The organism is Nostoc sp., assembly GCF_036918015.1.
In the GTDB taxonomy this organism is placed as follows: Bacteria; Cyanobacteriota; Cyanobacteriia; order Cyanobacteriales; family Nostocaceae; genus Nostoc.
Window position 1 is genome coordinate 1 of the sequence record NZ_JBALEO010000036.1, and the last position, 53,721, is coordinate 53,721.

At 41.8% G+C, this 53,721-nt stretch carries 53 protein-coding genes and 1 tRNA gene; 29 read left to right on the forward strand and 25 right to left on the reverse strand.

Annotated elements, in window-relative coordinates; genetic code table 11:
• Positions 1-475: 475 nt before the first annotated feature.
• Positions 476-2,902, reverse strand: coding sequence for a phosphoketolase family protein (locus V7K61_RS08730; RefSeq protein ID WP_335052775.1), 2,427 nt, complete (start codon positions 2,900-2,902; stop codon positions 476-478).
• A gap of 852 nt (positions 2,903-3,754) precedes the next feature.
• Here V7K61_RS08730 and V7K61_RS08735 point away from each other — a divergent pair.
• On the forward strand, positions 3,755-4,336 hold the full coding sequence (locus V7K61_RS08735) for a DUF4360 domain-containing protein (protein WP_335052777.1): 582 nt from the start codon (positions 3,755-3,757) through the stop codon (positions 4,334-4,336).
• 284 nt (positions 4,337-4,620) lie between these two features.
• Here V7K61_RS08735 and V7K61_RS08740 read toward each other — a convergent pair whose 3' ends face one another.
• Positions 4,621-4,977 (reverse strand): hypothetical protein, encoded by a 357-nt coding sequence (locus V7K61_RS08740; protein WP_335052779.1) that lies wholly within the window; start codon positions 4,975-4,977, stop codon positions 4,621-4,623.
• Between the two features lie 427 nt (positions 4,978-5,404).
• On the opposite strand from V7K61_RS08740, the gene V7K61_RS08745 reads away from it, so the two are divergent.
• Together V7K61_RS08745 and V7K61_RS08750 are read left to right on the forward strand one after the other, a co-directional pair.
• Positions 5,405-6,496, forward strand: coding sequence for a sensor histidine kinase (locus V7K61_RS08745; protein WP_335052781.1), 1,092 nt, complete (start codon positions 5,405-5,407; stop codon positions 6,494-6,496).
• Positions 6,497-6,638: 142 nt separating this feature from the next.
• A complete protein-coding gene (locus V7K61_RS08750) occupies positions 6,639-7,010 on the forward strand; it encodes a four helix bundle protein (protein WP_335052783.1) in 372 nt (123 codons plus the stop codon).
• A 42-nt stretch (positions 7,011-7,052) separates the two neighbouring features.
• Here the strand turns inward: V7K61_RS08750 and V7K61_RS08755 are convergent, their stop codons facing one another.
• Complete coding sequence (locus tag V7K61_RS08755; protein ID WP_335052785.1) at positions 7,053-7,466, reverse strand: DUF3775 domain-containing protein; 414 nt, start codon at positions 7,464-7,466, stop codon at positions 7,053-7,055.
• 305 nt (positions 7,467-7,771) lie between these two features.
• On the opposite strand from V7K61_RS08755, the gene V7K61_RS08760 reads away from it, so the two are divergent.
• The gene (locus V7K61_RS08760) at positions 7,772-10,084 is read left to right on the forward strand and encodes an NACHT domain-containing protein (RefSeq protein WP_335052787.1); all 2,313 of its coding nucleotides are present in this window, start codon (positions 7,772-7,774) and stop codon (positions 10,082-10,084) included.
• A gap of 290 nt (positions 10,085-10,374) precedes the next feature.
• Positions 10,375-10,557, forward strand: a complete 183-nt coding sequence (locus V7K61_RS08765) for a hypothetical protein (RefSeq protein ID WP_335052789.1) — start codon at positions 10,375-10,377, stop codon at positions 10,555-10,557.
• 105 nt (positions 10,558-10,662) lie between these two features.
• Here the strand turns inward: V7K61_RS08765 and mgtA are convergent, their stop codons facing one another.
• The 10 genes from mgtA to V7K61_RS08815 all read right to left on the reverse strand — a co-directional run bounded on the left by mgtA (position 10,663) and on the right by V7K61_RS08815 (position 21,495).
• On the reverse strand, positions 10,663-13,206 hold the full coding sequence (gene mgtA, locus V7K61_RS08770; protein ID WP_335052791.1) for a magnesium-translocating P-type ATPase: 2,544 nt from the start codon (positions 13,204-13,206) through the stop codon (positions 10,663-10,665).
• Positions 13,207-13,237: 31 nt separating this feature from the next.
• On the reverse strand, positions 13,238-13,648 hold the full coding sequence (locus tag V7K61_RS08775) for a hypothetical protein (protein ID WP_335052793.1): 411 nt from the start codon (positions 13,646-13,648) through the stop codon (positions 13,238-13,240).
• 233 nt (positions 13,649-13,881) lie between these two features.
• Complete coding sequence (locus V7K61_RS08780) at positions 13,882-14,697, reverse strand: potassium channel family protein (RefSeq protein WP_335052795.1); 816 nt, start codon at positions 14,695-14,697, stop codon at positions 13,882-13,884.
• A complete protein-coding gene (locus tag V7K61_RS08785) occupies positions 14,694-15,005 on the reverse strand; it encodes a chaperone modulator CbpM (RefSeq protein WP_335052797.1) in 312 nt (103 codons plus the stop codon). Before V7K61_RS08785 ends, V7K61_RS08780 begins: the two co-directional genes overlap by 4 nt.
• On the reverse strand, positions 15,002-15,946 hold the full coding sequence (locus V7K61_RS08790) for a DnaJ C-terminal domain-containing protein (RefSeq protein WP_335052799.1): 945 nt from the start codon (positions 15,944-15,946) through the stop codon (positions 15,002-15,004). Before V7K61_RS08790 ends, V7K61_RS08785 begins: the two co-directional genes overlap by 4 nt.
• Before the next feature lie 63 nt (positions 15,947-16,009).
• Entirely contained in the window at positions 16,010-16,408 is a 399-nt protein-coding gene (locus V7K61_RS08795) for a hypothetical protein (RefSeq protein ID WP_335052801.1), read from the reverse strand.
• A gap of 53 nt (positions 16,409-16,461) precedes the next feature.
• Positions 16,462-17,193, reverse strand: a complete 732-nt coding sequence (locus V7K61_RS08800) for a ZIP family metal transporter (protein ID WP_335052803.1) — start codon at positions 17,191-17,193, stop codon at positions 16,462-16,464.
• Positions 17,194-17,249: 56 nt separating this feature from the next.
• Positions 17,250-18,092, reverse strand: a complete 843-nt coding sequence (locus tag V7K61_RS08805; protein ID WP_335052805.1) for a DUF6920 family protein — start codon at positions 18,090-18,092, stop codon at positions 17,250-17,252.
• Between the two features lie 1,021 nt (positions 18,093-19,113).
• Entirely contained in the window at positions 19,114-19,824 is a 711-nt protein-coding gene (locus V7K61_RS08810; RefSeq protein ID WP_335052807.1) for a GDYXXLXY domain-containing protein, read from the reverse strand.
• A gap of 252 nt (positions 19,825-20,076) precedes the next feature.
• Positions 20,077-21,495 (reverse strand): DUF2157 domain-containing protein, encoded by a 1,419-nt coding sequence (locus V7K61_RS08815; protein WP_335052868.1) that lies wholly within the window; start codon positions 21,493-21,495, stop codon positions 20,077-20,079.
• 170 nt (positions 21,496-21,665) lie between these two features.
• Between V7K61_RS08815 and V7K61_RS08820 the strand changes: the two genes are divergently transcribed.
• The gene (locus V7K61_RS08820) at positions 21,666-22,631 is read left to right on the forward strand and encodes an RsmB/NOP family class I SAM-dependent RNA methyltransferase (RefSeq protein ID WP_335052809.1); all 966 of its coding nucleotides are present in this window, start codon (positions 21,666-21,668) and stop codon (positions 22,629-22,631) included.
• A 454-nt stretch (positions 22,632-23,085) separates the two neighbouring features.
• On the opposite strand, the gene V7K61_RS08825 is transcribed toward V7K61_RS08820, so the two are convergent.
• Positions 23,086-23,331, reverse strand: coding sequence for a hypothetical protein (locus tag V7K61_RS08825; protein ID WP_335052811.1), 246 nt, complete (start codon positions 23,329-23,331; stop codon positions 23,086-23,088).
• 298 nt (positions 23,332-23,629) lie between these two features.
• Between V7K61_RS08825 and V7K61_RS08830 the strand changes: the two genes are divergently transcribed.
• Complete coding sequence (locus V7K61_RS08830) at positions 23,630-25,606, forward strand: AMP-dependent synthetase/ligase (protein ID WP_335052813.1); 1,977 nt, start codon at positions 23,630-23,632, stop codon at positions 25,604-25,606.
• Between the two features lie 42 nt (positions 25,607-25,648).
• Entirely contained in the window at positions 25,649-26,098 is a 450-nt protein-coding gene (locus V7K61_RS08835; protein WP_012412623.1) for a YlqD family protein, read from the forward strand.
• Positions 26,099-26,167: 69 nt separating this feature from the next.
• Here V7K61_RS08835 and V7K61_RS08840 read toward each other — a convergent pair whose 3' ends face one another.
• A complete protein-coding gene (locus V7K61_RS08840; protein WP_335052815.1) occupies positions 26,168-26,689 on the reverse strand; it encodes a hypothetical protein in 522 nt (173 codons plus the stop codon).
• A gap of 519 nt (positions 26,690-27,208) precedes the next feature.
• Here V7K61_RS08840 and V7K61_RS08845 point away from each other — a divergent pair.
• Positions 27,209-28,501: a dihydrolipoamide acetyltransferase family protein gene (locus V7K61_RS08845; protein ID WP_335052817.1), complete on the forward strand. Its 1,293-nt coding sequence runs from the start codon at positions 27,209-27,211 to the stop codon at positions 28,499-28,501.
• 148 nt (positions 28,502-28,649) lie between these two features.
• Here V7K61_RS08845 and V7K61_RS08850 read toward each other — a convergent pair whose 3' ends face one another.
• Complete coding sequence (locus tag V7K61_RS08850) at positions 28,650-29,570, reverse strand: hypothetical protein (RefSeq protein WP_335052819.1); 921 nt, start codon at positions 29,568-29,570, stop codon at positions 28,650-28,652.
• A 213-nt stretch (positions 29,571-29,783) separates the two neighbouring features.
• Between V7K61_RS08850 and V7K61_RS08855 the strand changes: the two genes are divergently transcribed.
• Together V7K61_RS08855 and V7K61_RS08860 are read left to right on the forward strand one after the other, a co-directional pair.
• A complete protein-coding gene (locus V7K61_RS08855) occupies positions 29,784-30,056 on the forward strand; it encodes a CopG family ribbon-helix-helix protein (RefSeq protein ID WP_335052821.1) in 273 nt (90 codons plus the stop codon).
• Positions 30,047-30,364, forward strand: a complete 318-nt coding sequence (locus V7K61_RS08860; protein ID WP_335052823.1) for a type II toxin-antitoxin system RelE/ParE family toxin — start codon at positions 30,047-30,049, stop codon at positions 30,362-30,364. Before V7K61_RS08855 ends, V7K61_RS08860 begins: the two co-directional genes overlap by 10 nt.
• Positions 30,365-30,437: 73 nt before the next feature.
• Here the strand turns inward: V7K61_RS08860 and V7K61_RS08865 are convergent, their stop codons facing one another.
• Together V7K61_RS08865 and V7K61_RS08870 are read right to left on the reverse strand one after the other, a co-directional pair.
• Positions 30,438-30,608: an ATP-grasp domain-containing protein gene (locus tag V7K61_RS08865; RefSeq protein ID WP_335052825.1), complete on the reverse strand. Its 171-nt coding sequence runs from the start codon at positions 30,606-30,608 to the stop codon at positions 30,438-30,440.
• An 87-nt stretch (positions 30,609-30,695) separates the two neighbouring features.
• The gene (locus tag V7K61_RS08870; RefSeq protein ID WP_163929720.1) at positions 30,696-31,877 is read right to left on the reverse strand and encodes an RtcB family protein; all 1,182 of its coding nucleotides are present in this window, start codon (positions 31,875-31,877) and stop codon (positions 30,696-30,698) included.
• 317 nt (positions 31,878-32,194) lie between these two features.
• Between V7K61_RS08870 and V7K61_RS08875 the strand changes: the two genes are divergently transcribed.
• From V7K61_RS08875 to V7K61_RS08895, 5 genes are all read left to right on the forward strand, one after another.
• Positions 32,195-33,082, forward strand: coding sequence for a class I SAM-dependent methyltransferase (locus V7K61_RS08875; protein WP_335052829.1), 888 nt, complete (start codon positions 32,195-32,197; stop codon positions 33,080-33,082).
• Positions 33,079-33,807, forward strand: a complete 729-nt coding sequence (locus V7K61_RS08880; protein WP_335052831.1) for an HAD family hydrolase — start codon at positions 33,079-33,081, stop codon at positions 33,805-33,807. The genes V7K61_RS08875 and V7K61_RS08880 overlap by 4 nt, the downstream gene beginning before the upstream one ends.
• A gap of 65 nt (positions 33,808-33,872) precedes the next feature.
• Positions 33,873-33,945, forward strand: a tRNA-Ala gene (locus V7K61_RS08885).
• A 555-nt stretch (positions 33,946-34,500) separates the two neighbouring features.
• Complete coding sequence (locus V7K61_RS08890; RefSeq protein ID WP_335052833.1) at positions 34,501-34,665, forward strand: hypothetical protein; 165 nt, start codon at positions 34,501-34,503, stop codon at positions 34,663-34,665.
• A gap of 232 nt (positions 34,666-34,897) precedes the next feature.
• Positions 34,898-35,065, forward strand: coding sequence for a hypothetical protein (locus tag V7K61_RS08895; protein WP_190911358.1), 168 nt, complete (start codon positions 34,898-34,900; stop codon positions 35,063-35,065).
• Positions 35,066-35,302: 237 nt separating this feature from the next.
• On the opposite strand, the gene cas12k is transcribed toward V7K61_RS08895, so the two are convergent.
• Positions 35,303-37,336 carry a type V CRISPR-associated protein Cas12k gene (cas12k, locus tag V7K61_RS08900; protein ID WP_335052835.1) on the reverse strand — a complete coding sequence of 678 codons (2,034 nt, stop codon included), beginning with the start codon at positions 37,334-37,336 and terminating at the stop codon, positions 35,303-35,305.
• Here cas12k and V7K61_RS08905 point away from each other — a divergent pair.
• The 3 genes from V7K61_RS08905 to V7K61_RS08915 all read left to right on the forward strand — a co-directional run bounded on the left by V7K61_RS08905 (position 37,295) and on the right by V7K61_RS08915 (position 38,185).
• Positions 37,295-37,477, forward strand: a complete 183-nt coding sequence (locus V7K61_RS08905) for a hypothetical protein (RefSeq protein WP_335052872.1) — start codon at positions 37,295-37,297, stop codon at positions 37,475-37,477. The two genes, cas12k and V7K61_RS08905, sit on opposite strands and share 42 nt — an antisense overlap.
• 75 nt (positions 37,478-37,552) lie before the next feature.
• A complete protein-coding gene (locus tag V7K61_RS08910; RefSeq protein ID WP_334945525.1) occupies positions 37,553-37,753 on the forward strand; it encodes a ribbon-helix-helix domain-containing protein in 201 nt (66 codons plus the stop codon).
• 213 nt (positions 37,754-37,966) lie between these two features.
• Entirely contained in the window at positions 37,967-38,185 is a 219-nt protein-coding gene (locus tag V7K61_RS08915) for a hypothetical protein (RefSeq protein ID WP_335052836.1), read from the forward strand.
• Between the two features lie 90 nt (positions 38,186-38,275).
• Here the strand turns inward: V7K61_RS08915 and V7K61_RS08920 are convergent, their stop codons facing one another.
• Entirely contained in the window at positions 38,276-39,904 is a 1,629-nt protein-coding gene (locus V7K61_RS08920; RefSeq protein WP_335052870.1) for a GmrSD restriction endonuclease domain-containing protein, read from the reverse strand.
• Between the two features lie 153 nt (positions 39,905-40,057).
• Between V7K61_RS08920 and V7K61_RS08925 the strand changes: the two genes are divergently transcribed.
• Positions 40,058-41,164, forward strand: coding sequence for an integrase (locus V7K61_RS08925; RefSeq protein WP_335052838.1), 1,107 nt, complete (start codon positions 40,058-40,060; stop codon positions 41,162-41,164).
• A 1-nt stretch (position 41,165) separates the two neighbouring features.
• Here the strand turns inward: V7K61_RS08925 and V7K61_RS08930 are convergent, their stop codons facing one another.
• On the reverse strand, positions 41,166-41,468 hold the full coding sequence (locus V7K61_RS08930) for a hypothetical protein (RefSeq protein ID WP_335052840.1): 303 nt from the start codon (positions 41,466-41,468) through the stop codon (positions 41,166-41,168).
• 337 nt (positions 41,469-41,805) lie between these two features.
• On the opposite strand from V7K61_RS08930, the gene V7K61_RS08935 reads away from it, so the two are divergent.
• The 8 genes from V7K61_RS08935 (at position 41,806) to V7K61_RS08970 (ending at position 48,505) form a co-directional block, all read left to right on the forward strand.
• Positions 41,806-42,057, forward strand: coding sequence for a hypothetical protein (locus V7K61_RS08935; RefSeq protein WP_322705890.1), 252 nt, complete (start codon positions 41,806-41,808; stop codon positions 42,055-42,057).
• Between the two features lie 769 nt (positions 42,058-42,826).
• A complete protein-coding gene (locus tag V7K61_RS08940) occupies positions 42,827-43,165 on the forward strand; it encodes a hypothetical protein (protein WP_322705891.1) in 339 nt (112 codons plus the stop codon).
• 52 nt (positions 43,166-43,217) lie between these two features.
• Positions 43,218-44,585 (forward strand): hypothetical protein, encoded by a 1,368-nt coding sequence (locus V7K61_RS08945; protein ID WP_335052845.1) that lies wholly within the window; start codon positions 43,218-43,220, stop codon positions 44,583-44,585.
• Positions 44,586-44,772: 187 nt separating this feature from the next.
• Positions 44,773-45,522 carry an alpha-ketoglutarate-dependent dioxygenase AlkB family protein gene (locus tag V7K61_RS08950; RefSeq protein ID WP_335052847.1) on the forward strand — a complete coding sequence of 250 codons (750 nt, stop codon included), beginning with the start codon at positions 44,773-44,775 and terminating at the stop codon, positions 45,520-45,522.
• Positions 45,515-47,002 (forward strand): hypothetical protein, encoded by a 1,488-nt coding sequence (locus V7K61_RS08955; RefSeq protein ID WP_335052850.1) that lies wholly within the window; start codon positions 45,515-45,517, stop codon positions 47,000-47,002. The genes V7K61_RS08950 and V7K61_RS08955 overlap by 8 nt, the downstream gene beginning before the upstream one ends.
• On the forward strand, positions 47,003-47,305 hold the full coding sequence (locus tag V7K61_RS08960) for a hypothetical protein (protein ID WP_335052852.1): 303 nt from the start codon (positions 47,003-47,005) through the stop codon (positions 47,303-47,305). It abuts the gene before it with no gap.
• Positions 47,283-48,014: a hypothetical protein gene (locus tag V7K61_RS08965; protein WP_335052854.1), complete on the forward strand. Its 732-nt coding sequence runs from the start codon at positions 47,283-47,285 to the stop codon at positions 48,012-48,014. The genes V7K61_RS08960 and V7K61_RS08965 overlap by 23 nt, the downstream gene beginning before the upstream one ends.
• A gap of 272 nt (positions 48,015-48,286) precedes the next feature.
• Positions 48,287-48,505 carry a hypothetical protein gene (locus V7K61_RS08970; RefSeq protein ID WP_335052856.1) on the forward strand — a complete coding sequence of 73 codons (219 nt, stop codon included), beginning with the start codon at positions 48,287-48,289 and terminating at the stop codon, positions 48,503-48,505.
• Positions 48,506-48,540: 35 nt separating this feature from the next.
• Here the strand turns inward: V7K61_RS08970 and V7K61_RS08975 are convergent, their stop codons facing one another.
• The 3 genes from V7K61_RS08975 to V7K61_RS08985 form a co-directional block, all read right to left on the reverse strand.
• On the reverse strand, positions 48,541-48,732 hold the full coding sequence (locus tag V7K61_RS08975; protein ID WP_335052858.1) for a hypothetical protein: 192 nt from the start codon (positions 48,730-48,732) through the stop codon (positions 48,541-48,543).
• A gap of 16 nt (positions 48,733-48,748) precedes the next feature.
• Positions 48,749-50,458 carry a site-specific integrase gene (locus V7K61_RS08980; protein WP_335052860.1) on the reverse strand — a complete coding sequence of 570 codons (1,710 nt, stop codon included), beginning with the start codon at positions 50,456-50,458 and terminating at the stop codon, positions 48,749-48,751.
• A 677-nt stretch (positions 50,459-51,135) separates the two neighbouring features.
• Positions 51,136-51,396: a helix-turn-helix domain-containing protein gene (locus V7K61_RS08985; RefSeq protein ID WP_335052862.1), complete on the reverse strand. Its 261-nt coding sequence runs from the start codon at positions 51,394-51,396 to the stop codon at positions 51,136-51,138.
• A 224-nt stretch (positions 51,397-51,620) separates the two neighbouring features.
• Here V7K61_RS08985 and V7K61_RS08990 point away from each other — a divergent pair, with 224 nt between their 5' ends.
• A complete protein-coding gene (locus V7K61_RS08990) occupies positions 51,621-52,688 on the forward strand; it encodes a hypothetical protein (protein WP_335052864.1) in 1,068 nt (355 codons plus the stop codon).
• Between the two features lie 462 nt (positions 52,689-53,150).
• Here V7K61_RS08990 and V7K61_RS08995 read toward each other — a convergent pair whose 3' ends face one another.
• On the reverse strand, positions 53,151-53,297 hold the full coding sequence (locus tag V7K61_RS08995; RefSeq protein ID WP_335052866.1) for a hypothetical protein: 147 nt from the start codon (positions 53,295-53,297) through the stop codon (positions 53,151-53,153).
• Positions 53,298-53,721 lie beyond the last annotated feature (424 nt).

Here is a 53,721-nt window from a genome sequence, read left to right on the forward strand (position 1 = left end):
GCACCATTTTCAAGGGTTTGGTGCGTTAGACTAAAGTCATAACGCACCCTACAAATACTTAATTTTTTTCAGAAATCAAACCGGATTCCTATATAGCCAAGATACCTTTACCAGGAGCAACCATTGCTTTAACAGTGGCGATAAGTTTTGGTGAACTCATTATTTAAAACCTTTTAGCTCTAAAGGGTTGATTTTTTATTTGCAAATGCGATCGACAATAATTCGTAATTCGTAATTCGTAATTACCTTGTTCCTCTCTTTTCGCTTGGGTGCTTAAACCGCACCTTTGTTGCATTGACCTGCACCTTTGTTGCATCGACCTGCACCTTTGTTGCATCGACCTGCACCTTTGTTGCATCGACCTGCACCTTTGTACACGATTGCATAAGTTCGTAACGATATATAAGACCAGTGCGCTAAAGCGCAACTACAAACCTTAGTGCTACGAATTACGAATTACGAATTACGAATTATTTTAGTAAGGCCACTTCCAGTTAACGATTTCCGGCTGATCAATACCGTGCTTGTGAGCATAATTCCGGTTGCTAATAATTTCGTTTTTCATCCGCTCTCTAACATAGACAGCAGCAGAACCCAACTTCGGAACCCGATCGATCGCGTCAATCACCAGATTAAACCGATCAACTTGGTTGTTGATGGCTAACTCAAGTGGTGTGTTAATGCTGCCCTTTTCCTTGTAGCCGCGCACATGAATATTTTCATGATTAGTGCGACGGTAAGCAAGTTTGTGAATCAGCCAAGGATAGCCGTGGAAGTTGAAAATTACAGGCTTATCTGTGGTAAAAAGACTATCAAAATCCCAGTCTGATAATCCATGTGGATGTTCTGTATCTGGTTGCAATTTGTACAAGTCAACAACATTAATAAACCGCACCTTAAGGTCGGGGAACTCATCTCTTAAGATGGCAGTTGCAGCTAAGGCTTCCATAGTCACAACATCTCCGCAAGATGCCATGACGATATCGGGAAGATCGGGTTCTTGCCCATGATGGTCATTGCTTGCCCAGTCCCAGATGCCGATGCCTTTGGTGCAATGCGCGATCGCTTCTTCTATGCTGAGAAACTGGAGGTGTTTTTGCTTGTCTGCAACGATGACGTTGACGTAGTTGGTGCTACGTAGGCAATGATTGGCTACAGAAAGTAGACAGTTAGCATCGGGAGGCAGATAAATCCGGGTAACTTCAGCACTCTTATTAGTAACCAAATCTATGAAGCCTGGATCTTGGTGGCTAAAACCGTTGTTGTCTTGTCGCCAAACAGTAGAAGATAGTAAGATATTCTCAGAAGAAATTGGCGATCGCCAAGCAACTTCATTTTTGCTGATTTCTAGCCATTTGGCGTGCTGGTTAAACATAGAGTCAACAACGTGAGCAAAAGCTTCATAGCTGTGGAAGAAACCATGCCGCCCAGATAAGAGATAACCTTCCAGCCAGCCGAACAGGTTATGTTCACTGAGCATTTCCATCACTCGCCCATCGGTAGATAGCTCACTGCCATCGGCATCTTCAGGGAGGATATCTGCCAACCAGACTTTCTCACTGACTTCGTAAACAGCACTGAGTCGATTGGAGGCGGTTTCATCTGGCCCGAATACGCGGAAATTATTCATGTTATTACGCATGATCTCTCGCAGGAAGTTCCCTAGAGGCTTAGTGTTTTCCACCTCAACAGCACCGGGTTTGACTACCTCAACTGCATTGTTGCGGAAGTCGGGCATACGCAATTCTTTACGTAGAATTCCACCGTTAGCAACGGGATTGGCACTGATGCGGCGATGTCCAATCGGAGCCAGCTTTTTGAGTTCGGCAATTAGACTGCCATGCTCATCAAATAATTCCTCTGGCTTGTAACTTTTCATCCAGTGTTCTAGAATCTTCATGTGTGCAGGATTACTAGTTACATCTGTAATTGGTACTTGGTGCGATCGCCAAAATCCCTCTAATTTATGACCGTCTATTTCTGCCGGCGCAGTCCATCCTTTGGGGGTACGCAGGACAATCATCGGCCAACGAGGACGCTTCGCAACACCCGAAGTCCTGGCTTCGGTTTGAATTTTCTTGATTTCCAAAATAACTGTTTCCAGCGTTGCTGCCATCAGTTGATGCACTTGCGCTGGCTCATGCCCTTCCACAAAGTAGGGTGTGTAGCCGTAGCCCTTGAATAAGTCCTCTAGTTCCTCGTGGCTGATGCGGGCTAGGATGGTGGGATTAGCAATCTTGTAGCCATTCAAATGCAAGATTGGTAAAACTGCACCATCCCGAATGGGGTTGATAAATTTATTGGAATGCCAAGCTGTTGCCAGAGGGCCTGTTTCTGCTTCCCCGTCACCAACAACTGCTGTCACAATCAAATCCGGGTTATCGAAAGCAGCCCCGTAAGCGTGGGAGAGGCTATAGCCTAACTCGCCGCCTTCGTGAATTGAGCCAGGAGTTTCAGGTGTGCAATGGCTACCAATTCCACCAGGAAAGGAGAACTGTTTGAAAAACTTCAGCATACCTTCCTCGTCCTCGCTCTTATCAGGATAAACCTCAGAATAGGTTCCTTCTAAGTATGTAGGGGCAAGGATGCCCGGAGCGCCATGACCGGGGCCTGCGATGTAAATCACGTCCAAATCATATTTTTTGATTAAACGGTTGAGATGGACGTAGATAAAGCTCAAACCGGGACTTGTACCCCAATGCCCTAACAGGCGATTCTTGATGTGTTCGGGCTTGAGTGGTTCTTTTAGCAGTGGATTGTCCTGCAAATATATCATGCCTAGAGCTAAATAGTTGCAGGCACGCCAGTAAGTATTTATCTGACGCAGTTCTTCAGTGTTAAGTGTGACAGATTTACCGTTTTCGATATCTGAAACTTTTGGCTTAGAAGGAGAAATAGTCATAGAGTCTGAATCCTACTAATTTATTTTTAGTTAAAGAATCGCTGAACACACGATGTCTGATGACAAACCGCTCCACGTCTACACAGTTTTCAAACCCGATTTCTTTTCTTGACGAGACGCTGCGCGAACAATTTTGCGTGAGGTCTGATTGCCGTAAACCGACAATCAGACTTTAACAATGGTGCGTTAGCGTACCACCACCGTTTTCTAAATGGGCATTTCTTGATAGCAGTAACTACAGCGCCAGTAAAGTTCTCCCAAACGCACATGACGGAGTAAAATGTCTGAACAGTTAGGGCAAAAATGTTTACTCATCATCGATTGACTAATTGTTGTAGATATACTCAATTTACGAGAATTCATTAATAAAGCTTTATTAAGCATATATTTCACTAAATTTTGTCAATTTGCTGATAAAGGTTAGTATTACACTCTAATATTAGAAATCATGTTTAACCAAGCGTTTGATTGGTGTACAAGTTGTATAAGTTTTAATAAAATATTTAATTTATAACCTTTACTTAATAACTTTTGATCGTTTATATCTCGTATGGTGTAATCCCATTTAAAAAATATTTACAACATATAATATAATAGAGTAGCAAGGATATTGTAGCGATAGAGTGCTTTTAAGCTTTCCATTTTAATTAGTGAATTGGAGAGCATAATAGCTGCCACCTTCAGATATCCATAGTACTCTCTAAATCATATTTGAAGCAACTAAATTTGAGATTTTTGTAACGAGTTGAAGGCTTTCAGTACAACTTATACAACTTAGACGCAATTCAACCTTGATTTCCAACAGCAGAATGTCATAGTAAATCTGGTTAGTAGATTCGCGATCAAAAAATTATGAAATTTGTAAAAGTATTTCTTGCTGCCGCTACATTAATTACTGCTTCAGTTAGCCCCGCCTTTGCTGATGCCAAAGTTGAAATTTTAGGTGCAAGTTATGGTGGTAGCGGTTGTCCCAATGAATCCGCCAGTGTGAGCGTTAGTCCCGATGGTCAAGAGCTAACCATTTTATTTGACAAGTTTGCAGCCATCGGAAATGTCCCCGCAGAAAGGCGAAAAAGCTGTAATTTGAGTATTCCAATCAAATTACCCCAAGGCTTTCAAATTTCCCTTTATGATGCTGATTATCGGGGTTATATTGCTCCCGGAACCACTGGGACACTAAGAGCAGAGTACTTTTTTGCTGGTACCCGCGGCCCAGTTTTTTCTCGGACTTTTGGTGGCGAAACTGACTATAATGTTCGAGATAGCTTGGCGACGGCAGCTGATGTCTGGTCGGGCTGTGGTGACAGTGTAAATATGCGGGTGAATACTGCGATGACTGCCAAAGGTCAAGGGATGGCTACTGTTGACTCCTTCGATCTTGCACACCGAGGTTTGGTTTATCACATCAAATATCGCACCTGTCGTAAAAACTAGTACCGCTGTGCGTAATTCGTAATTCGTAATTCGTAATTCGTAATTACCTGTTAGAAAGGGTTTCAGACATTTAAAATGGGTGGCTTATTTACGCCGTGCTGTACTAGTACACTTCAGGATAATTCAGGCACAGAAAAATTATTCTGAAACCTTTTATCTAGTGGGATTTTTACTCATAGTAAACGGCAGAGTACAGTACATACTTTGCGCTAAGGTAAAAGCAAATATTGACCCTAGCGCAAAATATATTCTCTACTGTATTGTTGCCCAAGAGCATGAAGTTATTAAATCAGACTAGTGAGCAGAACTGACCCAACAATAGACAGAGTTAGGATCTGGCGACTTAGCCAATCAGCGTTTTCGCGCAGGATATGCAGAATACTACCGTGAACCACTGTTTCTATTTGTATCTGCTCTTGTACAGGTAAAGAGTAGCGGCTTTTGGGGGTGCTGGATAATTCCTGTACCCCTTCGACTACATAGCGGTTAGGGACATGACTTAGAATATGGGCAATTAACTTTTGGCGCAATTCATAAATCGAAAAAGCTAATTGATAAGGATGTTCAGGGTACTCATTCAAGACATTTTCAATTTCTTGAATGACTATTGGCAATGTTAAATTAATCAACGTATGCGACATTAGTATTGTTTGATAAGATGTTTACTTTCGAGCCGAGATTCATTTGGTTAACTGTGCAGTCTGTTATTAAAAACATTTCCAAATATTTCTAATTGCTCTTCTTGTGAAGAGTGTAACAATCAGACGTTTGAAATTGAGTACTTACAAGAGTTTGATTGATAGTTGAATTGTATAAGTTGATTAACAATGCAGAAAAAACGTAGCCAGATTAATTTTAATTAACCAACAAAGCGATGCCTAGGTTGGGCTGCGCCTACGCTATTCTCTGTCCTGAAATTCCTTTTGTTGTCCTGACGATTTTTTAGGAGAAAGCAGAAGAGAGCCTGTTTCGCAGATATAACCCAAGTTGCTAGTTACTCTTATGAGCGATCGCTGTTCTAGCGATCTCCTGATGCTAGAATAAAGTCTAAAATTAAGAACATTCATAATGTTACATGAATTTCTCTTAGCAGAACGTGACGAAATTCTCGCCTTGTGTTCAAAAAAGATCACGGGTCTTGGTGATTCCATGAGTTCGAGCGACGAAATGGAAAAAGGATTACCTGTGTTCTACGATGAACTCATTGAGGTATTACGTGCTGATGCTGATATAGATGAATCTAGGGAACCAGATAACAATTCTATAGAAAGTCGTCACAAAGCCTCCGCAGAGCGCCGGGGAAAGGAATCGTTAAAACTTGGCTATAGCATTTCTCAGGTTGTTCATGGCTACGGCGCTCTTTGTCAAGCTATCACTCAGTATGTTGAGGAAAATAGTAGTGAAATAACATCCCCTCGTGAATTCAATCGATTAAATTTCTGCCTCGATATCGCTATCGCTGAAGCGGTTACAGAGTTTAATCGAGGTCAGCGTGAAAATGCAGAGCGGGATGAGGTTCTACGTCTGGGATTTCTAGCACATGAGTTGCGAAATGCGTTGACCTCTGCTAGTTTAGCTTCCCAACTTATAATCACAGGGAAAGTCGGAGCCAATGGAAGTACATCTCGTATTCTTGAAAATGCCCATAAGCGTATGAGAGACATTATTGATCGTTCACTTGTTGAGGTGCGACTGCGGAACGAATCAACCGGACAATATCAGAGATGTCGAGTTATTCACCTAGTCAGTGAAGTTGAGGCTACTGCATGGTTTGAAGCAAGTGGGAAATCAATTGAGGTGCGTATTGAGGTAGCGGCTGAATTGGAGGTTTTAATAGATCGTCACCTAATAATATCTGCCTTATCGAATCTGGTTCAAAATGCCATTAAGTTCACTAAGCAGGGTGGGATTGTATGGATACGCGGTAAGGCTGTAGGTGGACGTGTTTTGCTTGAAATAGAGGATCAATGTGGAGGACTCCCGCCTGGTGAGGCGGAAGAACTTTTTAAGGCTTTTTCTCAGATGGCAACAGATAAATCAGGATTGGGGATTGGGCTGACAATTTCACGACGCGCCGTATCGTTAAACAAAGGTATACTCTCAGTTCGCGATGTCCCCCATCAAGGATGTGTCTTCTCAATTGATTTACCCTTAGCCTAGTGTCTTGAATTTTGGCTGAGTAAACTTTGCAGTGGGAAAAGTTATTTTTGCGTTCTTTAAGTAATGAGTAATGAGTAATGAGTAATGAGTAAATACCCATTACTTATAAAGTAAAATTGAATTACAATATTCTTTTTTACTCATGATTAATTATAACGCAAATATCAGTATTCAAGAAAGAACGGAAGATTTTGCAATAAGAGTTATCAAAGCTTATTGTGAGCTAAATAAAAGACCTTTTGACGACGCTGGTAAAATCTTGTCTAAACAATTTTTAAGAAGTGGGACATCAATAGGTGCAAACTGTTCAGAAGCTAAATATGCACAATCAAATAAAGACTTTATCAATAAGTATTCTATAGCCATAAAGGAAGCCAATGAAACCCTTTATTGGATAAAAATAATGATAAAATCGGAGTTGGTGTCAAAATCAAAATTTCAAAATCTGATAGAAGAGAATGAAAGAATTATTAAGATATTAACAACTTCAATCAACAAATTGAAAGAAAAATAATTTACTCATTACTCATTACTCATTACTCATTACTCATTACTCTTAATTGTTGCAGTGGTTATTATTTATTTTATTTAGCCCGGAGCGAAGATATTTAGCTAGGAAAGCCTTTTCGATAATATAGCTAGTTGTATAGTTTTGAGGGATGAGATGTAGTGCTTGTGCAGTTAAATCATTTAAGTCTGATGGTTGTTCACAGGATACATATTGACCAAGCCATATAAGGGCTATAACTTGTCCTTTTTCTTCTAAAGAAAAATCGTCTACATATTTATGTAGTACTCTGACTGATGTTCTTCCTGTCATTTCAAAATATTCTAAATAATTAGACAATTTGTCTAGAAAAGTTTCTGGTATATTTACTCTCCCAAACAGTATATCTGATGACTTTGGGCAATAGATTAATTCAGCAAGCTCAATGATTTTATATACTTTACTAATTAATAAAAAATTCATATTTGTCTTCCAGCTAAAATTATCGTGAATAAGGACGAATATCGATCAGCCCTTAATCTGTACTTCCTAGAGCATGACAGATGGGTGCTTGAGATTAAGTATTTATTCAAGCTTGATATGTATCAAATAAATTAATAATGTTTGATTTTGTTACAAAAATTCATATCATATCTCACTATAGCTAGAGTATTTTTTCTTAATTGTGTATAACCTTAACCAAAGAGAGATTTATTACCACAAACAAAACTCTATACTGAAATATATTAATAAAAGTTTGAGTTCTTGATTCTATAAGTTTTTGTCCTATGGTCAAGCGATCGCTTGAAGCATCACTCACCGGGATTCAAGAGGCTAAAAGAGCGTTTGCTCGTAAGGGGTGGACACAAGACAATCTAGCAACAGAAGTCAACCTCAAGACTAGACAACCAATTTGGCGGTTTTTCAGTGGTCGTCCAGTTGAGCGTCATACCTTTATTGAAATTTGTTTAGTGTTGTCACTGAATTGGCGGGAGATTGCGACTAATCCCCCGGCAGAATTTTTGGAACGAGAAGAATACGCCCAGCCTCTTGCGTCGGATATTGATAAGTTAGTGGAAAAAGTGCGATCGCAACGCTTCGACAAAATTCAAGACCAGTGTGGTATTTTGCAGTTATTGGATATTAGCCGTCCCGTTGCGATCGATGACATATATATAGATGTGAATATTTTGGAGTCAATTGCCAGCCTTCAGTACTTAGAAATCACTAATCTGCAAAACCTTGACCCCAAAGAATTTGACCGTTTTGGCTTAGGTGAGGCTGACGAGAAACAGATAGCTGGTACACAGGCAGTTGAAACATACTCCAAACTCAGGGTGCTGGGCAAACCAGGAGTAGGTAAAACCACCTTTTTGCAATATCTCGCCATTCAGTGTAACCAAAACGCATTTGCGGCAAATCAGGTACCAATCTTCATCACACTGAGAAACTTTGCCCAAGAGTCTAAGATTACCAACGAGTTCAGCCTATTAAACTACATCCGCCAGGAGTTTATCACATCTGGAATTTCCGATCCCTCAGTCATCGAAACCTTGCTGAATGCAGGTAGAGTATTACTCTTGCTTGATGGCATGGATGAAGTTCTTAACCAACAAAGCAATCCTGTCTTAAACGAAATTCGCAGATTTTCAGAGAAGTATCACAAAAATCGGTTCGTGGCGACTTGTCGAACAGCAGCTCAAAAACTCAGACTCCGAGGCTTTACCGATGTTGAAATTGCCCCATTTACCTTAGAACAAATCCGAGCCTTCGCTCAAAAATGGTTTATGGTTTTTAGCAAGACCAGCCAAAAAGATGGTCAGGCGCAGTCCGTTCAGTTTATTCAAAAGTTGGAATTAGATGAAAATTGGCAATTTCGCCAACTCGTCGTTACACCCCTATTTCTGCATCTTGCCTGCTGGGTGTTTCACGGTAAAGAAAAATTTCCGACTAAGCGGACTGACTTTTATAAAGAAGGTTTAGACCTTCTATTAGGCAAATGGGATGAAGCCAGAGGCGTTGAACGGGATGACATTTACCGAGGGTTTTTATTATCACAAAAACTCAAGTTATTCAGTCAGATTGCCGCCGCGACATTTGAGCAGGGTCAGTACTTTTTTGAGCAACGCATCGTTGAGCAATACATTGGTGACTATATTCAGAATCTCAGCAATGTGCCAATGGATGCAGAGTCACTGCAAATAGAAAGCGAAGCAGCGCTGAAGTCAATGGAGGCTCAACATGGGCTACTGGCAGAACGGGCGCGGGGAATTTTTTCCTTTTCCTATCTAGCATTTCAAGAATACTTCACAGCCAGAAAAATCGTTGCCAGCCATAACCTAGAAGCATTTGGGCAAGCGCTCGGAGGTCTGGTCAGCCACATCACCGACCCTCACTGGCGCGAAATCTTCTTGTTAACCGCTACCATGCTCAGGAGTGCAGACTCTCTAGTACTGTTGATGAAGCAACAGATTGATACACTCGTTGCCCAAGATGCTTATTTACAAGAGTTTTTGACCTGGGCTAGCCAAAAATCTCGCAGTATTCCTACCCAATCAAAAGAAGCGACAGTCCGAGCATTTTACCTGGCCTTGAGTCGGACTCCTCACATAGCTTCGCACTTTGCCCTAGCCAGCAGCCTCGACCAGGGGATGTTTCTGGATGCGGCATTAGATGACCTGCTGATAGAGTGTGCAATTGATGGGAGTCAGGACTTTGCGCACATCCACGCCTGCGGAGATGCTTTGAGCAACATTTTGGGTATTGTTCTGGATGTAGGACTCCATAAATCCTTGCAACAACTCTCTGACCAATTGCCAAATTCTGGTCAAAGTCAACAACGCTTTGAGCTATGGTCGCAAACGAACTATTCAGCTTGGGCTGAACAGGTAAACAAGACGGTCGTTAATTACCGCAATATTAACCACCAGTGGCAGTTTAACCCTGAGCAAGAGCAAGTGTTGCAACGCTACTATGATGCTAATCAATTACTACTCGATTGCCTGCATAGCAATTGTGAAGTGACAGCTGCTATTAGGCAAGAAATTGAAGCCACCTTATTGTTGCCGATAAAGGAACTTGAGGATAGGGAATGGCAATAATTCTTTTGGTTAATTCCTGAAAGAGGTTTGGATTGCAAAAATCATCAAGAATTAAGTTTTGTATCGTAGTTAATCAACTAATTCCCAAAATCAAACAACACCAAATCATAGTATAGGAGCTAGGCTAATACGAAAATTCCGAACATTTATGTCTTCAAGCGAAAAAGAAATTTCAGCGATCGCTTTTACTGACAATACTGAAGGCTCTTGCGTCTGTAGATCCAAAAACCTTTGGTGAAACAGTTAGTAACAGAAACAGCAAAACTGCTTAAATATTCTGGTAAAATATCATGAAAACCGCAAGAAATAACCCACTAGATATACGCCACATTAGTCTAAAAGTAACAGAGTTAATTAAGGAATACGCTGTTGTCAATAACTGTACGCAGGATGAAATGCTAGAGCGTATTGTTTTGGAGTGGAACACCCAACAAAGCGAGAGCGAACGACCATCAGGAGACGAAGATGAATAGTAAGAGTCTAATTTACTACTCACCGGGCGACTAGAAGTCGCGGCTACACAAACAAAACCCACCTCCGTGGGTTAAAACTCTTGATTTTCTCTTAGTCTACGGAGATTAAAATTTTACGTGGCTGTAAAACACTCGTTTTACATTCTCAGCCGCAGTCACGTAGAACAACACGATCGCTCCCAGAACCAGAACAAAACTCAACGGCAACGGTTGAAATCCCAGTAGGGTTGCTAACGGTGTCCAAGGAATGATTATTGTCACTCCAATAGTCGCCAGTGTTGCCGCCAACAAGTACTTTCCCGGCTTACTGTTGAAAATGGATTGGCGGGTACGAACGACCAGCACAACCAGCGATGCAGAGATGACAGATTCCAAAAACCAGCCTGTTCTAAACTGTTGTGGTTGAGCGTGCAGCAGCAATAGTAGCGCTCCAAAGGTGAGATAATCAAATATTGAACTCAACAAACCAAACACAATCATAAAGTTGCGGATAAACTTGATATCCATCCGGCGAGGTTTGTTGACTAACTCCTTGTCTACGCGATCTGTTGCGATCGTCAATTCCGGGAAATCGGTAAGTAGGTTCGTCAGCAAAATCTGACTGGGTAGGAGCGGTAAAAAGGGCAGAAACAGAGAAATTCCCGCCATACTAAACATATTGCCAAAATTGGCGCTAGTTGCCATAAATACATACTTTAAAGTGTTGGCAAATGTCACCCGTCCTTCCTTTACGCCTTCGACAAGGACATTCAAATCCTTTGCCATCAACACAATATCAGCAGCTTCCTTAGCAACATCGACTGCACTTTCAACGGAGATACCGACATCAGCAGCATGAAGTGCAGAGGCATCGTTAATACCATCTCCCAAATATCCAACTACATTCCCCGCTTTTTTGAGGGCGATAATGATCCGCTCTTTTTGGTTTGGCTCTACCTCAGCAAAGACATTTGTATCTTGTACTTGATGCATCAAGGCTTCATCACTGAGCTTTTCTAGTTCCGAGCCTGTCAACGCCTTTGCTTGGGGGAGTCCTACTTGCTGAATGATACTCATTGCAACTGCCTTGCTATCTCCGGTAATCATCTTCGGGGTGATTCCCAGCAGTTGCAATTCTTTGAGGGTATCAGCGATGCCAGCTTTGGGTGGATCGAACAGAGCGAGATAGCCGAGAAATGTCATGTTCGTTTCATCATCTTTGCTGAAAGAATCTTGATTAAAATCACGATAAGCCACACCCAAGGCTCTAAATCCCTTACTGCCCAAGTCTTCAGCCTGTTGGTGGAGTTTTTGTCGCTGATCTGCAATAGCGATCGCTTTTCCCTCACCAATCTCAACGGTTGAGCAAACATCCAAAATATTTTTCAGTGCGCCTTTAGTAATAATCAGATGCGTACTCTCTTTCTTAAACAAGATGCTTAGACGTTTGCGGTTAAAGTCATAAGGCACTTCATCTAGCTTTTGATAGGCAGAAATATCGAATGTTTTGTATTCACGAATCGCTGCATCGATGGGATTGACATAACCCGACTCAGATGCAGCATTTAAATAAGCGTAGAGTAGAACGCGATTGGCCTGCGGGGAGTCTACGCCAACACTTTCTTTCCCTTCCACATCAACCGCAGAGTGAATTTTCACCTCTCCTTCCGTCAGCGTACCCGTTTTATCGGTGCAAAACACGTTCATGCTGCCAAAGTTTTCGATCGCAGGTAAGCGCTTCACGATCACCTGTTTTTTCGCCATTTTCTTGGCACCACGAGCTAGGTTAACGCTAACGATCGCAGGTAGTAGTTGAGGAGTCAAACCCACCGCTAGCGCCAGAGAAAATAGAAATGATTCCAGTACTGGGCGATGGAGATAGACGTTAGCGACAAAAATTAGAACGACCAAAATTAGCGTTACTTCCATCAGAAAGTAGCCAAACTTGCTCAGTCCTCTTTCAAATTCGGTTTCGCTCGGTCTGAGTTTCAGGCGTTCTGATACTTTGCCAAATTCAGTTTCTTTTCCGGTATGAACGACTACTGCTTTTGCCGTTCCACTAATCACATTAGTTCCTAGATATAGGGAATTGGTGCGTTGGCCTAGTCCAGTCTCAGCCGGCAATACGCCACTTAACTTGTCAACTGGATAGGTTTCTCCTGTCAGTGCTGCTTCACTCACCGATAGGTCTTTTGACTCTAAAACTAGACAATCGCCCGGAATATTTTTACCTGCACTCAGCAACACAATGTCACCCCTGACTACTTCCTCATTAGGGATTTCTTGAGATTGACCATCTCTCAAAACAGTTGCTTTAACTTGCACCAATGCCAATAATTTTTCGACGGCGTTTGAGGCTCCTTGCTCTTGCCAAAATCCTAATAGCCCACTGATGAAAACAATCGTCAAAATGATTATGGCATCTGCCACATCTTTCAGAAAAATCGATAACACCGCCGCAAAAATCAGAATCAAGATAATCGGACTCTTGAACTGATTAAGCAACAGCATCCATGCGCTCGATTTGTGTTTTTGTTTGAGGCTATTTGCGCCGAACTCACTCAGGCGTTGTTTGGCATCTTGACGGCTTAACCCTGCGGTTGTAGAGTGCATATGTTGAAGCACCCGATCCGTGGATAAGCTCCAAAACATCGAGAGTTGGGGATTCATTGGTTTGATTTGCGGTAAATCTTTTTGCTGCTTAATGCAACTCGGCAAATTGCTGTCGAATTTTGGCAGCGATTTGATGATCCGTCATCTTGTCAACTGTTTCAATACCTACGACATGGCCACCCAGCTTATTTTCTTCAAGACGTTCTTTCAGTTCATCCTTTGCCTCACCCGGCCCAAATATCAAAATAGACTCGGCATCACGAATATATGCAATGACTGCATCATAGTAAATATTGAGTTCTCCTGTAAAAGTTCTCTGGAGGCTATCATCTGCGGGTACTTGATGTGCTTCGTAAGCACCCTTCAGAGGTGAATCACCAGAACGCCGAGGCTGTTTTTCTACTTCCGATATGATCTCTTTTATATCTTCCCCTTTCTCCGTAACAGTCACGACAATAGCTTTCCTATGGTCAATCCACAGCCCTACTTTTGTTTTCATTGATATCTCCTTTGTTGACTAGTTCCACATTGAATTTTAGAACTGCTTACCAGAGTCAAATTAACAACTTTGGCTTATGATATTACTGTGATAGACGGTTGTTTTATTTCCTGAATGAATTGATTGAATACGATACAAAACTTAATTACGTTAGCGCAGCGTTAGCGAGTCTGCGTTCGCTTTTAGCGTCTCGTAGAGAGCGTCATTACGAATTACGAATTACGAATTACGAATTACGAATTATTTAAATCTCGTCGTGCTAAAGCTTGAATCTCGGTTCGCAGTGCGGTAATTTCTGCTTGCAAGGCTTTAATTGATTTCACACCCGCTAGTTCTGCTTCATTATTCTCAGCATCCTGACCCACAAAGAATGTTGCCAGGGTTGCTGTCACATAACCACTGATCGCAAACGCATACAGTGCCAGGAAAAAACATAGTACCCGCCCTTCTGCCGTTTTCGGAAAGTAATCAGACCCGATCGTAGTCATTACCATTGCCGTCCACCACAGCGCAGTACCATAATCGGTAATAGTACCATCAGGAAGTTCGCGCTCAAACGTATAAATTCCAGCTGCTCCAATTAAAGTGACGATCGCAGTTAATCCCACCACATAGCCAAACCCTCGCCGCCCAATACTGGCTCCCAGGACTCGCATTCCTTTGTTGGTTCGTGTCATCACTCGCAACAACTGTAACCCTCGAACCGCATGAACTGATTGCAAAGACTGCATGACTCGCACAATCCGAAAGATTCGCAGCGCTGGAATAAACAGTGAAAAAGCGGTCAACCAGTTGTGTCGAAGGTAGGAAATTCTGTGAGGAGCGAGGAGAAATTTGATACCAAAATCTACGATAAAGGCGATCCAAATGATAGCAGCGATCGCTTCTAGTAGAGGATTTAGTCCCCAAACTAGCTCAACGATAAAAAGTCCCAACCAAGCAAAGCCCAGCACCAGCATCGGCGTTTCTAGCCAATCTTCCAACTGTTGCAGCACTTCGCTGCGCTCTCGATCTAATGCGGGCTTTGAGCGTTGGTTCAGATAGTTCATAATGAGTTAGAGGGATGAGACTGATAGACCTTTAACTGTGCCCGTAATTGGGCAATTTCAGTTGCCATATCTAGCACCATTGCTGCTCCGACTAAGTTTAGCCTTAAATCTTGACGTAAGCGTTGAATCTGAGCAATTCGCGCAATTTCGCGGGAATGCAGTAAATCACCGATGGGTTCGATTACGCCTAACTCAACGTAAAACTTCACCAGTGTAATCGAAGTCTTAGTGATTAACGCAGCATATTCAAAGCTGTAGAGTTGCTCACCTTCGAGGGAAACCACGGTTTTTGAAAGGCTGAAGGTCATAATTTTATCTCCTCTAATTGGGTACGTGGGTTAAAGCTAGTGTTTGCCTGGATTTTTTCGTAGTATTCTTGCTCGATCGCACTCAGGTTTTGCGGCGTGACAATCTGAAGTTTGGCAAATAAATCACCTCGTCCCCCTTTTGGCAATGTCCAGCCTTTGCCGCGCAGTCTGAGCGATTGCCCCGATCGCACCCCTTTAGGAACTTTCATTGTCACGCTACCATCGGGGGTGGGTACGCTGATTTCTGCCCCTAAAACCGCTTCATCAGGGCGGATTGGAATGTCACAAAGGAGGTTATCGCCCTCAAATCGATAGAAGGGATGAGTTAACACCTCGATAGTTAAATACAAATCACCGCGCTGTTGAGAGAACGGACTAGGACGACCTTTACCCTTGAGCCGAATTCGACTGCCTGGTTTTGCACCTGCGGGAATACGGACGTTGATCGTTTCCTCGTCGAGTTGCAGCCGTTTTTGGACACCGTGAAATGCTTCAGAAAATGTGAGTGCGATCGCAGCTTCAGTATCCGGTGCAGGTGCTTGAGAACGAAATCCCCCATTAAAATCATCAAAGCCACCAGTGGAGGTTTTACGTCTCGATCGACCCAGCAGATCGTTGATAAACGAATCAAAGTCGCCGTACTGATCGAAGTCGCCTGTCGCAACATTAGTTCCGCTAGGTGGCGGCGCTTCAGTGTAACCAGGGTGATTCCAGTGCTGACCAAAGCGATCGTACTTCTGCCGCTTCTCTGGATCGGAAAGTACTTCATTCGCTTCATTCAATTCTTTGAACTTTGTTTCTGCGTCTTTGTCTCCAGGATTGAGGTCAGGATGATATTTGCGGGCAAGCTTGCGGTAAGTCCGTTTGATTTCTTCAGGGGTTGCGGTTTTGCTTACTCCCAAAATGGCATAGTAGTCTTTAAAATCTGTTGTAGTTGGCATCACTGACCTCTCGATTGCGGGTTATTTTGCGGTGGGTAGTAAGCCCGGATTTATCACAATTTTTCATTCTAAATTCTTAGTTAAGGGACAGTAGTCAGAGCAATCAAGTGCTTGTTCTGTGAGGACAATAGAGGGGTGTACTGTGCAGTATAAATAATGGTTGTTTGTAAAGAAGCGACAGTTCCGACAGGGAAGTTGATAGAAGCAGTTGACCGTTGTAATTTTTGCTCCTGCAATCTTCCAAACATCTAGCAATTTAAAAATGAAAATTGCCAAAAATATCATCGAGCATAAGGGAGTGAAAAACAATCCTTCATCATGTGTAATTGCTCCTTCCGGTCTTGTCAAATCTGGTTTTGTCACAGCATGGTTGACAATCATCAACTTGGCGTTAATTGAAGGAAGCAGATTGAAATTATTTTTATCCAAAATATAAAATTTGATAAGTTTATCAGTAGACATATTGTTTACGTTGATAGAAACTAGAGTTTTGTGAACAATACAGATTTGGTGAGTTATTCAAGATAAGATGAGAACAACATTGAAAGTGCAAAACTCCCGATAAACGTCAACGTAGATAAATTTGTATCTTGAGTTTGATGGGCTTCAGGCAGAATTTCTTCAACGATCGCCACCATCAAAGTGCCTGTTGTAAATGCCAGTACAATTAACTTGGGCAGATCAGTTTGTCCGCGCAACCCCCAATAGCCCAGCGTCGCACCCAGCCAAACAGGGATAAGAAACGCCGCAAGTAACCAAAATCGCTGTGTTCGCGGCATATTTTGACTCCTAAACTCTGCGTTGGTGACAAATCCTTCGGGAATGTGAGCCACAACTCTCCCCGATGCCAGAACTACGCCTAGATGAGGTGCGATCGTTAAACTAGTGCCAATCATTAAGCCATCGCCAAATAAGTCGATGGCAATGCTCAGAAAAATCACCCAACTAACGGTATTATGATCGACACCACGCAGTCGATTTTTGCTTAAATTGAGAAGCTGATTAATCCAGACAAAAAAAGCTCCACCCAAAAACAATGCTAGAATTGTTGCCCAAACGGGTTTGGCGATCGCAACTCTCGGTATCAGTTCAGTAGATGCGATCGCCAACAACACGCCAGCAGCAGCGTGCAGTGCAAGCCCTAATGTTTGTTTTGATGATGGTAAGGCTTCAGCAATCATTGCTCCCATGAAGTTACTGGCAACGGGCAAAGCTGATAGTGTTAGAGCAAATAGAAATTCCTGCATGGTCAGGCTCCGCTAGTCGTAACAGACTTTTTGATGTTTGTTTCGATTGCAGTCCATCAAGACGCGAACTCATAGTGAATCTCTGTAGTTCTTCCTTTAAAATAGAGCCGAGTGCCTTCTGGATACTCCCATCCCACCTCGCCTTCTAAGGGAATAAGCATCCCATTACGAACTGAATATTCCCAGAATCGACCGACCCAAGGCATAGCAGTCAGCTTGTCACGATAACGAGCCTCAGCCCGACAAGTAGCGATCGCCCCTTCAGCATTAAATTGAAACACTAGGGAAACAGTGGTTGCACCATCCGTCAAAGTAGCGCGAGCGGAGGTGTCATTAATTGCTTCCCATAGCACTCCCTGACTGGGTAATAGGGCAGTGGGATACCAAGTAGTTTCAGCAAAGAACCGCAATAATTCACCTTGGTTCGCTTCAGGCGTACTGTGTGTTTTTGCAACCCTAAAAAGACCAAGTAATGATGCGTGTAAGTTACCTTCTCCTAACACATAGGTATCATGAACAAAGGCATTAACTCCTGGAGCCATCTGGATGCGTGCATCCCAATCAAAACCGAGGCGTTGAGTCATCACAAGTTGGGTGGCAGTAAACGGATTCCACTTGGCTTTCGTTTCATTCAGATTGAACTGTCCTTGCTGAGAGAGCTTGACCACAGCCACGATCGCTTGTCCATCCTTGAGTACTGTCCGAAAAAATCGCTGTACGGGTTCTGGTAAGCCTTCAATTTCTTTTTGGTCATAGATTTGGGGCTTAATTGTTCGCCGTCCATTTATTAATTTGGCTCGTAAGTTATCAGTATCCAACTGCCAGCGATAGCTACCATAGATCGCAGCAAGTCCGAGGCAGACTATGATTAAAACACCAATCATTGCAATCCATTTCATCCACATGATGCTTACCTATGGTTGTTAATTCAGAATTTGATAGATTGTGATGATAAAAATGATTATGAAAATAGATGTATAGATTGACTTAGTATATTTGGCTAACCAACTTGGAAGATAAATATCAAAATTGTCCTTTGTGGAATTTGAATATTTTCGGGCAAGCAGATTTAATGGGCAGTGTAATTTAAACGTTAGTAGGGTTATACCTTCTATAGATATCAATCCATAACCAATCCAGAGCCAGAAATCGAGTTTATTTGCGATCGCGGCATAAAGCATATAGAAAATCACACAGTTGAAGAATACCCATATCAACGTGTGAATAATTTTAATCACCGTCAATTTGGTTTCACTTTTCATAAAAGCAATGCAAGAGCCAAAATGTCTTTACTTTATTTCAATTACCTAATTGTTGGTATTTTTGACTCCATTAGTATTGTCAGTATTCTTGATCTCATTGATTGAGTCTAATTAACAAATCTTGGCTTTTGCTATCATCGTGACAGGCGATCGTTTGATTTCCTGAATGAATTGATTGAATACGATACAATATGTAACTAAAAATGCACAATTTCATCATTTCCGTAGAAATCAATCAATTGGTCATTTGATCTCTTCATCACCCTTACTTACCGGAATATTGGGTCTAAAGCCCCGTGCTTCACGCAATGCTTTAAAGTAATGAGTAAGGAGTAATGAGTAATGAGTAATGAGTAGATGAAAAATGGGTATTTACTCATTACTTATTACTTATTACTTATTACTTATTACTTATTACTTATTACTTATTACTCCTTCTTCCCCGTGCGTTCACGGCGGTGAGGATGTCAAAATTTTATCCCTAACTATCTTGACAAATCTTGTTTGAAATGGAATGAATTAATGCTACGTCTATATATTCTTTTTCACGAAATGTCTAATGACAAACAGAAAATTCTGAGCGTCGGAAGTCGGCGCTCAGAATTTCAAAGACAAAACTGGCGTGGTGTAAACATGCACTGTTTATTTGCCTAACAGTTTAAAATCGGTAGTTGCGATCACGCACCCACATACTAAGTGGCACTGCTTTACCCTGTGGATCTACTTTCGCCTTGACCACAATGGGTGGTACTTGTCCTCTGCGGGCGCGTTGGGCTTGTAAGTCGTTCCGAATCTGCTGCCGTTGGTTTTCTGGGATGTAATATGTTTCCAAACCGTAGTTAACGGAACCATCCTGATAAACACCTTTTAAGGCTACTTGATTAGCTCTTAGAGTTGTGGGGCGATCGCTACTTACTCGTAACGGTCTCCAAGCTCTCGGAACACCGCGGCCAGTGGATAATTGCTCTTGCAAAGTCACGTAAATATTGGTTCCTTCAGGCAATCTTCTGCCACTTCCACGACCTTTGCTGACTAATGTTTGCCAGCCAGGTAGTCTGCTCAAATTTGAGGTACGGGAGATGTTGTAATCTAACGCTAAGGTGTTACCTTCGATGACATTGTTAGGGTCTACAGGTACGGTTTGCAAAATCACCGTCTTACCTGTCACATCTGTATAAACTGCTTGGGCTGGTACTGCCATAATTAGCCCTGTTTGCAGCGCCAGGGGAGCTAGTAACCGCCAAAAAGGCAAGGGCTTATTCGATTTTTGTTCAGTAGCAATCAAGTAATCCCGAAAAGTCACCTTACTGGAAAATTCGGCTTCAGGAGACAAGGGTTTATTCTTAGATTCAGAAGAAGTATTAGTCATGAGCGTAGTCCTACAAAGCAGAGGTCTTGAGGAGGTTAAAAGTAACGAGATTAGGACTAACGCAGAGAAACTTTAAAAATTTTGACGCACAGAGATTTTTAGTTAGGAGTTAGGAGTTAGGAGTTAGGAGTTAGGAATCATTCAATTTTAGATTAAGTGAACTTTTCCTGAATTCTGACTCCTGTTAGCGTAGCGGGGCGTAGCCCATTCTGACTCCTGAATTCTGACTCCTGAATTCTTCCATCTTTTGCCCTACTTTTTACTTGTAGAGCTACCACCGGGTAGGCGGCGTTCAAACCAGAGTCCAGCGCTAATTAAAGCAGAACCGCACAGGACATAGACTAGCGACTTAAAAAGTAAATCGGTGTCGTACTCCTGGACGCGACTGATAATTTGCAGTGTTACTAACAGCATACCGCCCCAAAAGGAACTTCTGTTGCTTAATTTCAATCCTTCTTGAATTAGTCCCCAGGCTAATGTTGCAAGAAGTACATTGAAAATAAAAATGCCAAGTTCATCAATCCGGCTGATAGTTTGATGCCAAAAAGGTACTATTGCAATAAAGACAAGAAATGTACTAATGACAGCAGTTGTGAAAATCACTTCGCGACGCGGAGGGTTATTTCTTTGGCGCAGTAGAAACAACCATTGTAAAACCGCCAAGCCGCTGAGAATCCCCAAATCGATGATCGGCAGAGACTCGAATAAGTTTGTCAAATTCGTTGGCTGATTAAAACTATAATCAGGAGATTCCCAGACCCAACGAAAAGACAGAACGTAAAAGACGATGCCGAAGCTTACCAACGCTAAATTACGGGCTAGAGATTGAAACAATCTATAATTTATGGTTGGAAACAGTAAATCATCATAACTCCAGAATAATGCAGGTGGGAGTGCAAAAGCAAAAGATGCCACCCAAGGGGCTATATCAGCATAATTTAGCAGTGGCAGAGGATTAAGGTTGGCTTGTAAGGAACTAGCAAAAACAAAGGCTGCTAGACCAAAAATCCAACGCGATCGACAGAAGTAGGCTAAGGGTACAAATACCAGCCATGCCAACAGAGGCAGATGCTGCACTACTAGCCGCGACCAAGTTAACTCACCTGAAGCGTACCATAAGTCTTCTAGTCCAGTCCAGTAGCCGATTTCCACGAGGACAATTGACAGAATTCCTAAAGAATTTAAGGACAAACTGAAGGCCATAACCACAACACCGAATCCCCAAGCGAGAAACAGTTGGGAAGCAGAACCGATGATATTAAACATCTGGGCCATCAGCAGTAAATTTGCACCGAAGATGAAGGCGCTTAAAATTAGCAACCCCTCTCCTAATAGGCGTTTGCTTCGTTCTGGTTTCTTTCCTTCAGGTGGTCTCCAACTGTAAAATCCAGTAATTGCGATCGCAAAAAACAAACTCATCATCAGAATAAATTTGATTTCTCGCGATCCTCCCTGCCAGTTTCCTGATACAAAGGTAATTATGCCTAAGCATAATAGTATGCTGCCTATAGCAATTGCGATCGCTTTATTGCGATCGCGTGCAGCAGCTTCCAGGTTTTTAAATTGATAACGTTCTGCTATCTGCTCATACTGCGAAGAACTAATTAATCCTTCATCCCTCCATAGTTGTGCTTGTTTGCGTAATTTTTCCTGAAAACTATCTAAGAACATGACCTTCTCCGGTGCAGTGGGTAGCTTGGCCATTGCGTTCCCAATGGCGGTCATTATATTTTGAGTATGAAGCCAAAAGCCTTAATTACATTGTTCTTGTGTAACAGTTTTATTTTGATTTAGATACAACTTACTAATTCGTAATTCGTAATTCGTAATTCATAATTTTCATGGAAAAACCTTCTAATTTATTACTTAAAGTCTCGCGGCGTTTGTTCACCAATGTAGACGAGCAAGAAAAATTTATTGAGGCTTTAATGAATCCTCAGCCTTTTTCACCTAGTATTCTTTGGTGTCAAGAAAAGCCAGATATTTCACCTTTGGCAGTAGAAACACCAACCTCTTGGCAACCACAATTTATAGACCGCTTATCTCTGGGAGAAAAACCTGGTAAGCATCCCTTGCATGAAAAAGGATATTTCTATTGTTTAGATTTTTCTTCGGTGTTTGCAGCTACTACTTTGTTAGCTATTCCTGAGTCAGTGCGTTTAGTTTTTGATATGTGTGCCGCACCGGGAGGTAAAAGTATCTTCGCTTGGAGAGCTTTAAAACCTGAATTACTCATCAGTAATGAAGTAATTGGCAAACGTCTGGGAATGCTAATTTCCAATTTGAAGCGTTGCCAGGTTAGCCCTAGCGCAGTGGTTAATCGAGATTCGAGTATATTTGCCGAAATGTTTACCGGCTCTAGCAATCTAGTCGTAGTAGATGCTCCGTGTACTGGACAATCTTTACTTGCCAAAGGTGAAAAAGCACCCGGATGTTTTCACCCAACTGCTATTAATAAGAGTGCAAATCGGCAAAAGCGCATTATAGCTAACTCTGCCAAAATTGTTTCACCACAAGGCTATCTTGCTTATATGACTTGCACATATTCGCCCGAAGAAAATGAGCAAGTTTGTGAATGGTTTTTGGAACGCTTTCCCCAGTTTGAAGCGATAGAAATTAGTAATTTAGCCAAATATCAATCGCATTTGACGACGATGCCTTGTTATCGGATATTTCCTCAAGATAGGTTAGGTGCTGGTGCATTTACAGTCCTGTTTAAAAATACTAATGCGGATGAAGATGAGCCTAAAGAAGTAGATTTAAATACAATATCTTCGCTGTATATATACCAGGATTTAACAAATTAAAATTAGATGAGTGCGTATAATTAGTTATGACTTATACCAATTCTGTATGAAGATGCGCTAAACCATATTAGGAGTGAAGTATAAGAAAAAAAACGAACCGCAAAGGGCGCAAAGTACACAAAGAAAGAGAGAGAGAAAATTTGGCGCAGCCTCACAAAGAAATGGTATTAGTTGGGAAACTATATTTGATTAATCGTAACCCTTCGGCTAGTGTTTGATGCTGAAGCAGATCGTCGCTGCGAGTTTCCTGAAGAGCCTACTATAGAGACAAGTTTAGCAATGAATCTGGACAAAGTTTATGAATTCTTGCAGGAGTTACTAACAAAAAAATCCCCGGCTTATTGAAAAAGTCGGGGATTTAAAGCTGTCGAAATGAGAATGAATATTTGTTGAAGAATTAATTGAATTGCTGGTTTTCGGAAATACCGAGGAATTTTTTCTGACAAACAGTCCATCAATTCGGAGAACAGTTGGCACAAAAATCAGGACTGAATTTACAGTATTGGCTACCTGTCAATTGGTAAGCTGTACAATAAGGAAAACTTGTAAGTTCAATTTTGGCTGCTTGTAATTTGGAACCATTCGCCAATGTTTCAGTAAGTTTGGTTTTCTCAGCCAAAAGGATAGCTAAAATCTTCGGTAACGCTATGCAAGCAGCAATATTGAGCAACGTTAGCATTATGCCGTCGATAAAATTCATAGGTAATCATCTCCTGTGAAACATAGGCGTAGGCGTAGCGCTTCGGCTCCTTTCGACTTCGCTCAAGGCAAGTCGCTCAGGAACCACCCGTCGTAGACATCGCTGTTCTTAGATGCAAACACAATCATTGCTTGCACTCTATGTAAATTAACTTTAACATAAATTTTTGTAAATATAAACGTGGAATTCCTGGAATGATCGTACACAGAAGGGTATGTGGATAATAAGGATGGTTATTGTAGCGGAATAACAAAATAAGCTGGAAAATAATCAGTTTAAAATCTTTAAGTAAGGTGTTATGTCAACAACCCAAACCGCGTCTTCTTTTTTATCTAACATCAACGAGCGAGAACGGCAGGCATTAAAGCGGTTGGTAGATTACACAAATGTGGAATCGCTACCAGAAATTTGGCCTTTGGCAGCTCAACAATTTGGTGATGTTGTCGCCCTCCGTAGCCCTCACAGTAAACCAGAAGTAGTGATTACTTATACCCAGTTGGCAGAGCAAATGCAACTATTTGCTGCTGGGTTACAGGCGTTGGGAGTAAAAGTAGGCGATCGCATTTCCCTAATTGCTGACAATAGTCCTCGCTGGTTTATTGCCGATCAAGGGATAATGACTGCTGGAGGCGTTGACGCGGTGCGTAGTTCCCAAGCCGAAAAAGAAGAATTGCTGTTTATTATCGCGAATAGCGGCAGTACAGCGATCGTCGTTGAAGATTTAAAAACACTTAAAAAACTCCAAGATCGCCTCAAAGATTTACCAATTCAAGTGGTAATCTTACTTTCTGATGAAGCACCACCAACAGACGAAACCCTAAAGGTACTCAACTTTACACAGTTGCTCGAAATTGGGAAAAGTCATAATTTTGTGCCAGCCAAGCAAAATCGTGACGCTCTGGCAACCCTAATTTACACCTCTGGCACCACAGGTAAACCCAAGGGTGTAATGCTGTCTTATAGTAACTTGATGCACCAAGTGATCAGTTTTGGGACAGTATTGCAACCAAACCCCGGCGATATCGTTCTCAGTATCCTACCTTCGTGGCACAGCTACGAACGAACTGTTGAATATTACCTACTATCTCAAGGTTGTACGCAAGTTTATACCAACTTGCGCTCTGTAAAAGGGGATTTGAGACAATTTAAACCCAATTATATGGTCGGTGTACCCCGCCTGTGGGAATCGATTTATGAAGGAGTGCAAAAGCAGTTCCGCGAACAACCAGCCAACAAGCAACGCCTAATTAAATTTTTATTGGGCATTAGCGACAAATATATCAAAGCGCAGCGAACTGCTCAGGGATTGGATTTAAATAATCTTCATGCTTCAGCCGTCGAACGATTAGCAGCTAAGATCCAAGCATCAGCTTTATTACCCCTCCATGCCTTGGGAGAACGACTGGTTTACGCCAAAGTTCGAGAAGCCACAGGGGGACAAGTTAAGCAGATGATTAGCGGCGGCGGTGCGCTTCCCAGACACATAGATAATTTCTTTGAAATTATTGGCGTGCAGATTTTACAAGGCTACGGCTTGACAGAAACTTCTCCTGTCACCCATGTACGGCGTCCTTGGCGGAATTTGATTGGCGCATCAGGGCTACCACTCCCGGCTACAGAAGCTAAAATCGTCGATCCTGAGACAAAAGCGCCTTTACCAATAGAGAAGCGAGGCTTAGTATTGTTGAGGGGCCCGCAGATTATGCAAGGCTATTACCAAAATCCCGAAGCGACAGCGAAAGCAATTGACGCGGAAGGTTGGTTTGATAGCGGCGATTTGGGTTGGCTGACACCACAAGACGACTTAGTGCTGACTGGCAGGGCTAAGGATACGATTGTATTGACTAACGGGGAAAACATCGAGCCACAGCCGATCGAAGATGCCTGTTTGCGATCGCCATACATCGATCAAATTATGCTCATCGGCCAAGATCGGCGCAGCCTGGGAGCCTTAATTGTCCCCAATGTCGAAGCCATAGAAAAATGGGCAGCAAGTCAAAATCTAACGCTGGATACGCTGGGCGATCGAGTGACTTCCTCAGATAGTCAAAAAATTGACTTCGAGAGTAGAATGATCCAGGATTTATTTCGCCAAGAATTGAATCGGGAAGTCCAAAATCGTCCAGGCTATCGACCGGATGACCGCATCGGAACGTTTAAACTCATCCTGGAACCGTTTTCCATCGAAAATGGCTTGATGACACAAACACTAAAAGTTCGCCGACATGTCGTCACGGAACGCTATCGCGATATTATTGACGGCATGTTTGCCTGATCATTCCACCTGCTAACTGTAAAGAGTGAACGTGAAATATTTATGGATGTCTCCAAATCTAATTTGCTCCTGAAACGCGTCGTTAACGTCAAAGTCATTGTGACTCCCCTCTGGAAAGAGGAAGTACAACAGCAGCTGCAAACCCAGATCAATCAACTCGATCAGCAACTGCAACAGCTAGACGTTGAAGGACAAAGAGCGATCGCGGCAATTCAAAAGCAGAGTCTGCAACCACCTGGGCCTCAGACTCTCCAACAAATTGACAATATCCAACTCCAAGTCAATCAAAAGAAAAGTGAATTTTTAGAGCAGAAAAATCAGTTGCTGCAAAACCTCCAGCAAGTGCAGTTTCTCCAGCAAGATCAGGAAGTCAACCAATTCCAAATGGAAGGTTTTTTCCGGGTAGAAATCGGTGATAATCTGATTAGCAAAATGCAAGTCGAAATCGTTCTGCGCGATGGCGTTGTAGAAGAAATTCGCGGCGACATTTAAATTTGTCATTTGTCCTTTGTCCTTTGTCATTTATTTTGTGACCAATGACTAATGACTAGTGACCAATGACTAATGACAGATGTGATTTAACTTAGTGTGGGAGCGGCTCCCAGCCCAACATTCTACCTGGGAGCCAGCCCAAACGATTTGCCACACTGGAGGTGAGCTAATAAAAAGCGATCGCCCAAAGGTTGTCATCTCCGCTCGATATTTAACCGTCCCAACTGAATTATTACCCCGCTTGATTTGCGTAATCGTCACTAACGCCTGATTTGGTTGGGGATAAACTACCTCTATCTTTTGCGATCCTCCCACTGCTATCTCCTCAAAGGCATTCAGGGCAAGGGTAGTAGGATTACTGCCTTGGAGAGATGAGTTAAGTTTTTCTAAAGGTATAGTTTGATAATCGGAACGCTCTGAGAATGCTGCAACTTCCTGAGACTGATGTATTGCTCCCATCTGCTGGGTTTGCTCATCACTAGTCTCAACAATCGGTGCAGATTGCTGGTGCTGGATAATATAAACTCCAGTACCAGCCGTGGCAGAGATACTTAATATCACAATCAAAAAGAATTTCAGCTTTGCCGACATAAAAGTAAACAGGAATTTCAAATAGGTTTTTTACCAATTTTGAATTCTAGATTGAACTACATCCTATATCCTCTATCCGTGAGAAGCTCTTGTATCTTAAAGTAGTGGTTATGAGAAATATTAAATAGCAATCCCATTTAATCTGTGAGAAACTCGTGGTGGTTTTTGCAAGTCAATGACTAAAACGAGATCGAGATTTTGGCTAACCGTAGAGGATAGGTCTGTATTATAGACCTCTAAGCTATATTTAGGTTCCTAGAGTCATTAGTGAATAGCCAATGCCCTTCAGGAGTGCTGTTAGCGATAGCGGGGCGTTTAGCCCGTGCTGAGTAGGGAATCTTACTTCTTTACTCAGGACGGGCTAAACCTTAGCTATCCGCTAATTGAACTCGGAACTTGGAACTACTATGCCCAATGCCCAACCTAAAATATAAACAGTCTAAAACTCTCCCATCAAGATACAATTCGATCTGATAAAAACTGTTAAAGTCCATAAACCATTGATTTCCAAACCACCCTATGAGCATTCACGAAGTATTTATGCCGGCGCTGAGTTCCACCATGACGGAAGGCAAAATCGTCTCCTGGGTGAAATCGCCTGGGGACAAAGTGGAAAAAGGCGAAACAGTGGTGGTTGTAGAGTCAGATAAGGCAGATATGGATGTAGAAACCTTTTATGAGGGATTTCTGGCACATATCATAGTTGAAGCTGGTGAAACTGCCCCGGTAGGATCTGCGATCGCCTTCATCGCTGAAACGGAAGCTGAAATTGAACAGGCGAAATCTCTTGCCAATTCTGGCGGTGCGGCTGCTACTCCTACCTCTTCCCCAGAACCAGTTGCCGCCATAGCCTCAGCCGCAACACCTGCCTTAGCGTCTCAAAACGGGTCTAACCACAAAGAAGGAAGGCTTGTAGCTTCACCCCGTGCCCGCAAGTTAGCCAAAGAACTCAAAGTTGATTTAACTACACTTCAAGGTAGTGGCCCCCACGGACGCATTGTCGCCGAAGATGTAGAAGCATTGTCTAACAAGGGCAAACAACCTGCCCCAGCCCCAGTTGCCCCACCCGCACCAACCAGCGTCCCAGCTGCCCCCCCAGCACCTCGGACACCAGCACCTGCACCCGTGGCGGCTGTTCCTGGTCAAACTGTACCTCTAACTACCTTCCAAAATGCCGTAGTGCGGAACATGGTAGCTACCATATCCGTGCCCGTCTTCCGTGTCGGTTATACAATTACCACTGACGGATTAGACAAACTTTATAAACAAATTAAATCCAAAGGCGTGACAATGACAGCGCTACTGGCGAAAGCTGTAGCAGTGACATTGCAAAAACACCCATTGTTAAATGCTAGCTATTCAGACCAGGGTATTGTTTATCATTCTGATATCAACATTTCCGTAGCAGTAGCAATGGATGATGGCGGATTAATTACACCTGTGCTGCAAAATGCAGACGCAGTGGATATTTATTCTCTGTCGCGTACTTGGAAGTCTTTGGTAGAACGTGCGAGAGCAAAACAATTACAGCCCCAAGAGTACAACAGTGGTACTTTTACGCTGTCTAATTTGGGAATGTTTGGCGTAGACAAATTTGATGCGATTTTGCCGCCTGGACAAGGTTCAATTTTAGCGATCGGGGCATCGCGTCCGCAAGTTGTAGCAACACCCGACGGTTTATTTGGCGTGCGCCAACAAATGCAAGTTAATATTACTTCTGACCATCGGATTATTTACGGCGCCCATGCTGCGGCATTCTTGCAAGATTTAGCGAAATTGATTGAGACAAATCCTCAATCTTTGACAATGTAATTTTGAAAAGACACCAAATTTAAACGTTAGCGCTATCAGCGAACAGCACTTTGTCGTAGAGTAGCGCTAACAATAAATAATACCTACACTTAAATTTTTGATGGACAAACTATAATAATTTTGGACTGCGATATATTCCTTGCTCCCTTTATGGGTTGTACTCACACCAAAACCAATGCTTAAATCCAAGCCAATCACCAGTTTGAGTATAACCGAGATCGTATGCATATCCACTCTCCCAAAAACTGAACATATAACGCCTACAACCTTGAAGTGTCTCTTGCATAAATTGTCTGACTTGCTCACCTTTGGGATAACTAATCATTTCTGAGAGCGACTTATCAACCGCAAACATCCCACTAGCTTTCAATCCTAACTTAATAGCTTTTGTTTTATTGGATGAAATCGTACAAAGGATTTGATGTTTGTAAGTATAATTGTAGCCGCCATAATAGTAGCCATAAATTATGATCGGCTCTAGCCTTGCAAGAATTTTGTTTACCTTTTCAAACAAGTCCTGTGTATTTGAATTCTTAGATTTGCAAGCGGCAAGAACTTCAAGGTTTGCACACAACGAACGATTATACCACAAGCGAACTTGGTCAGGAACGGTGGGCATAAGACACAGCCAGTCTAGGTCTAAAGTTTGACCCAAAATAATATAAACTCTAAAATGGTAGTCAGTATGACGGCTATCAGAAATTTCGTAAACTTCAAGATTTTGCAAATTCTGTTTAATGAAATAGGCTAAAGCTTGGTAGACATTTGCACGCTGCTTTAGTACGTAAGAAGGTACTCTATATTTGCGCTCTCTCCAATAGGGAGCATACTGATAGGGTTCTTGAACAGTTGGTGTTCCTCTAGATTCAATATCTTGCCAATGTTGAATTGCTCGATCTATCTTGGTAGATCCAACAAAGCCTTGAGAAACTAAAAGCTTCCAAATGTTGAATTTTCCCTGCTGTTCACTATTCCAGAGAAAAAGATTGTTCCAGAATTTCTGATCGTCAGGAAGATTTGCATTGTAACTTTCTAGAACCCTAAAGATTCTTTCCGTCTCTGAATGCATTTGTTACCCTCAATTGGGAATCCGCTTCTGCTACTAGATTACCCAACAGAGTTCTGAAGTGTTGCTCTTACCAATAAACTTTTGGAGCATTTTTACTAAGGCGATCGCAGTCTCAACGCCAGTAGCCGAATTTAGAATTGTGAACCTTCGTATGATTCGCTTGTATACATCGTATACATAAAGCTAGAATGACTGATAAAAGGAGATTGTTTCATGTCTCAAAGCGAAGTTGTCACCGTTAGATTAACGCCAGAGATTAAGGCGAAGCTGGATGCCCTTGCTACAAGTACACGGCGTAGTAAGTCTTGGTTGGCGGCAGAGGCGATCGCTTTGTACGTGGAACAGTCAAGCTGGCAAATCCAGATGATTGAAGAGGCGGTGAAAATTGCTGATAGTCCAGAAGCTCAATGGATTGAAGGCTCGGACGTGTCAGCTTGGCTCGACACTTGGGGAATGGAGAATGAAAAACCATCTCCATGCGTTTAGTTTTTCTTGAGCTTGCTGTTTCTGACTTAGCAAGCATCCGTGACTACATTGCTGATGCTAACCCGTCATCTGCTCGTAAGATGGCCACACGTCTACAGCAAATTATTAAAAAGTTGCTAGAAATGCCGAACCTTGGTAAACCAGGACGGGTGTTTGGTACTAGGGAATTAGTGACACCGCCAATTGGTAAGACTGTCTATGTGGTGGTGTACAGAGTTCAGGATACGCGCCTGGAGATTCTGCGGATTCTGCCTGGAATGCGTGATCTCGATCGTATTCTAGACGAATCGGGCATAGACGAGGAGTGAGATGCTTTGATGGTGGTGGGATAATTCAGGTGTGCGACGCCGAATAGCCCGTCCTAGACATCGCTGACAATGATCAGCGTATATCTTTTAACTTATTCCATAATTCAAGTGGAGGAATGTGACTCAGACCAGCAAATTGGGCATCGGCTGTTTCTATCACTATCCATTCTCCACTTTCTAATTGCCCGATATCAATTGCTATATAAGGAACACCAAGACGTTCCGATTCACTTAAAACAATCATTTCTTCCTCAGCGTACCTCTGCGCTTACCTCAGCGTGCCTCTGCTTTTAAAAAAATAAAAAAGGTGGGCATTGCCCACCCGACAAATTTATCCTTTAACACAAAGAACTTGCTTAAGTGTCGCTACAACCTCAACCAAATCTGCTTGATTTGCCATAACTTGTTCTATCGGCTTATAAGCACCAGGAATTTCATCTAACACACCCTCATCTTTGCGGCATTCTACACCATTTGTTTGCTCGATCAAATCATCAAGTGTATAGACATTTTTTGCCTTATTTCTAGACATCAAACGCCCTGCCCCGTGAGAACAAGAACAAAAACTATGAGCATTACCTTTACCCTTAACGATGAAAGACTTCGCCCCCATCGAACCAGGAATAATCCCATAATCTTCAGTCTGGGCGCGGACTGCACCTTTACGAGTAACGTATACATCCTCGTCAAAATGCACTTCTTTTTCGGCGTAATTATGATGACAATTAACCTGCAATAAAGGTTTAGTTGCCTTCCCACCGACTAAATGCTTCTCAACTATGTGCTTAAAACGCGCCATCATCACATCGCGGTTGACACGCGCATAGTTTTGTGACCATTGTAAATCGTGCCAATATGCTTGGAATTCTGGCGTACCAGCGACAAAGTGAGCCAAATCTGGGTCAGGTAATTTATTACCTGCCATTTTTGCTAATTCTCTAGCTGTGTGAATATGACACTGGGCGAGTTTATTGCCAATGTTACGCGAACCAGAATGCAGCATCAGCCAAACTTGATTCTCTGTATCGAGGCACACTTCAATAAAGTGATTTCCTCCACCGAGAGAACCCATCTGTTTCATTGCTTTACCTTGTAGGTCTTGCACACCGCGATGCAAGTCTTTAAAATCATCCCAGTGTTGCCAATTGCTGACGGATTTTTCAACGTCTTTATTTTCGTTGAATCCAGTCGGAATTGCGGCTTCAATATCCAAACGGATTTTCTTCAGTTTACCTTCTAGTTGTTCGGCGGTAAATGCTGTTTTGATAGCGCTCATACCGCAACCAATATCTACACCGACAGCAGCTGGGATAATTGCCTCTTTGGTTGCAATTACAGAACCCACTAAAGCACCTTTTCCTAAGTGAACGTCTGGCATTAATGCCACGTGCTTAAATACAAATGGTAATGATGCCACATTCTTGGCCATCTTGGTTTCTTCTGGGCCCAAAGAGTGATTTGCCCAAGATAAGACGGGTGCTGGTGTGGTAATTTCTAACTTTTCGTAGGGCATAATCGTTTCTATTTTGGATTTTAAATTTTCGATTTTGGATTTGATATAGGGCAGTGAGACTTATCGGTATGACATATAACCCATTACTTAGTTAGTTGTAGCAATTTATATGTTGTATTGTCTTTCATCTGGCTTCCTCAATTTTCGTGAAGCTGAAGAACTAGTTTTAAGAGTCATATTTTGTAACACAAATGTAACAAAACAAGTTACAGCCGTCAACTTCTCACCACAGAGAGAAAGCAGATACTTTCCAGATGTATTAAAATTTGTAAAGAAAATCACTTTGTTTAAATAGCCCCTTAAAGTTCTGATACAATATGGCAGTCCGTCAAGATACAATCTGGGAACGTTTTTTATCCCCTGTAGTGCGTCTTTTGATTGATGAAGATGGGTTACGGCGTTACGCTGATAGTATTAATTGGGAAAAAGAGAGCGATCGCTATCGACGAGATGATGTCATAATTCCGTCGTACTACAGTAATCAAAACTTTCACGGGATTGCTGGCGGATATCTCAATTCCGATGCAGCAGTTACTTACGATCCCGTTACTCAATACGTTCTACCGCCTAATGAAGGTATTGTGCGTCAAGCTTTAGTTGATGCCGTGAAGGTGAAACCACGACGCATACTCGATTTAGGCTGCGGTACTGGTTCCACTACCTTAATGTTAAAACAAGCTTTCCCGGATGCGGAAGTTATTGGTTTGGACTTATCACCCTATATGTTGGTAAGGGCGGAAGATAAAGCTAGAAATGCTGGCTTGGAGATCCTTTGGCGACATGGAAATGCTGAAAAAACTGGTTTGAGGGATGCAACATTTGACTTAGTAACAGCTTCTTTGCTATTCCACGAAACACCAGATGCAGTGTCTCTAGCAATTCTGCGAGAAAGCTTCCGGTTGCTGGTAACTGGAGGACAAGTATTAATTCTCGATGGGAATCAGAAGACTCTGCGTCAGTTAGAATGGCTCAATGATGTTTTTGAGGAGCCATATATTCGTGAATATGCTGCTAGTAGTACAGAAGCGAATATGGGTGCAGCCGGATTTGAAGCAGTGCGATCGCAGGATGTATGGTGGATAAATCAGGTAACTAGCGGCATAAAACCAATAGCAACCGAAAATGTCCGTCAGTATACTCCCACATCAGTAGATAATAATGATTTGGAGGGACTTGGTTCTCCAGCGTTTGGCATAATGGCATGAGTTTAAAGGCAGTTCTCTTTGATTTTAATGGTGTCATCATTAACGATGAGCCAATCCACCTGCAACTTATCGATGAGATTCTCATTGAAGAAAATCTCCAACCCCAAAAGGTGAGCGAGCGTCAAGCTTCTTTAGGACGCAGCGATCGCGCTTGTTTTCAGCAGCTACTCGCTAATCGTGGTAGAGTAGCCAATGAAAACTATCTGACTCAGTTGCTCTACCGCAAAGCCGAAGCTTATACGGTGGAACTAGAAAAAATAAAGAAACTGCCTTTATATCCAGGTGTAGAAGACTTAATATTTCAGGTGCGATCGCGGAATCTGAAACTAGGATTAGTTAGTGGCGCGATTCGCAAAGAAATAGAATTGGTACTGAATCGCGCTAAACTAACTGAATATTTTAAAATTATTGTCGCGGGTGATGACATCACCACCAGTAAACCAGAACCCGATGGTTATTTACTGGCAGTAAAACGCTTGAATAAAGAATATCCCGAATTGAATCTCCAACCATACGAGTGTCTGGCAATTGAAGATACTCCAGCAGGTATCGAAGCGGCGAAGCGATCGCAGATGCAAGTAGTTGGTGTAGCGAATACTTACCCATTCCACATGCTTCAGCGCTGCTGTAACTGGACTGTTGATTATCTCAGTGATTTGGAACTCGAACGGGTGCAAAAAGTTTATTCCCAAAAACAGCCTCAACCATCGGTAACTGAATGTTAGAATAGTCTATGGTGATAATGTCTTGAGTTAATGAGTAATATTACTCTTGACTTAGCAACCATTAAGGGGAATTAGCTCAGTTGGTAGAGTGCTGCGATCGCACCGCAGAGGCCATCGGTTCGAATCCGTTATTCTCCATTTGTACATTAAATAATTATTGTCAGTTTTAAAGAATTAATGTCCATTTTTTCCAAGTTTAGGGGCATAAGTTACGTATTTTCGAGGCTTTCAGCAATTAAATCAGTTTTAAAGAATTATTGTCCAGAGTTGAAACCAGTTTTAAAGAATTATTGTCCAAAATCAGCCTGTAAAACTCGGCTAAATATATGTTTTCTAATTTAATTTATTACAGCAAGCCCAAGGCTCTTAAATTGCAAGAATAGCTTTAAAGCACTTTATTTACAGTCTAGTTACAAAAATGTATAACCTCTTCTTTTGCTGTTTTCACCCAAGCAGAGGCTCCATTACTATAAAATAGCTGCGTTTTATGTGCGATCGCAGCACTCCTTTCAAACCACCCTAATACAAAATTATATCGCTAAAGTGGTGTCTTCAATCATAAGAATTTTCAACCCACCACCTAACGGGAGGGCTGTGAAAACTTCTCGATATCCAGACTTCCTAATTGTCGGCTCAATCTTTCAACCCACCACCTAACGGGAGGGCTGTGGAAACTGTCTCGAAGCTCTTTTGATGGGGAGGGGCCGTCTTTCTTTCAACCCACCACCTAACGGGAGGGCTGTGGAAACTCAAGGGCCAGGCATGATTGGCTATGTATGGGGAACTTTCAACCCACCACCTAACGGGAGGGCTGTGGAAACCGCACCCATGAAAACTCTTGCCAACAATGGCTTTTGAAGGCAAATTTGGCAAGCCTTCTTTAATTCCTATTTTCTACAGCCAATGAATAAAATTTTATTCATGACTAAAACAGTAATACCCAGTGCAGACAAGAGTTTTAGACATTTGGCAGAACCCCAGGGATTTTGCCCCCGCTTTGAGCTGCCAAAAATAAAAATTAGGGGGTGGTAGTTCGGTAGCCACCGTGACGGTATACCCGTACCCTTACTTTGTTGTAAAGTAAGAGGTAATGACACTCCTCGTAAAACCAAAATCTAAGATTTTAGTAGTACAGGCCGCTCTGGCACCTAACACCAAGCTAAAAGAGTTTGATGTCAAGAGCAAAGGTTCTGGGTTGTTTGGAACCTTAACACCTTATACTTCCCATGCGTCTCGGTGCGAGTACTTTCTCATCTAACAGCAGTATTACCTTACCCAAGCAATTACCACTAACAAACGCTTAGATGATCGCACAGGTAGAGTTGGCAGCTACCAGGGTCAGAAAGAATACGCTTTTCCAAGTGTTAAACTAACCCATTCAACAGTATCTACACAAAGGGGTTAATACTGTAGCATCATACAGTTAAGGCTCAAAAGAGCATGTATGACGGCACCGATTTAATTTCAATAAGATTATATTCTTCGGGTAGAAATTTTATCTACCAAAAGTATTAATTCGGCATTGGTAAGCGTAAAATGCTAAATCTATCGCTTGTTCTTCCAGAGTACCATAATGTGATTGGATACCAAATTCAATACTAATTTTCAATTCAGCAGCTTTCGAGTTTATAGATTCTTGGAGTCTGTTATAACTCCAATTGTGTATCTGACGGTTATATTCTTTTACATATAATTTTTGAGCATTTACATCACCTGGAATTTTAGTCTCAGCTTTGGCTTGAATTGCACTGGTACGAATTTCTTTAATATCTTTTAATCTAGGTAGTATAATACAACCTGCCTGATAAGACTTAGCGATTTCTACTATTCTATTTGCTAGTAATTTGTCAATGTATTCACCTAGTTTCGATTCGCCTATATTACATGGTGAATCTTTTTTTTGAGCTTTTTTTCTCTTTTTACTTAAATGTACTTGTTGCCGTCGTCTGCGGCTTAACAGGTGAAAAGCATTGCCTAGTAACTGTTTGACTGTATTACAGGCAAGTACTTTTTTAGTGTTTGTATCAACTATGACAACCGTAGCTAACTCAACAGGATGAAAACTGATACCAACAATTATATTAGATTGACCTTGATAAATTAGTTTACCAGGACGGTTGAATGAATTATTAAGTCGAGATAATGAAGATTTATCTTTATTCAGTTGTTGAATGTTGTCTAGCTTTTCATTTTCTTCAGCTTTACTTACTCGTTTTTGCGCCTTGTCAATCTTTTCTTTTCTCACTTCTTCAGTACCCTCTGCTGTCCATAAACGAGCGTCATAGGTACAATGCAGAGCTAATTTATGAACTTTCCACGGCTCACCCTTGCCTTCACCTTGTTGCCATAGCAACTGTGCAGAACGTAGTGTAATTAAACTTCCTGAAAGTTTTTCTTCGCTTTTCTCGCTTCCTTTAAAAGCTTTGTGGTCTTCTAGAAAACGTTCAAAAAAATGGCGTTGGCGTTTATTACAACAAATTTTAAAGTGATATTCACTCCAACCATTGAAGTAAACAAAAATATTGCTTGCATCATTTTTATACCAAGTCAAATCTCCGTATAGATAATCTATAGGGTATGGTAAATGTGATATTTTCCTGAATAAATTAGCTATCCAGTCTTCCCACTCTTTATTATCTTTAGGTACTTGATTCATTAAGTTGTCAAATACTTCCCTATATCTTTCTCCTGTTATATCTCTACCACTAGGTAATCGATTATCTTGAATTTGATTCTCTAGACGTTTTATCTCGACTTTTTTCTCATTACGACGCTTTTTTAGTTTTTGAATATCTTCCTCTAAATCACTAATTTTATTATGATTTTTTATCAGGTAAGCTACTGCACACCGTGTTAAAATATCCTGTGTTTGTTTATGAATTTTATATAAAATATTAGTTAATGTTTCTAAGTTACCTTTATTTACATTGTTTGGAGAACTAGAATCTTCGCTTTTTTTTACATTGGTAATTTTATTGTTGTTATTTCTGTTAACTCTTTTTCTCGCTGACTTCGTTGGCTTTACATCCTCATCATTAATAGTAAGTTGTTTTAGAAATTTTTCTGGTTGACTAAGTACTTCTTGCGCTTTAGAACGTATTGTCTCTAAATCACAGTTACTTTCACCTATAAGTTCAACATCACTTTTGAGTATATTTTCGAGAAAGTATTCTTTACCCTCTTTCTGCCTTTTTCGTTTCTGGTATAAAGTAAGCCATGAAGAATAGACTTCTTTTACAAAAGACTCTGCTGATGAGCGAAGACGACCTGATTGTTCTTCAAATTCAGAATTTTTTGTGACAATTTTACGTAATTCTACGATTTCTTTCTTAGTTATTTCTCCCTTTTCTTTATTAGCTTCAAATTCTGGTTGTTCGCTTACACTCTTTAACAATTGAAGAATCAGAGGAGTATTTTTTTGAGTCATTTCTTCCCATACTTTGCGAAGTATATCTTCACTAGCATCTAGATGACATCGTATGGTTCTATGAACTGGAACCGTGGATTTACTCTTACGATCGCTACTCATGGTGACAACATCTCCACCAAATCAATAATTTTTTGTTTGTGTAATTTAGAACTAACTACTTATTCGTCTTCGCCAGATAACGATCGCCACTTGACCCGATCGCCATCTAAAAACCTCGCCATTGTCGCACTTGTTCAATAATGGTTTTAATCTACCATAAAAACATTGCCACACATTGTTAAACATTATTGAGCCTTGTTCCAAGGTTACGGGAGTATGATGAACTGGCAACAAATCTTTGTAGTGTTGATGAGTCAGAGCGATCGCGTACAAACTTCCATATATTTCCCCAAAGATATCCACGAGGCTTTGGTGAGATGGGCACAGGAAGAAGACCGTCCCATCAGTAATCTTGTTGTGCGGCTTGTGAGTAAGGCAGTTGAGGAGCGGGAAAAGAAGCAAAATCCACCGCAATAATATCTAGGTGTCGCAGATAGAACAATTTGTAAATTCCTGATATGCGATATATTCTCAGCCACTATATGAGCAAAATCCTTGTGCATGATATGTTATTGGTTCTTTGCAAGATGTAAAAACTTCAACGCAAAGTGAAGTGTCAAATGGGCTTGACGAACGTCTGGCAAAGTTAATTAGGGAAGGTCTTTTGAAGGCTACACAAAAAGCGCAAGTGTGATTTTGTCAAAAGGCTGTGCCAAAATTAAGCCCGAACTCAGGCATTATGTGGAGATGGTAGAAGAAACTAGAGAAGTTAGGGGAAGAATTCCTAAAGATTTAAAAATTGCTTTTGAAATAGCCTGCGCTCGCCTGGAAGTCACACAGACAGCAGCCTTGGAGGAGGCGATTAGGGACTGGTTGAAAAAGAAAGAGTCCTCTGAAAAACAGCACTAGGAGGATTGAGGGACGCATTTGCTATCGGTTTAATTTGGTGGCAGAATACTCACACTATTGAGGAAAGTTAACGATTCTGGCGGTGATTGCTCAATAATTATTTATGATTTCGGGATGAAGCTTATACTCTTTGCTATTGCCGTTATGATACTCTCCAACAAAATCCTTAAAGGATTCAAAACTCAAACTTTTGCCCATTGCCTTTCCAATTAGAGTCAGCAAATTATTTGCCCGCATCTGGAAAAATGCTTCAAAGTCATCTCGCTGTAAACTTTTTGGAGATATAGCGTGCGATCGCAACATTTCATCCAGCCTTTTTGTTGATGTCCCAGAAAGTTCAAATTCTTCTAAATAAACGGAAGGTGCTTTACTACCAATCTTCTTGTTCGTTTTGGCACTTAAAGGCGTGCGGTTAATCAAGCAGTTATACTTTTTGGGATCGATGCTCTGCTTGCGACACCATGCCACTGGAAAGATGTGGTGCGAATCTATCTGTTCTTCAAAATAAATTACATCATTGATTTGTTCCCCAGTACACCAATCAATTGCCCCCTCGCGTCGTAATAAAGCTGCCAACCCCTGATAAACTGCACCGTAACGTTTTCTAACGCTAATCAGCCTATCAAAGGAGAAATCCGCTTGGACAATGGTGAATGGAAGTGAGCCACCTGCTAACCAATTTACAACTTCTATAACGTCTCTCCCGGCTCTTGCCTCGTACCAGCGTGTATATATTTCACCAAACATCCCACACCATAACCAACGTTCCAGCATAGAACGTACCTGAAAAGAGCGAGAACGTTCTCCAAGAACAGTAAAAATTGCACTGAGAATAACTAATTGAATGGGGTAAGCTAAATCATCTGCATCAAAAATTTTTTGACTATAAAGGAAACGAGCAGACTCTTCAAAACCTCTGGTAATTGGGTCAGCCCATTTTTGATATTCTTCTTTGGTGAGTTTTAGTACTTCAGCACGACCACAAGCAACACCTGGTAATTTATCGACATTCCATCCTTGCTTTAAAGCTTCTATCCTCTTTGCGTAGCCAGTTACCAAAGTAACTGCTTGTACAAAATCAGTGCTTCGTAGCTTTCGCAACACTTTTAATGATTGGAAGCGGTTTTTTCGCTGCTTCCAATCATCTCTCAGACTGAAGTCAGCAGTACAATAGCTAGAACTCATTAAGTCGAAGTAATTGAGGTCACAGCCAGAAGTATTTGTATCCTCAAATACTTGGCAAACGCCTTCTTTTGGTAAGGAGTCACGTAATTGGATTACAGGTATTTGATAATGCTCAAATTTCTTCACAATTTCTAGTTCTAAAGTATCAATTAGTTCTAGCTTTTGAGGATTGTATCGCCAATACCTAGAGAATTTGCTACGCCATTCAGGAAAAGAGAAAACCTTGGATAAAGGAAACAAGAACGCCTCATATTCTTTTTCAGCAGTAGAACAATCAATTAAGTTACCTGAGAAAATTCGGATAATTTTGGATTCAGGTAAGGCAACGATTGCCTTAATGCGATCGCATTCTGGGTCAAGGCATTTTTTGATATCCAGGTAGTACCACTTTTTAATACTTTTTTGGCTTTTTTGGTCTTTTATGGTGACAGGTAGTTGAGATAGTAGCACCATAAACAGAGTTGTTAGGCGTTGCTGGCCGTCAAGGATTAGTAGGTTTGGAACATAGTTTTCTGGTTTTAATACCCCATCAATCGGAGGGAACTTGACTACCTCCCCAAAACGCCCTAATTACTTGATTAATCAACTAGCGTGCTTACAGACTATACGATTTAGAATATTATTAATATGCTGAAATATCCTAAAATACCCTAAAGCGCGGCAAGTAACTAGGGCGGATTTAGGGCAATGCGATACTCTTTGGAAGAGATAAATAAGCGGCTCAAGGCAAGCAAGAGTGGGGTATCTCTAAGGCAAAGGGGGGATACCCTAAGTCTTAGGGCAACTTTACCGTCGCGCCCAGGTAGCCAAAAATCTACCCATTCTCAGCAAGATTTAGCTTTGGGAATGTATGCCAATCCTGCTGGACTGAAAGCGGCAGAGGGTAAAGCGATCGAGCTAGCAGCTGATATTGTGAGGTGGAAGTCTGGGCGGCCATTTCCTTGGGATAACTGGCTCGGTAAAAAAACAGAAGCAGCAAACACCTGCAAATACTGGATAGAAGCTTTCAAAGAAGAATTTTTAATTAAGCAGCAGAAATTTTCTGCTAGCACCTGGGAGCGCCATTATTTACTACAATTCAACAGGCTCGACCCTAACAGCGAATTAACTGGAGAGCTACTGCTAAAAACAATATTATCTTTGCCTAGCAACAGCTGGACTAGATACCACACAACCTCAAGCTATATTAAGCTAGCTAAATTTGCTCTTATTGATATTGACTTACGCCCTTACAAGGGCAAATACAATTCCACCAACACAATCAAGGACTTGCCATCTGATGAATTGATTGCCAAAATCCGAGATCAAATCACTAGCCAAATGTGGCAGTGGGGTTATGGGATGCTTGCAACCTATGGTTTAAGGCCGCATGAAATATTTTTTGCTACAGTTGAACCGAATCCACCTTACAAGTGCCAGGTATCAGAGGGTAAAACCGGAGCAAGAATGATCGCACCTTTTTACCCTGAGTGGGCAGAGCGCTGGAAACTTTGGGAGAAAAAAGAATTCCGTACCCAAAAATCAGAATACTGGGAATTGGGGAAGCGAGTTTACCAAGGGTTGTATTATTACTTCAAAAAAATCGAGGGAGCCAACCTAGCTCCCTATGATTTACGTCACTGTTATGCCATTCGAGCAAGCGTGGTATTTGAATTACCTGTTACCACTTCAGCAAAATTAATGGGGCATTCGGTAATGGAACACCTCAAAACTTACCAGCGCCATATTGACGAGAAAACTAATTCCTTAGCAGTGGAAAGAGCGATTGCACGGTTTGATGGAAAAGCACCATAGCCTATTTTCCGTACTCTAGCTTGGCTTGCTCAAATGCCTGATTAATTACTTTCATTTTGATGCGGAAATAGACACTGATACCTAAATCAAGGGGTTTTTTGAAACTGGCGTAGGGTAGTCCATCTTTGCGAAGCGGAATATCGGATGAGATGACGACATTATCCGCTCCAAATAAACGCAACTCATTTAACAGATCATCTCGTGCCTTGGCAAAGCCAGCACGGTAAGTAGCCGAATCACGTTTGCTGCTATGTGTACGTCCTTTAGTGGGTGGCCGCGTCAGAGGGGAGGCGGTAATCAGCATCTCTGTGCAACAAAATGGGGGAGCTAAAGTCCTTCGTTATTATGAAATAATTTACCAGTAACTACTATTTGGGATCGAAAATGTGATAACAGTCTGACTCTTGAAACCGAAGCCAATTGGCTTGGTATATATTTGCTATTCTCCCAGCAGGGACAATCCCCGCATAGAGAGAGGGGCGGCGCTTGTTAGTTATCTATGTTTTGTATAGGCAAACAAACTTTTATCTATATTTTGTATAGGTAAAATATAGATATGTGCCTGAAACTATCTTTATTACTAGGCAAAATATAGGCTGACAAGTAGAATTAGGTATAGGCTAAAAAAATGGAGAACAAATATGCCAAGAAATCTTGCAGAAGGCGAAACTCAGATGAATTTTCGTATTCCCGAAGACAAGAAAGATGCTTTTTTAAAAAAAGCCAAAGCGAGTGGCACTTCTGCTAGCCGACTCTTGCTAGAATTCATTGATAATTACTTAGGGATATCACCAAAATCCGATGAGGATATTGACAATCTCAAGAAAGAAGTTGCAGAGCTTAAGGAATTTAGAGAACGTGCGGAAAAAATCCTGGGGGAATTAGCAGCCTGAGAAGCGCAAACGAGCAACTCAGGCAATCGCGGGAACGTATTCGCCAGTTTTTAAAATCACAAGGAAAAACCCCTGAAGTTTGACATTCAGGGGTTTTGCAATTTTAGTGCCTTTGGCTTTTAAGACAAAGTTCACGGTATAGGCTAGCTTCTAGCCTATAAAAAATATAGGTTTTTTATTGACTTAATGATTTCCTTAGCCTATACTAGGGAAACATGAAAAATTTTTCATGTGCCATTCAAGTGAAAGCGATCACACCAAAACGCGAATAGCACTTGTTGACGACACTTGCTATTCATACACACCCAATTCAGAAGAATAAAAACGATGCGCTGCTGCCTCATTATCAGTAGCCAGCAACGGCACATCTGCCCTGTGAGATGACTTCAGGCATATGTACTTGGCCACTTTTGGACAGCTGATGAGCTAACGCCTAAATCACGAGCAAACTTACTGTGTGAGCGATTGTCCATAACAAGTTTTACAATTTCCCGAAATCGTTCTCTAGATTGCTCATTCATTTATCGCCATCCAACAAATCATCAAACAACGGCCTGGCTAGTCTTGTCCGTTGTTCTTTATCTAATTTTTTTGCTAATTGCAGCACATCCTCTGCCACCTTTGGCGAATAAGCTTGTAGACTTTTTCCTGGATTACCACTGCCAAAAGCATGAAAAAACGCAGTTAAAAGCGCCAGCAGAGGTACCCACTATGCTTAAAAGCGCTTGAAGCTAAAACTTGCTGCATCTACGATTCACGGGCATAAAACATGGAGCAATCAGGGGCTTACAAAACCGAACGCCTCATCCCTGAATCACAAATCAGGGATGCAATTAAAGAAATCTTGGCAGAGATGCTAGGAGTAAATGCTACTGCTCAAAATCAAAGGCAATGGTATGACACCGACCCTGCCTACTCTCGCCTGGATTTAGATTCAGCTGAGCAGCTGCGGGAAATGACACGCAATGAAACGCTGCGAATTGGGATAGAAGTACGTGATGTGCGATCGCCCAATTCCCAGCTTCCTCGCTATCAGTTTCACATTGAAAAATGTGAAGCTCGATTGTTGCAACGACCTGAAAAACGTCAAGGCAAAAAAACCGCCTAGTTTTCACAGAACCGTGCGTTTAAAAAATACTAAGTTTAATTAAGTCTAAATTATGACACAAAATCTGATAACTTTAAAGGGCTGGAATCCATACAAAATAACAATTACCGACCATTTAACTGCTGAAGAAAATATTGTCTCAAAAGTTATATCAAGCTTTAAAGTTGATGGCATTATTCCCGACATTATTATTACTGAAAGTGGGGAATTAATCGAAGGCATTGAAGCTTTAGAAGCGGCAAAACGACTTGATCAGCAGATGGTAATGGTGATAGTACGCCAGCCATTACAAGTATCAGAATCACTCTTAGTTTCAATAAGTGCTGAGTTGCTTTACGTTCATCCCCTCAATGTTTCCATCTATGGGGATAACGAAGATTTATCCGCATTGAAAGCGGCAATATCTGAAACAGGATGGATTAAGCCCTTGGTTGCCACTCCTGACGGTCAAGGGAGATACAGAATAGTTTCAGGGAATAGCTGCTTCAAAGTCGGTTGTGAGCTAGGTAGGAAGGAATTCTCTGTTGAATTAAAGATTTTTAATTCAGAACAAGAAGAACTCAAAACTCTATTAGCAGGTAACGTCGGCAGAGAAAAGACAATTGAGCAGAAGGTCAGAGAAGGGCTTCTGTGGGAGAGAATTGAGCGCGAGGAAGCTAAATCACGCCAGGGGAGATCGGGACAAGGCGAAGGAACAACCCGTGATATCATCGCCAAACGTGTGGGGCTTGGCAGTGGGGTCAACTACGAACACGCTGTCGCAGCTGTCAAAGAGATGGATGAGTCAAAAGATGCGCCCGTTGGCAGCGTCCAACATCATCGGCATCAGCAATTCAAGCAACTTTTATCAAGGCCGCGCGGTGTTGACGCAGCGTACAAGCTGGTCAAAGAATCCGCTCCTCCCTCTGCTAGTGGGACAAATCACAAGCGCTGGATACCTAAAGAGTTCGAGCGGGTGAAAATCACTGCCGGGCCCTACAAAGGAAAAGAAGCCACAGTGCGGGTGATTACCGGGCCATTTTCTAGTATTTGCCACATTGATGGCACCCCAGAAGAAAAACGGCATCAAATAGCCTTTGATCAAATGGAAGCTATCGTTGAAGTTTCAATTCTGCCCACGTCTGTCACTCAGGAACTGAAACAGCAGCAGCAGAGTTTGGGGTTGGGAACACGATCGCAAATACTCCCAGACAAAGTGCGAAACGAGGGGCATCCTCCAGAACAACAACTACCCTCTTGCATCACCAACATCAATGCCACCGGTGAAGTGCAGGTGACTGAGATGGCGATCGCCCTTTTGTCGCTCACTCCCAAACAATTATTTGAAGTGATGAGCAAAGCACAGGCAGACTTTTCCGCTTCTCAATTAGAAGCTATTTGGAAGGCGCTAGAAAAGTCTTTGGCACACAAGGCAGCGTGATGAGTATCATTACCATTGAATTGTCGGTTGATAAATATATGAGGGTTATTGGCAGTAGCCCAGTTCCAATTGCGGCAATTGATCTAAAACCTGGTTTTTATTACAAATTGGTTAATCGAGCCACAGGAACCTATATGCATCGCTATTTGAGAGCGGTTGTTAGCGAGTATACATATTGGGAGTAACGATGCAACAACTAAGTTTATTTGAGACAACTAACACACTGCCAATTGAGTACTATCCTGGCTTTTTAAACAACACTGAGGCTAATACCTTATTCGCTCAATGCAAGGCTTTAGCGTGGCAACAGAACAAGAGCAGAATGCTAGGCAAACCCTTACAAGTCCCACGACTTGAGTGTATGTATGGCGAACCAGGGGCGAGTTATCTGTACTCCAATAGTGTCACTTTAGAGGCGCATCCCTGGACAAACGAACTCTTATACGTGTGCGATCGCATTACAGTAAAAACTGGATTTGCATTCGATATCGTCATTGGCAACAGATATCGCACAGGTCTTGATTCCATCGGCTGGCATTCTGACGACGAGCCATCAATGGGGTATCGTCCGGCGATCGCTTCTGTCTCTCTCGAAGCCTGCCGCAAGTTTTCCATTAAGCCCAAGATCAAAGGCTCCAAATCCACTCATTTTTGGCTAGAGCATGGTTCTTTATTGCTCATGTTGCCTAGATGCCAAGAAGGATATACTCATCAGCTTCCCAAGGATGATAAATGCTCTCTTGAACGAATTAACCTGACCTTCCGACCCAATGAATGGAAATCTGCATTAGGACAGGTTTTAGCCTATGCAGGGTTTCATCCAAATAAAACCGCGAGAATACACCTGTTTGGCACAATACTTGAATCCTCCATCATAGTTCAAACGTGCGCTTCTTTGGGCGTAAAAGTGACATTTGAGGAGGATTGGCATGGTTAATGCAGCAAGACAACCCAGACCAAAATTTCAACAAATCACTGAAAAACTAAGAAAAGAGCTTTTTGCAGCAAACCTCACATCATCGGAGTGGAGATTCTGGATTTACCTCGCTGTCCTTGATCCATTTGGCGACGTAGGAGCAAACTATGACCCCGCCAAAATAATGCTTGAATGCGGATTAAGCAAATCAACTTATTTTGCAGCTAAAGCTAAATTCCAAAAACTGGGATGGTTTGATTTCAAAGACGGCAAAACAATATTTATCAACCTCAATGGATGTGCAAGACAGTCCGAAAATTTGGAGTCGGAGTCCGAAAATTTGGAGTCGGAGTCCGAAAATTTGGAGTCGGAGTCCGAAAATTTGGAGTCGGAGTCCGAAAATTTGGAGTCGGATATTTATATAGATCACGCACGCGCTCAGACTCCAGACTTAAAAAAACCTCTCTCAGACAAGAAGGAGCGTGAGAAATTTTTTTATCGGAGTAAAGATGTTGAAACTGAATACCCCACTTCGCTGTTACGAGAAACAAAAAATAACGCACAACCAAAAAACTCTCATGAAGACAATTCTTCCGCCGCCGCACCGAGCAAAAATTTTCTAGCAATCAAATATGATGCAAATTTAGGTATTAAACCTCCTGTGACCCAACCAGATACGCATTGGGCCTTAATATTCGACGGTGATAACACGCCTTGGCTGGAGTCGCCCGCAGGAAGACAGATTAAATGGAATCAAGCTTTCTTGAGGTGGCAGGGAGAGCGCTGGATGCAGAAGTATTCAAAGGCGGATATCTATGAAGCGATCGCCGACTTCCGCGCCAGCTTGCTCAACAATCCAGAACGCATTGTCAATCGCTGGCAAGAGTATCAAGACCACATGACCCATCATGCTGTGGTTGCTCAAGTCCGAATTGAGAACGGAATTGAGTTGACGCAGACAGAAACCAAAAAGCTGCAAACCCATCATCGGGCTATAGAGATAGGATTTAACAACCCTACAAGAGATGTCTTACCCGGACAGCAAACGATTAATGTTACTACACTTCCATCTATTGATATCCCTATGAATGCTAAGGAAATGGCAGAGAATCCGCAGGCTTATGCACCAATTGCGATCGCCCCAGAAGAAAAAGATTTCTGGAGGAGTTTAACAAGCTCCACACATAAGCCCGACCCTGACACTCAACAACCCGAAGTTGAGGTTAGTCGTCCGACTTCAGTTGAGATGACGGTTAAAATTCAACACCTGTCTCAAAAACTGACTATTGGCTTCAACGGTAAAAAGGAGGTTGAGATACCCATTGATGAACCATTTGAAACTACTTTCGCCCTGATGCGAGAACTGGTTAAAAAAGGTAATCCCTGGCATCGCAAACAAGCTCTGGACTGGGCTTTTGATAACTGCAAACAAGTTCGGACTATTTACGACGATAAATTTAATCTTGCTGTCGATATTGAGTTGATTGAGGTTGAATTTTAAATGAAAGCCATCACAGTCAAAGCCCCGATCTCCTGGGCGATATTCAACGCTGGGTTTACCACCCTCTACCGCAACGAGCATATAGAAGAACCCAATACACAGCTTGTGATTCATGCGGGCAAATTTTGCACAAGCCCAGATGTTGAAAATTTTTCCAAGAAGTCGGGTCTTATCATCCCTTCCCCTAGTCGCTTCTCTTCGGGTGGTACAAGCTTTGGCATCTATGCCATTCGTGATCACACTAAAAAGCCTTATCAAACAAATAAGATGGGCTGTCACGATGGCAAATCCTACTGCAAGTAAAAAGTGGGTAGATTTGGAATTCCTTAGCAAATGTGAGCCATTGGTTGTCTCTGGCTTACCAAAACACAAATTCCAGCCAGGCAGTAAGGTTAGTATTTTAAACGGCAAGAATCATGGGCGAATAGCTACAGTGATTGCGTTACGAGCCTATGGAAATATTTTTACTGACGGGCCGCTTCTGGGCATATATCACCAAAACTGCCTAGAGAAAGTCCACGGTGATGCCGAGGAGTGTACACAGCAATTCAAAGTAGGCGATCGCATCTATCACGAAGAAGCGCCTACATTGCGATCGCTCACAAACAAAGACAATCATCAAGCAGGCAATGGAGCCTACAAAATCCGTGAGTACAACGAGCAGCGCGGTCTTGGGGTCTCCCCAAGTGCAGCGACTGCGGGCGAAAGTTACCTTGAGCGCCCAATTAATGCCACTGAAGCTGAACAATTAATGGGGTGGGAAGTTGGCTCAACGGCGATCGGAATTAATCATGAAGGGGATGAAATTACTATTAGCCAAACTCAAAGAATCAAGATGCTTGGCAATGGAATTATCCCAGCAGAAATAACCAATATTTTGTCTGCAATTAAGCCAATTATCTCGCATAAATTAGAAAGCGAAATCCCTTCAGAACATGATTTTGCGTATCGCCAATTGCGGCAAAGGAAAATGAGTCATGCGGAGGCGATCGCTTTTTTAACTGCTAAGTAGCAGACAAAATTAACAGACCTTCTTCATCAAAACTAATCTCGACATTGTTTTTCAGCGCGCTCGCCCTCTATCTTTCAATTTTTTCAAGGGATGGAGTGATGATAAGCCTGCAATTACAGCATTCCAATGGTGCTGAAACAATAAAAAATCTTGCATTGCTAAATTTGCACCAGATACTCCTGTAGCAATAATCAAACGTGAGTTCGACGGGTTGAAAAAGGGGCAAAAAAAAGCTGAGACTGTAATTACATGAAAAAAAGGGTGTCTCAGCGATGGAATCCATTGTATCTCGGCTGGATGTGACGCAGATTTTTTGTGATGTCGATGACTTTTGCTCCTCATGGGAACGTTGGTGGCAGGAAATGCCGCAGCTACCATCCATGATTGGAGAACGCCGCAGCAAATCAAGAATGCATTTATCGCACCTAGTATTTGAAATCATCACAACCACCTCTGTCTGCCAGGACAGGGGTAAATTTTATAACCACTAAATTTCTGACAATACTGGCTATTCTTCCTGAAAATGCTAGGGAATGGTATGTATCGCACCTAGTTGGTGCAAAACCCACAACCAATTTGTGATCGCTGATTGCTCAAGCACCGCCAGAAGAACAAGCAGAAGTCTTGCACTTAATTGCAGATTCATTTGCCAGAAATCAGAAAGCCGAAAGTAATCTAGACACAGTAGAGTTAGCTGTAGGATAACTACTTTCAGCACATCTCCTCCCCAGGTTTCACTTGGGAGGTTTAACAGTCAACGGTGGCGGTGGTGGTAAAGTACCCGTAGGCAATGACTGCAACGCCTGCAAAGCTGGAGCTACTTTTTGCTCAGAAATACGGTGGTCATAATTCTGCTGTATCTTTAGACTGTGAGCCATCAGTTCCGCAAACGCAGCTAGCACCGAGTCTGATGTTCCAGAAAGTTTTAGATATGTCACAATCGAATTTCTTACCATGTGAGGAGTGAAAGCTTGTCCTGTCAAACGATATATTCGTTTCCGAAAATAGTTGTATAAGGAGCCATCTGTTAAGGGTTTTCCATTCAATTGCGTAAATACATAGGGGTGATTTGGATTGAAAACCTCTCGCCATTTTGATAACCATTCCTCCAATAAGGGATATAAAGTTGCTGGGAGTTCTACAATTCGTTTCTGTCCATTTTTACAATAAGTATTTCCTGTTTTAAAATCCTCTGCTGTATGTTCAACAAACCATTTCTCGTCGCGATTTATTAAAGTTCTTCCTAACTCTAACTGTTGTATAGTTCTGGATCTATCTGGAAAGGCACTCAAAAGCATACAAATTAAAGCGACTTGATGACTTTGAGCGATCGCCCGTAAAGAGCGTTGCTTACCGTATTTATCTCTTGGAGCGCATTCTTCTAGTAAACGCTGTACACAAGCTTTAAATGTTAACCAATCAACCCATTTTTTAGATTCATCAGCGCAACGTGGCGTCACATTGACTCTTGCCATGATTTCGCACTCTAATTGCCGCAACTCTTCAATTATTGGTATATCCTTATATCCAACACGTTTATTAGCTACTTGTTCACGAGATTGAGATTTAGATTCCTTGTGATACAAGTATTTAGCAACAGCAACTAATGATTCCACCACTTTTAATTCGGTATTAGGGGAAGCTCCACGAGTTTCCCTGAGCCATCGTAAATGTTCATCAACAAAATCTATAATCTTATCGATAGCTTCTTCATCTCGCTGTCCATTTTCAGATAAACAGCTAGTAGGGACAAGGATTTTTAAACTTAATTGGTTTAGAGGTATATCCTGATAACGGAATAACCATCCTAATAAACGTTTACTGTTGTTAACATGAGCGATAGCGCTCCGCTTTCTTAAAGGAGCATCTTGACGTTTTCGATTGCCAACAATTGCTATCTGAAAACTTAAAAAATTCTCGAATTCTTGTTTTAATACATCTGAGATTTCGTGTTCTTTTAATCCATAAGCATAGTTAGGGCAACTAGATGTAAGCTTTTTATCTGTAACCCGGAAATGATCGCCGACTCGACCTCTTTTTTGACGGATGGGAGGGCAATATTTTGCAGCATCTGTTTTGGCAGCTATTTTCCACCAAGATTGGCTATTACACCAAGAGAGCATCTTTTTTAGCTGCATCCGGTAATTTCGGGCACTTGCACTTCCTGCTACACCTAAAGAAACAAAAACTTCACTCTGGTATGCCATTACATTAGGCATCTCCGATATCGACACCTGTTTCATGAAATCTAATCCAGCGTTTACCTCCTCTTGAGTCAGTTTCTTCCCTTTTGCTAAGGGCAATCCCAATTTAGGCAGCATAAAACGAACTATAGCGGTACGGATTCCTGCTGTCCTGTCTTGCTTGCTGGGGATCTGGGTTAATTTAAGATATTCACAATAAAGTTGATAAACATCAAACACATTTACTGGGATTGAGTTCATTTGAATCACTCCAACTACAATTTTTAATTTCAAGTAATTACTTCAAATAAATAGCGGTGATTTGATGCAGAGGGGAGAAAGCTTTGCTATTAAATAAATGAGTAATTATTAATTTGCTCAACTGTATTTATCTCGACCACATCAAAACATTTTATCAAATGCCTCCCCTTATTTATGACATTTTAGCATAAGTTGCATGGCACTCAATTTACCCTTTTTACTATCAAATTGTTGAAAATCAAAACATCTAAAACTCTCATAATTAAGGCTAAATCAACATTTATCTTTTTCTCAGTGTCATAAATATTTGTCACAAGTATTTATGACGCTTTAATCCTCAATCAATTTGGTCAAATTGAGGATTTTTGTTCACTTAAAAAACAAACCGGGGACTCATGTCCCCGGCTTGGGTTGATATTTAATTCTGGCTTTTTTTGTTTTAATTTATTCTCTAACAAGTATATGTATAGAACCAGTCGAAATGCAAGGCTGACTTCAAAAAAATCGTAAACTTTTATTAGATATGCCTATATTTTTTGGCGAGTGCAAGCAACAACAGCAAGTTTGCGATCGCACATCACTTCTCATGGCTTAGGCATCTAACTACTTAAGTTAAACAATTTGGCTTTAAACCGTTGTAGTCTGTGAGTCGGGGGTATTAAAGAAAGTTGGCTGCTTTATTCCACTTCGTTGGGGGAGCTATTTTTATCTGTGCAAAAATCCACAAAATATTGGAGAGGCTTTTTGTAAATCATCGCAAAGTCGGTCAGTTCTACCACATCTACTCGTCGTTCTCCTGATTCGCACCGCGAAACATACGACTGAGGCTGATTTAGCTTCTGGGCAACTTCTACTTGAGTCAAATTAGCTTCTAGTCGCGCCTCCCGCAGTCGTCGGAGAAATGCCTTGTACCTTACCGAGTAAATGGAATTTCCCATGCTCGGAGGCTACAGTGTCCGATATAATATGCAAAAACAACATATTTTTGTTACGTTAGTCGGCGTCAATCATTGCTGTCGCACCTGGTGCATTCCTTAAAAGATGGTAGCCCCCAGTACATTTACCTCAATATCTATCTAGATATTGAGGTAAATGTACCGTGGGATTGAACGCTGACATCGCAACTCGTATTGTCAATATTTACTGTCGTTAGGTGCAGCCTATGTTTAACGATTTATATTTGTCAGAAAGTGAAGAATCTGAGTGTCAAAATATACTTGAATTATTACGCAATAATTCCCAGAATAACGATACTGATTATTTACTTTGGCGCTTAAAATATGAAATATTTGCTGATGGGGTGAAAAAATCTTGGAAATTTAGTTCTTTTGATAGAATTTGTGCTTTATTGCATGAGAGTAAGGTACTTCCTGCCCCAAGTACCTGCCATGAACGAGCATGGGCTTATGAAGAGAAAAGAATTATTACTGAAGAAATGCAAATTGATATTTCTCAGGTCAAGAACTTATCGGTACACACATTGCTGGAGTTAAGAAAAACGAAGGATGTAGAAACAAAACGCCAGATATTGTCAATGGCATTAGATAATCGTCGTAATAATTATTTGACTGCGGAAGACATCCAAAATGCCCGGAAATTGGTTACTCAAGAGTTGGAAGAAATCAAAGATTTTCAGCCAAAATCAGTGAATCAAACTACCCCAACTGAAAGTAGGCAAACTCGTTACCTTTATATTGATAACATGCCTCTTAATGACGAGTGGGGGATTTCCCCAGACTTGTTACAAACACCAAGTGGTAGGGAAGCTATAAAATTCACTGTATTCAATGGCAGAACAACACCTGATGGTATTGCTGCACCACAAGAAAGTGCGATTCATAACCAAGGGATTCCATTCAATCTAAATAGTCAAATTTACGTATGGGAAGGACTACGGTTTCGCTCGAAAGCTGAAATTGCAATTGCATATACATTGGATCGATTTTCTGCGTTCTATATGCCGAACTGTTTAGGCCGTTTGAATGACTCACAAAAACCAAAGGGGCGAGGTAACAAAGAGGCAGATTTTTTAGTTTGCTATCAAGGTAAGTGGGGAATTCTGGAAGTTGATGGCCCGCATCACACCGCGGAGCGACGGGTGGAGGAACAGGAGCGCGAACGCCTGTTCCGGCTTCATGGTATACGAGTTGTAGAACGATACGATTCTGAAAAGTGCAAAACCCAACCTTTTGAAGTCGTTAAACAATTTTTACAATTATTGCGTTTGTGACTTTTAAACTTTGCTGTGCCTTATGCTTATTTTCTCACTACACATTTTCCCGATCTGGTAAATTTCAGCCAGCACGATGTGGACGGGCGTTTCAAACACCGATTTTATCCAATTCCATTGTGTTTCTCTAGCAAATTACCTTGACTTCTACGCAGGAAGCGATCGCTTCCCGCGTAAACGGCGTTGAGGTTATACCTACTGCAATTTCTCATAATCTAATTCACTGGTTTTACCTAACTAAAAAGTGCGCTGCACTCCATTCCCTTTAAAGCGCGATCGCGGAATCGAGGAATTAACAAAAGGGGTAGGTCAAGGGGTGGCATGAGTCATCCTTTTTTACTTATGAGAATTTGGCTTACCAGAGCAGCACTTCTAATAACCTAGATTCTCATAACTAATTCATGTTGCTAGCTGGATGCCTAAGCCAGGAAGTCACCCCCCTGACTTAGGCATCCACCTACCCTACTGGGTCGTCTCTGCCAATGCCAAGCGATCGCAACTCGGCGCGGGGGAGTAAGAGGTAAAGCCCTTAACCGTGATTTGCTCCTCAGCTTGGTCGCTGGGAACAGTCCACGCTTTGGAGCGATTGGATGTCTGGATTGTTACCACGCTCTCATCGCTTGCGGAGACTATCGCCTAACGTCGGATCAATCCTTTGACGCGCCCATTACACGTTTTAGCCCTTATGTGGAATGCGGAATTGAAAACAGAGAAAGTTATGTAAAAAAGTTGGGTAAAAGCACAGTCAGGTTAATGCTTCATATCAGCAGTGGCAGATAACTTCGGACTCTGCCATAACAGCTAGAGTCCATCCATTGCATTTAAATTTAAATTGTTGGCACTTTTCCATATACTTAAAAGTAGCTACTCCCAACGTCAGCAATGACTATCAAACCCCAAAAAATTTTGATTTTGGCAGCAAATCCCAAGCAGACAGCACGTTTGCGTCTTGATGAAGAATTGCGTGATCTTGAGGAAGGTTTGCAAAGGGCGCAAAATCGGGAGAACTTTGAGCTGCGGTCTAAGTGGGCAG

What these genes read in the sequence shown, in the direction of transcription:
- V7K61_RS08760 (WP_335052787.1), top strand. Translation starts at nt 7,772, where the DNA reads ATGGTCAAGCGATCGCTTGAAGCATCACTCACCGGGATTCAAGAGGCT.
- V7K61_RS08960 (WP_335052852.1), top strand. Translation starts at nt 47,003, where the DNA reads ATGAAAGCCATCACAGTCAAAGCCCCGATCTCCTGGGCGATATTCAAC.
- V7K61_RS08865 (WP_335052825.1), bottom strand. Translation starts at nt 30,608, where the DNA reads ATGATTGTTTTAAGTGAATCGGAACGTCTTGGTGTTCCTTATATAGCA.
- V7K61_RS08965 (WP_335052854.1), top strand. Translation starts at nt 47,283, where the DNA reads ATGGCAAATCCTACTGCAAGTAAAAAGTGGGTAGATTTGGAATTCCTT.
- V7K61_RS08940 (WP_322705891.1), top strand. Translation starts at nt 42,827, where the DNA reads ATGGAGCAATCAGGGGCTTACAAAACCGAACGCCTCATCCCTGAATCA.
- V7K61_RS08890 (WP_335052833.1), top strand. Translation starts at nt 34,501, where the DNA reads ATGGGGAGGGGCCGTCTTTCTTTCAACCCACCACCTAACGGGAGGGCT.
- V7K61_RS08925 (WP_335052838.1), top strand. Translation starts at nt 40,058, where the DNA reads ATGCGATACTCTTTGGAAGAGATAAATAAGCGGCTCAAGGCAAGCAAG.
- V7K61_RS08805 (WP_335052805.1), bottom strand. Translation starts at nt 18,092, where the DNA reads ATGAAATGGATTGCAATGATTGGTGTTTTAATCATAGTCTGCCTCGGA.
- V7K61_RS08815 (WP_335052868.1), bottom strand. Translation starts at nt 21,495, where the DNA reads ATGTTCTTAGATAGTTTTCAGGAAAAATTACGCAAACAAGCACAACTA.
- V7K61_RS08845 (WP_335052817.1), top strand. Translation starts at nt 27,209, where the DNA reads ATGAGCATTCACGAAGTATTTATGCCGGCGCTGAGTTCCACCATGACG.
- V7K61_RS08910 (WP_334945525.1), top strand. Translation starts at nt 37,553, where the DNA reads ATGATGAACTGGCAACAAATCTTTGTAGTGTTGATGAGTCAGAGCGAT.
- V7K61_RS08985 (WP_335052862.1), bottom strand. Translation starts at nt 51,396, where the DNA reads ATGGGAAATTCCATTTACTCGGTAAGGTACAAGGCATTTCTCCGACGA.
- V7K61_RS08825 (WP_335052811.1), bottom strand. Translation starts at nt 23,331, where the DNA reads ATGAATTTTATCGACGGCATAATGCTAACGTTGCTCAATATTGCTGCT.
- V7K61_RS08800 (WP_335052803.1), bottom strand. Translation starts at nt 17,193, where the DNA reads ATGCAGGAATTTCTATTTGCTCTAACACTATCAGCTTTGCCCGTTGCC.
- cas12k (WP_335052835.1), bottom strand. Translation starts at nt 37,336, where the DNA reads ATGAGTAGCGATCGTAAGAGTAAATCCACGGTTCCAGTTCATAGAACC.
- V7K61_RS08765 (WP_335052789.1), top strand. Translation starts at nt 10,375, where the DNA reads ATGAAAACCGCAAGAAATAACCCACTAGATATACGCCACATTAGTCTA.
- V7K61_RS08895 (WP_190911358.1), top strand. Translation starts at nt 34,898, where the DNA reads ATGACACTCCTCGTAAAACCAAAATCTAAGATTTTAGTAGTACAGGCC.
- V7K61_RS08735 (WP_335052777.1), top strand. Translation starts at nt 3,755, where the DNA reads ATGAAATTTGTAAAAGTATTTCTTGCTGCCGCTACATTAATTACTGCT.
- V7K61_RS08950 (WP_335052847.1), top strand. Translation starts at nt 44,773, where the DNA reads ATGCAACAACTAAGTTTATTTGAGACAACTAACACACTGCCAATTGAG.
- V7K61_RS08880 (WP_335052831.1), top strand. Translation starts at nt 33,079, where the DNA reads ATGAGTTTAAAGGCAGTTCTCTTTGATTTTAATGGTGTCATCATTAAC.
- V7K61_RS08970 (WP_335052856.1), top strand. Translation starts at nt 48,287, where the DNA reads ATGGAATCCATTGTATCTCGGCTGGATGTGACGCAGATTTTTTGTGAT.
- V7K61_RS08835 (WP_012412623.1), top strand. Translation starts at nt 25,649, where the DNA reads ATGGATGTCTCCAAATCTAATTTGCTCCTGAAACGCGTCGTTAACGTC.
- V7K61_RS08840 (WP_335052815.1), bottom strand. Translation starts at nt 26,689, where the DNA reads ATGTCGGCAAAGCTGAAATTCTTTTTGATTGTGATATTAAGTATCTCT.
- V7K61_RS08945 (WP_335052845.1), top strand. Translation starts at nt 43,218, where the DNA reads ATGACACAAAATCTGATAACTTTAAAGGGCTGGAATCCATACAAAATA.
- V7K61_RS08745 (WP_335052781.1), top strand. Translation starts at nt 5,405, where the DNA reads ATGTTACATGAATTTCTCTTAGCAGAACGTGACGAAATTCTCGCCTTG.
- V7K61_RS08810 (WP_335052807.1), bottom strand. Translation starts at nt 19,824, where the DNA reads ATGACTAATACTTCTTCTGAATCTAAGAATAAACCCTTGTCTCCTGAA.
- V7K61_RS08930 (WP_335052840.1), bottom strand. Translation starts at nt 41,468, where the DNA reads ATGCTGATTACCGCCTCCCCTCTGACGCGGCCACCCACTAAAGGACGT.
- mgtA (WP_335052791.1), bottom strand. Translation starts at nt 13,206, where the DNA reads ATGAATCCCCAACTCTCGATGTTTTGGAGCTTATCCACGGATCGGGTG.
- V7K61_RS08755 (WP_335052785.1), bottom strand. Translation starts at nt 7,466, where the DNA reads ATGAATTTTTTATTAATTAGTAAAGTATATAAAATCATTGAGCTTGCT.
- V7K61_RS08785 (WP_335052797.1), bottom strand. Translation starts at nt 15,005, where the DNA reads ATGACCTTCAGCCTTTCAAAAACCGTGGTTTCCCTCGAAGGTGAGCAA.
- V7K61_RS08730 (WP_335052775.1), bottom strand. Translation starts at nt 2,902, where the DNA reads ATGACTATTTCTCCTTCTAAGCCAAAAGTTTCAGATATCGAAAACGGT.
- V7K61_RS08790 (WP_335052799.1), bottom strand. Translation starts at nt 15,946, where the DNA reads ATGCCAACTACAACAGATTTTAAAGACTACTATGCCATTTTGGGAGTA.
- V7K61_RS08935 (WP_322705890.1), top strand. Translation starts at nt 41,806, where the DNA reads ATGCCAAGAAATCTTGCAGAAGGCGAAACTCAGATGAATTTTCGTATT.
- V7K61_RS08990 (WP_335052864.1), top strand. Translation starts at nt 51,621, where the DNA reads ATGTTTAACGATTTATATTTGTCAGAAAGTGAAGAATCTGAGTGTCAA.
- V7K61_RS08980 (WP_335052860.1), bottom strand. Translation starts at nt 50,458, where the DNA reads ATGAACTCAATCCCAGTAAATGTGTTTGATGTTTATCAACTTTATTGT.
- V7K61_RS08850 (WP_335052819.1), bottom strand. Translation starts at nt 29,570, where the DNA reads ATGCATTCAGAGACGGAAAGAATCTTTAGGGTTCTAGAAAGTTACAAT.
- V7K61_RS08780 (WP_335052795.1), bottom strand. Translation starts at nt 14,697, where the DNA reads ATGAACTATCTGAACCAACGCTCAAAGCCCGCATTAGATCGAGAGCGC.
- V7K61_RS08955 (WP_335052850.1), top strand. Translation starts at nt 45,515, where the DNA reads ATGGTTAATGCAGCAAGACAACCCAGACCAAAATTTCAACAAATCACT.
- V7K61_RS08875 (WP_335052829.1), top strand. Translation starts at nt 32,195, where the DNA reads ATGGCAGTCCGTCAAGATACAATCTGGGAACGTTTTTTATCCCCTGTA.
- V7K61_RS08830 (WP_335052813.1), top strand. Translation starts at nt 23,630, where the DNA reads ATGTCAACAACCCAAACCGCGTCTTCTTTTTTATCTAACATCAACGAG.
- V7K61_RS08820 (WP_335052809.1), top strand. Translation starts at nt 21,666, where the DNA reads ATGGAAAAACCTTCTAATTTATTACTTAAAGTCTCGCGGCGTTTGTTC.
- V7K61_RS08860 (WP_335052823.1), top strand. Translation starts at nt 30,047, where the DNA reads ATGCGTTTAGTTTTTCTTGAGCTTGCTGTTTCTGACTTAGCAAGCATC.
- V7K61_RS08905 (WP_335052872.1), top strand. Translation starts at nt 37,295, where the DNA reads ATGAACTGGAACCGTGGATTTACTCTTACGATCGCTACTCATGGTGAC.
- V7K61_RS08775 (WP_335052793.1), bottom strand. Translation starts at nt 13,648, where the DNA reads ATGAAAACAAAAGTAGGGCTGTGGATTGACCATAGGAAAGCTATTGTC.
- V7K61_RS08740 (WP_335052779.1), bottom strand. Translation starts at nt 4,977, where the DNA reads ATGTCGCATACGTTGATTAATTTAACATTGCCAATAGTCATTCAAGAA.
- V7K61_RS08795 (WP_335052801.1), bottom strand. Translation starts at nt 16,408, where the DNA reads ATGTCTACTGATAAACTTATCAAATTTTATATTTTGGATAAAAATAAT.
- V7K61_RS08870 (WP_163929720.1), bottom strand. Translation starts at nt 31,877, where the DNA reads ATGCCCTACGAAAAGTTAGAAATTACCACACCAGCACCCGTCTTATCT.
- V7K61_RS08750 (WP_335052783.1), top strand. Translation starts at nt 6,639, where the DNA reads ATGATTAATTATAACGCAAATATCAGTATTCAAGAAAGAACGGAAGAT.
- V7K61_RS08855 (WP_335052821.1), top strand. Translation starts at nt 29,784, where the DNA reads ATGTCTCAAAGCGAAGTTGTCACCGTTAGATTAACGCCAGAGATTAAG.